We start from the raw sequence: 57671 nt of genomic DNA, 5'->3' as shown, positions 1-57671 counted from the left end.
CCCGGCGTGAGTTCGCTGGAGCTGGCCGCCGCATTGCATCCGACGCCGGCCGTGTGCGGCACGCCGACCGGCGCGGCGCGGGAACTCCTCGCCGAGATCGAGGGCTTCGACCGCCGCTTCTACGCCGGGCTGACCGGCTGGATGGACGCCGCGGGCGACGGCGAATGGATCCTCTCGCTGCGCTGCGCCGAGGTCACCGGCGCCGGTGCCCGGCTGTACGCGGGCGCGGGGATCGTCGCGGGTTCCGACCCCGGCCTGGAACTGGCCGAGACCTCGGGCAAACTGCGGACACTGCTGTCGGTGTTCGGCCTCGAGGATCTCGAAACACGCTGTACCGCTGACGTTTCCGATACCCTGGAGAGATCACGATGACCGCATCGACCTCGGCGCGCGCCGCCTCCCCCGACGGGTTCACCGCGTGGCCCGGCGACGTCGCGGCGCGGTATCGCCGGGCCGGGTGGTGGAACGGCGCCACGTTCGGCGGCATGCTCACCGAATGCGCCGCGCGCCATGCCGACCGGATCGCGCTGCGCGACGCGGTGAGCACGTGGACCTACGCCCGCCTCGACCAGCAGGCGCATCGGCTCGCGGCCGGGTTGCACGGGCTGGGTGTCCGGCGCGGCGACCGCGTGATCGTGCAGCTGCCGAACGTCGGGGAATTCGCCGTCGTATGCTTCGCGCTGTTCCGGATCGGCGCGCTGCCGGTCCTCGCCCAGCCCGCCCACCGCGAGCGCGAGATCGAGCACATCTGCCGGGTGAGCGAGGCCGCGGCGTATATCGTCGCGGACCGGCATCTGGGCTTCGACTATCGCGGGCTGGGCGAACGGATCCTGGCCGCGTGCCCGAGTCTGCGGCATCTGATCGTGCACGGCGACGCGGGTGGGCATGTGGCGCTGGCGGATCTGTATCCGGACCCGATACCGCTGGGCGACGCCGACCCCGGCGATATGGCGCTGCTGCAACTGTCGGGCGGGACGACCTCCGTGCCGAAGCTGATTCCCCGCACGCACGACGACTACGCCTACAGCGTGCGCGCGAGCCTCGAGGTGTGCCCGATGGGTCCGGGCGACGTGTACCTCGGCGTGCTGCCGGTGGCGCACAACTTCCCGCTCAGCTCGCCGGGCATTCTCGGCGCGCTGGCGGCGGGGGCGACGGTCGCGCTGGCGCCGACGCCCGATGTGGACGAGGCGTTCGCGCTGATCGAGAAGCAGCGGGTCACCGTCGCCGCGCTGGTGCCCACGTTGGCGATGCTCTGGCTCGAGGAGGCCGAGTACACGGCGTACGACCTGTCGAGCCTGCGCGTGCTGCAGGTCGGCGGCTCGCGGTTCAAACCCTCGGCCGCTGCGCGGGTCCGCCCCGTTCTCGGGTGCACGCTGCAACAGGTGTTCGGCATGGCGGAGGGGCTGGTGAACTACACCCGCCTGGACGATCCCGACGACATCGTCACCGAGACCCAGGGCCGGCCCATGTCACCCGGAGACGAGGTCCGGGTGGTCGACGACGAGGACCGGCCCGTGCCCGACGGCGCCCCCGGCCATCTCCTCACCCGCGGCCCGTACACGATTCGCGGCTATTACCGTGCCCCCGAACACAATTCACGCTCCTTCACCGCCGACGGCTTCTACCGTACCGGCGATATCGTCCGCCGCCTGCCCTCCGGAGACCTGATCGTCGTCGACCGCGCCAAGGACGTCGTGAACCGCGCCGGCGAAAAGGTCCCGACCGAGGAGGTCGAGGAACACCTGCTCCTCCACCCGGCCGTCCGCGACGCCGCCGTGGTCGCCGCCCCCGACGACCTCCTGGGCGAACGCGTCTGCGCCTTCATCGTCCCCGAATCCGACCCCCCGTCCCGCACCGACCTCCGCACCTTCCTCCACCACCGCGGCCTGGCCCCCCACAAACTCCCCGACCAGGTAGAACCCATCACCACCCTCCCCCTCACAGCCGTGGGAAAGGTCGACAAGAAGGCCCTACGCACCCGCCTCACCGCCCCACCACCCTGACTCCACTACACCGAACGCACACCCACCTCCGCACCCCGCACCGAACTCTCACTTGCCGCCACACCACACACCGAATCCCCAGTTGCCACCACACCACGCTCGGAATCTCCACGTACCGCTGGACCCCGCGCGAAAGCCCCGCCTGCCTCCGCGCCGCGCGCCGAACCCTCTCCTGCCTCCGCGCCGCGCGGCGAACCCTCTCTTGTTTCCGCGCCGCGCGGCGAACCCCCTCCTGCCTCCACGCCGCGCGGCGAACCCCCTCTTGTTTCCGGCATGCTTTCGGCCGGAAACCACAGGCGCACAACAGACCACACCGTCGCACACACCAACAGCCCGTTGCGCAACACCAGAACCGTGACACCGATCCAACTTCCGGACGCCACCCGGTCGTATACGAACGGGAATTCGATCTGGCTCAGCAGCGCCGTCGCCAGCACCAGGCGCACGACCGGGCGCTGTGTGGTGTGCGCGTCGAGTGCGCAGACCGCGGCCAGCGCCACCGCCCACACCACGTACTGCGGGCTGAGCACCCGGCTGGTCACCAGGGCGAGCAATGCCGCCGCCAGGGCGAGATCCGCGGCCGGCGGCCGCCTGCGCCACCAGGCCAGCAACAGGATCGCCCCACCCGCCACCATGGCGACCACACATCCGCGGGCGGCGGCCGACACTCCGGGCCCCAGCAGCTCCTCGGCCCCGTACCGATGCGTAATGGTCCAGCCGCCGTTCAGCAGCCGCGCGATCAGAAACGGTGTGGCCGCGGCGGATTCGATCTGCAACCCGCGCTCGGACTGGAACCGCAGGAACGACCACGCGCCCGGCCCCACCGCCGTCAGCGCGGCGGCCGCCACGAGACCGAACGCGGCCGCCGCCGCACTCACATGCCACAGCGCCCGCCGCCGCAGCCCCAGCAACACCACCACCGGCCACAGCTTCAGCAACGCGCCCACGGCCACCGCCGCACCGGCCGCGATCGGCCGCGCCGACACCCACAGCAACGCCGCGACCGCGGTGGCCGCCACGATCAGATCGATCCGGCCGTAACAGACCCGCCCCAGCAGCGCGACCCCGATCGTCCACACCCACGGCGCGGCCCAGGCGCCCGGATGCCCCTTCCGCCCCGCGGCCCGAATCAGCAACGCCAGCACCGCCGCATCCGCCGCCGCGACCATCCCGTAGAAGAACCAGTGATACCCGTACCCGCCACCGAGCAACCACGGCGCCACCACCAGCCCCGCCGTCCCCGGCGGATACTGCCACCGCTCATCCTGCAGCGGAAAGGCCCCCTGCCCCACGATCAACTCCGCCCACTCCCGATACAACCCCACATCCGCCGCCACCCCGTCCCACACACTGTGCGGCAACGCCGTAACCCCGGTAAAAACCACCATCACCACCCGAGTAACAACCCAAACCAGCCAAACCCGTTGCGGCTGAGTAGAACACGTCATCTGGCCCACCACGGCTTGTCGGTCGGGTAATCATCGAAATCGTCCGGCCAATCGCTCGGGCCGACGACATCGTCGCCCGCCCTCGGACGCGGCGCCGGTGGCGGCGGCGGCGCGGAATCCCAGCGCCAGACGAAGTGGGGAGAGCCCTTCAAACCCGCGACCTCCGGCGGCACCGGTCGGGCGAGCCGTTCGATATCGCGCCATTCACAGTCCCCCGCGCGGACACGCTCGGCGTAGGCCCGCAGTTCGGGCGACGCCGCGTCGGCCGCCGCGAGATTCGACATGAACTCGTCGTCGACCACGGTCGGTTCGTGCAGGATCTCGGAAACGTCGAGGTTCTCCAGCCGAATCCGCGCGGTACGCAGGTCGTCGACGGCACCCATGACCTCGCGAACCAGCGCCTCGACCGTCGGGTCCAGGTTCGGCTCGCGCATGCTGCCCCACTGTGGTGTCATCCGTTGTCCCAGGGTCGATTCCCGGCTCCGACGTCATAGCCGGTCCCGGGCGCGTTCAATGTCTGATTCACTTGGGCGATCTGAGCCAGGTCCGTCGTGACCGCGACCTTCTTCGATGCCTTCTCCAGCGATTCGGTGAACGGCGCGATGGTCTCGTCCAGCTTCTGCTGCGCCTTGTCCTTGAGCTGGCCCATCGGATCCTTGAAGAAATCGGTGAGCTTCTTGATCTTGTCGACCAGCGTCTGGATCTTCTTCACGAGCTGAATTGCGTTGTCGATGATGACGAACAGTTTGCGGCCCAGATCCACGACCTCCGCGATCTGACCCACGACCGGGATCTTCTTGCCGATCGTCTTGAATATGCCTTTGACGCTCGTGAAGTCGATCTGATCGTTCAGAATGTCCCACAGTTTCTGCAGGATCGTCTTGACCGCCGCCCTGATCTCGTCGGCGACCACTCCGAACACATCGCCCAGAACTCGGCCGACAGGGCCTTCCCATTTCATGGCGGCAATCTGCCGGTTGCCCCAATCGTTGAACGATATAGCGGCCCTTCCGTCCCACGCGGAATCGACGCGCTTCAGCCCGGATTCGAGGTTCTTGCCACAGGCCTCGAGCGCGTTGCCGACCACTTTGAACGCCTCGCCGATTCGCCTGAACTCGTTCCAGTTGCCCGGAATGGGTTCCAGGCATTTGCCGAGGGGATCGATTTCGTTGCCAGCCGTCCGGGTAATACTCTTGACGGTCTCGTTCAAATCCCCGAGGACAGGAGCGACCTCCGCGATCAGCGCCGCCGTATCTTCCTTGTTGACCTGTGGCTTCTCGAGCTTGAACTCTTCGGGCTTGGGGTAGGTGACGGGCGACGTGAATGCCTCGGTGGCGCCTTGCGCTTCGACGTCGGCGCCGGTGGTGTTGGGCTGTCCCGGCCCCACCGGACCGAGAAAAGTGTGATTGTTCAGGGCCGCGTAGTTCTTCTGGTCCTGGTCGGCGTACATCCACGCCGCTTTGTTCAGCTCCACACCGGTTGCGCTGGTGGTGGTTCCGAGGTCGCCGATACGCTCCTTGGTGGCCGAGGCCATCTCCCGGATGGGAGTCACCACCTGGTCGATGATGGGTCCGTGCAGCCAGTCGGCGGGCTGGCCGTCCTGCCCGATGAAGGTGGCGGCCTTGGTGGCGTCGTCCCCTATATCGGAGAGCAGTTTACTGAGCCCGGCTATCTCGCCGGGGATCGCTTTCAGATTTTCAACCATATCGGGAGCCCCCCTCGCTTTATTCGGTTCTCTTTATCGATCGAGCGGTCGCATCGATATCGGCATCGGTCAAGGACCGTACCGGACCGATTGCGTGCTCGATCATGAAGACCGCCACTTCGGCCGAGGAATACGCCGGTACGGCGACGATGTCGAATCCGGCTTCGGTGGCGTCACAAGAATGCTTACGTGGAATTCCGGAGATCTTCGCGCTGTAGCGCACCGCGGTACGGTCGGCTATCTGCCAGCGCGTGGGCTCGCCGACCGTAACGGTGGCTTTCCGGCCGGTCGCGGAATCGGAGAATATCTGCTCGGCCTTGCCGATCTCTTCGCGGGCCGCCGTATCGACATCGAGCCCGTTGCGGCCCCGGACACCCACGTTGGCCAGTGCGGAACCATCGGTCTCCGGACAATAGCCGTACCCGTAATCGCTCACGGAGCCGTACATCACGATCGTCCTGTTGGTGACCTCGTCGGTCCAGCCCGCGACCATGTCATTACTCGGCCGCCACGCGCCTTCGGCGGGCACGGTGTAGGTCAGTCCGTAGCGGGTGGGAATGACGTGTGGAACACCCTTCGGCACGTCGATCATCGGCGGAGGACGTTCCATCGACGGGAATCCGGACGGCAGCGGAGGATCCGGCGAACCCGAAATCCCGGGGGGCGCATGCCACACCGGCGGGGCCTGATCGTGGGCGGTGGATCCCCGCTGGTGCGGATTGTGGACCCACATGACGAGCGTGACGATGACGAAGACCACAACCGGCAGGATCGCGGCCTTGCCGAGTCGTACCACGGTATCGCGAGAACGAAAGTTTTCGATGAAGCGCAACAGCCGTCCCGCTACTTCTCGCCCAAGGCTGTCGTGAAAATTTCGGCCAGCACACGAATCTGGTCACAGGGTGCCGGGACCGCCACCGGTCCCGGAAAGACCGTCAGTGAGACATTGAACGTCCCGTCCGGTGACGCCACCGCTGCCGAGCACATTCCGGGCAGCGACGGGGTTCGGTACAGCACAGCCTCGCGGCCTCGGATCGGGTCGGAGTTGAAGACCTCGCGCATATCGTTCGTGCGGATCTCATCGAGGGTCGTGTTGCTCGACGAGACGGAGGTACTTCCGGAGATGACCTTCTCTCCGTTGTTGGTCGTGGTGCGGTTGAAATCGCAGCCGACCGTGATCAGGAGATCTGTGACCATGTCGCCGACGCTGCGTTCGCGGGTCGACGGGTTGAATCCCGCCTGCGTCACCAGGTCGTCGCCGACCTCGACGCAGGGATCGAACCGCACAGGTCTCTTGGCCGCCCCCTGGTCCTGCGGGGGCGGAACCGACACCGCCATCGATGCTTTCGGAGCAGCGGATGGCGTGGACGACGTTCCGGGAGCCGGCGCATCGTCGGAGCTGTCGCTCGAACAGCCTGCCAGTGCCGCGACCGCCACCAACGCGCAGGTAACCGTGAAGACTCGTCCCATGGGTGCAGTACTCCCCTCTCGTGCACGCCGGCAGACCGCGGGAGCATAACAAACCGGTCATACCTCTTCCTCGGGGCGACCGAATCGCAAGGTGACGAGTTGGAAGGGGCGGAGGTGGAGGCGGAGGCCGGGGCCCTCTCGGGTGACGCCGGTGGTGGCGGGGAGGTGGCGTTCGAGGAGGTCGCAGACGGCGAAGCCGGAGACGGGGAAGCGGGGGGTGACCAGGGCCGAGGCGCGGCCGCCGTGTGCTTCGTAGACTCGCAGGACGACGTCGCCGGTGCCGTCGTCGGCGAGTTTGACCGCGCTGGTCACCACGGCGTCGTTGTCGACGGTGAACAGCGGCTCGACGGCGGCGGCGACGCCGGTCGGTCGCGGGGGGAGGTTCACGCGGTAGCCCTCGCGGACGGCGTCACCGATCTCGGCGCCGGGGATCAGGGCGTGGCGGAAGCGGTGGGGGCCGTGGTCGGTTTCCGGATCCGGGAAGCGGGGAGCGCGCAGCAGGGAGGCCCGGACGGTCGTCGTGGTCCCGCCGTCGTCGCGGACCGTGCGGGTGACGTCATGGCCGTAGGTGGAGTCGTTGACCAGCGCCACCCCCCAGCCGGGCTCGGCGATATGGACGAAGCGGTGGTTGCAGGCCTCGAACTTCGCGTACTCCCAGCTGGTGTTGGTGTGCGTCGGGCGGAACAGGTGCCCGAACTGGGTCTCCGACGCGTAGCGGTCCGCGTGAATGTCCAGGGGGAACGCCAGTTTCAGGAATTTCTCGGTCTCGTGCCAGTCGACGCCGGTATCGATGTCGAGGCGCTTCTCCCCCGCCCGCAGCGTGAGCGTCTGCTCGATAGTGGAGGATCCGAACGAACGGCCGATGCGCACCACGCCCGCGCCCGCCGAGTCCTCTTCCGCCACAACGAACTCCGCGTCGGTGAGGTCGGTGACCCGGTTGCGGTAGAACACGTCGACATCCCACGCGTCCCAGGCGTTCGGCAGATCCTGGTGCAGCTGCGGAAGATTCGCCGTGCCGCCCGGCGGCAGGGTCTCGCGCCCACTGGCGAGATCGACCACCGACACCACCAGCCCGTGCGCGTCCACCTCCACCCGCAGCAGGCCGTTGTCCAGGACCACCGCGCCGTCCGCGCCTTCGCTCAGCGAACACGCCGCTCCCGTCTGCACGGGGCCCGCGCCGCCGGCCGGAATCGAACCCTGTTCGTGCGGCGTGGAATTGAAGACGTTGGGCCCCGTCTCCTCACCGCCGAGCGTCCACTGCGCCCGCTCGATCATCGCCGTCAGTTCCTCGGTGACCGCCGCGTACGTGCGTTCCGCCTCGCGGTGCACCCAGGCGATCGACGAACCGGGCAGGATGTCGTGGAACTGGTGCAGCAGCACCGTCTTCCAGAGCCGGTCCAGCTCCTCGTACGGGTAGTCGGCGCCGGTGCGCACCGCCGCGGTGGCGGCCCACAGCTCGGCCTCCCGCAGCAGGTGCTCGCTGCGCCGGTTGCCCTGTTTGGTCCGCGCCTGGCTGGTGAGCGTGCCGCGGTGCAATTCGAGATACAGCTCGCCCACCCACACCGGCGGATTCTCGTACTCGGCCTCCGCACGGGCGAAGAAGTCGGCGGGCTTGTCCCACAGCACCTTCGGCGAACCCTCGAGGTTGCGCATCCGCGCGGCCTTGGCGATCATCTCCCGCGTCGTCCCGCCCCCGCCGTCGCCCCACCCGGTCGGCGCCAGCGACATCGACGCGCGGCCCTTCTCCTTGAAATTCCGTGCCGCGTGCGCGATCTCGCTGCCGCGCATGGAACAGTTGTAGGTGTCGACCGGCGGGAAGTGGGTGAAGATCCGGGTGCCGTCGATCCCCTCCCACAGGAACGTGTGATGCGGAAACTGGTTGATCGCACTCCAGGAGATCTTCTGCGTCAGCAGCCATTTCGATCCGGCGGCACGGATGATCTGCGGCAGCCCGGCGGCGAACCCGAACGTATCCGGCAGCCACGCCTCCTCGTTGTCGATGCCGAACTCCGCCAGGAAGAATCGCTTGCCGTGCACGAATTGCCGCGCCATCGCCTCGGAGCCCGGCATATTCGTATCCGACTCCACCCACATGCCGCCGGCCGGGACGAATCGCCCCTCCGCCACCGCCTGTTTCACCCGGTCGTAGACCTCGGGCCGGTGCTGTTTGAGGAAATCGTATTGTGCGGCTTGGGACATCGTGTAGACGAATTCGGGTTCGTCGGCCAGTAGCGCGGTCATATTCGCGGTCGTGCGCGCGACCTTGCGCACCGTTTCCCGCAGCGGCCACAGCCAGGCCGTATCGATGTGCGCGTGGCCGACCGCCGAGATCGTATGCGCGGACGGGATCGCCGGGCGGGACAGCGCCTCGGCCAGGCATTCGCGTGCCGCGGCGGCCGTGGCGTTCACGTCCTGCAGGTCGAGAGCGTCCAGGGCGCGGTCGAGGGCGCGCACGATGTCGAAGCGGCGGGCGGGCTCCTCCGGCATCTCGTGCATCAGCTCGCCCAGCACCTCGAGATCCTGCACCAGCTGCCAGACCTCGTCGTCGAAGATCGCGAGATCCATGCGGCCCAGCCGGTACAGGGGCGCGTCACCGGCGGTGATCGTATCGCCCAGGGTGGTCGGCGAGAAGAGCGAGAACATCGGATTCGACGCCGCCTCGACGTGCAGCAGCACCCGTTCGCCGCCCACCGCCGGCGATCCCACCCGCACCCACTGGTTGCGCGGGTGCAGACCCTTCACCGGCGATCCGTCCGGCCGGTAGACCAGCCCCTCGCACTGGAAACCCGTACTGCCGGCATCGAATCCGAGGTCGATGATCGCCTCGACGGTCCGCCCCGCCCACGCCGCGGGCACCGTCCCCTCGACCGTCAGCCAGCTCGTGCCCCACGGCGCGCCCCACGCGGCGCCGGGCTCGATCGGCGTGCGCGGCGCGGTCAGCCCCTCGGCGACCGGGACCGGTTCGCCGGGCGCGGTCCAGAGGGAGGCCCGCAGCGGGACGGACTCCGGATAGATCGCCGGGACGATGCGTTCGGTGAGGACCCGGCCGAGGCGTTCTTCGACCAGCCGGCGGTCGTCGTGCATAGCTGTCGCTCCCATCAGAATCCGGGACATGACCCGGTATTCACGTGTGGCGGTTGGGCGTTGGCTGCGGAGGAAGCTTACTGGTGCGCCATTCCACGGTAGCGACGCCGACGCGAAGCCGCCGGGCGATCCGAGGGTTCGCCATGCAACCCGACGAATCGAAGCCGATGTCGCCGACGTACATTGACGGGTGCGAGCGACCGAAGGAGGCACGGTGGATACGCCCGACTACATGCCGGTCGGCCGCATTCTCCAGCAGTGGCGCCGGGACGCCGCGCTGACCGTGGACGAGCTGGCCGCCGAGGCCAATCTCTCGGAATCCCTGTTGCGGAAGGTCGAATCCGGCCATCGGCCCGCGACCCGGGCCACGGTCACCTCCCTCGCCTCGATCCTGCGGATTCCGGCCGCGGATACCAAGCAGCTGCTGCTGCTCGTCGATCCGGCGCACGCGCCCGTCGCCGCGCCGGACGCGGGACGCCCGCCCTCTCCCCGGGAACTCACCGTGCTCGACTCCGATCCCTTTCCGGCGTGCTACATGGTGACCCCCGCGGGCCGGGATCTGCTGGAGGGCGCGCTACACCGGATCGTCGCGACGAACGAGGCGTTCGAGCGGTTCTTCCCCGGCCTGGCCCCGGGCGCGGGCGTCGTCGAATACGAGCTGCTGGCGGCGCGGGCGCGGGACGTGTTCGTGCGCTGGGAGGAGGACGCCCACCACCTCGTGCGCGCGTGCCGGGCGCAGGTACTCGGATTCGTTCCCGAGCCCCGGATCGAGGAGGTCAAATCCCGTCTCCGCGGAAATCCGGACTTCGACGGCATGTGGGATACGCCTTTTCCCGCGCACTGGGAATCGCGGGATACGGTCTGGGTCCGCGATGTCGGCGACGGCACGGCATTCGAGATGTATTTCCGGATGTCGAGCGACCAGAGCCCGTTCCTGCACTGGGCGCTCACCCCGTTCGACCTCGCGAAATATCTCCGCCGGTATCCCCCGGAAATCCATATGCGACACCGCCGCTGACGACGGTGTCCGGATTCACCCGCCGGTTCTCCGCTGAATTCACCGGTGCCGTTCACGAATTATGCAGACCCGGAACGGATTTCCGGCATCGCGAATATCAGGCGTTTTCACACAGTGTGCATTGACATCGCGAGCACCCGGGAAGTTCACTGGTTCCGAGCGGCCGGTGTCGCCATCGCGGACCGGCCGCGCGGCCTTCTGGAGGGGAATGGCCGGTCGGCCGGTCCGCAGAACTCGCTACACGCTGCGCACGGCGAGGGCGTCGGCGAAACGGCGCAGGGCGGCAGCGGCGGCGGGCGGGAACGGCGCCTCGGTGAGCGCGCGCTGCGCCCGCAGCCACCGGTTCCGGATCATCTGCTCGACCTGGTCGCGGGCCAGTGTGGCGAGCAGGTCCCGGCATTCCGCCGCACCCCGCTCGTCCAGTTCGGGATCGCCGACGAGCGCGCACAGGCGTTGCTCCTGCCGCGCGTCCGCCCGGCGCAACGCCAGCGCCAGGAGCACCGTGTGTTTACCGGACCGCAGATCCTCGAGATTGGACTTGCCGGTCCGCGCCGGATCGCCGAACACCCCGAGCAGATCGTCCTGCAACTGGAACGCCTCCCCCAGCGGGCGGGCATAGCCGGACAGGGCCCGCCGCACCTCCGGCCCCGCCTGCGCTACCGCGGCGCCCACCTGCAGCGGGCGTTCCACCGTGTACGCGGCGGTCTTGTACCGGATGATCTCGAAGGCCCGATCCAGGTCGCGCGTGGGCCGTCCCGTGGTGATCAGGTCCAGGTACTGCCCGTAGTCGACCTCGCAGCGCATGGCGTCGACGATCGGCAGCACCCCGGCCAGCCGCTCGGCGGACAACCCGGCGGTGTGCAGTAATTCCCCCGACCAGGCGAGCGCGAAATCCCCGATGAGGATGGCGGCGTCGGTGCCCACCGCGCGGTGCACGGTGGGGCGATCGCGGCGGGTGTCGCTGTCGTCGATGATGTCGTCGTGGATCAGCACCGCGGCGTGGAACATCTCCAGCGCCGCGGCCACCCGCACCACCTCCGGCGGTATCCCGCGGCCCCCGGCGGCCAGCCAGCCCAGCACGCAGAACAGCGGCCGGACCCGCTTGCCCCCGGCCTCCAGGAACTCGCGCACCGCGTCGGTGACATCTGCCGGGAGCCGCAGCTCGGCTTCGCCACAGGCCTTGTCCCGCAAGAAGTCTCGCAGGGCGGCATCGATCCGCTCGCGGGCGGCGTCGACATCCACCGCGAACGGCGAGGTCGTCGTGGTGGTCATCGCGCCTCCCCGGCGTCGGTGAGTTCGGTACGGGCGGAGCGGACGGCTCGCGCGATCCCGTCGGCCGTGAGCCCGGCCGCGGCGAGTATGTCCGCGCGCGTGCCGTGTTCGAGGAACCGATGCGGTAAACCCAGTCCCCGCACCGGAATCCGGCTCCCGGCCGCGGTGAGCGCGCGGCCCAGCGTGGCCGCGACGGCGCCGGTCCCGACGTCGTCCTCGGCCACGACCACGAGCCGGTGCCGCAGCGTGGCGCCGACCAGGAGATCCGGAATCGGCAGCACCCAGCGCGGATCGACGACGGTGACCGCGATCCCGGCCGCCGCGAGCGCGCGGGCCGCCTCGACACAGGCCGCGGCCAGCGGTCCGACCGCGACCAGCAGCACGTCCCGGTGCGCGCCGCGGTACAGCACATCCACGCCGTCGATCCGCTGCTCGGCCGGAATGTCCTCGCCCACGGCGGCTTTCGGAAACCGCAGTGCGGTGGGCCCGCCGTCCCAGGCGATCGCCTCGCCGAGCAGGTCACGCAGCCGGGTGGCGTCGCGCGGCGCGGCGACCCGCATTCCCGGCACGGTGGCCAGCAGGGTGAGGTCCCACATGCCGTGATGGCTCGGGCCGTCCGGTCCGGTGACCCCGGCGCGGTCCAGCACGAACGTCACCGGCAGCCGATGCAGCGCCACATCGAGCAGCACCTGATCGAAGGCCCGGTTGAGGAATGTGGCGTACACGGCCACCACCGGATGCAGTCCCGCGGTGGCGAGCCCGGCCGCGGAGGCTACGGCGTGCTGTTCGGCGATGCCGACGTCGAAACAGCGGCCGGGGAAGCGGTCGGCGAACCGGGCCAGCCCGGTCGGGCCGGGCATGGCGGCGGTGACGGCCGCGACCTCCGGCCGCCGCTCGCCGAGGGCGGTCAGCTCGCCGGCGAACACCTCGGTCCAGGACACCGCGCGGGTGCCGGGCCGCGGCGGCGGGCCCGCGGTGTGCATCCGTTCCGGGTCCACGCACGCCGGGCCGTACCCCTGCCCTTTGACCGTGACCACATGCACCACCACCGGACGCCGCAGGTCCCGCGCGCGGCACAGCGCGGATTCGATCGCCGCGACGTCGTGCCCGTCCACCGGGCCCAGATAGGCGAGGCCGAACTGCTCGAATACGGTGGGCGAACCGGATTCTCCCGCGCGCAGTCGTTCCAGATGCGCGGCGACGGCCCCGGCGGTCGGCGAGTAGGAGTGCCCGTTGTCGTTGAGCAGCACGATGACCGGTCGCTCGGGCGCGGCGCCGATATTGTTCAACGCCTCGTGAGCCATGCCGCCGGTGAGCGCGCCGTCGCCCACGACCGCTACCACCGACCGATCGTGAACACCTTGGAGGGCATAGGCTTTGGCGATTCCGTCGGCATAACTCAGCGCCGTTGAGGCATGGCTGTTCTCGATCACGTCGTGGCCGGATTCGGCCCGGCTCGGATAGCCGGACAGCCCGCCGGACCGGCGCAGGCTCCGGGCGAACGCCTCCCGCCGGCCGGTGAGGATCTTGTGCACGTAGGCCTGGTGCCCGGTGTCGAACAACAGTGTGTCGTGCGGTGAGCGGAACACCCGGTGCAGGGCGATGGTCAGCTCGACGACGCCGAGGTTCGGGCCCAGGTGCCCGCCGCCGGCGCGCACGGTGTCGAGGATCAGGCGGCGAATCTGTGCGGCCAGCACCGGCAGTCGCGAGGCGGGCAGGCCACGCAGGTCGTCGGGCCCGTCGATATCCGCCAGCGGCGAGCAGGCGCTCGTCCCGGGCGGGACGTCGGTGGACGGTGCGGAGGATACGGACATGACGGGCCGCTAACCGCGCGGACCGGACACGATCACGTCACCGGCGGGGGTACTCGGCGACGGCGCGGCGGACGGATCGGTGGCGCCGACGGGCTGGGCGGCGGCTTCGGGCGTTGCGGTCATGGCGGCACCTCTCACTGCGAAATCGGGTGGGGATATTCAGTTGTCGTGCCTCGCGGTATTTCTCACCTGTTCCTTTCGGAGACGAGCCGGACCAGCGCGCGCAGGTCGGCGGAGCCGGCGCCGGAGGGCAGCGCCCGCAGCGCCGCCCGGATCCGCCGTTCGGCCCGGCGCCGGGTCGCGTCGCGCCCGCCCGCCTCCGTCACGAGCCGGGCCGCGCGCTCGATATCGTGCGGCGACAGCGGCCGGTCGGCGTCGCGGTAGAGATCGCCGAGTTCGGTGGCCGCGGCGGTGTCCGAGAGGAGCGCGACGACGACCGGCATCGAGCGTTTGCGGCGGGCCAGGTCGCCGGGCGGTTTGCCGGCCGCCTCGGGGTCGCCCCAGATCCCGAGGAGGTCATCGGTCAGCTGGTAGGCCAGGCCGAGTTCGCGGCCGAAGCGGTCGGCGGTGGCCACGGCCGCGACCCCGGCGCCCGCGCACAGCGCGCCGAGCGCGCACGCGCAGCCCATCAGCGCGCCGGTCTTGCCCATGGCGATCCGCTCGCAGTCCGCGATGCGGGTACGTCCGGCGGATTCGGCCCGGCAGTCCTCGTGCTGCCCCCGGCACAGCTCGACGACCGTATTCTCCAGCCGCCGCACCGCCACGCCCGCCGCGGTCCGCGGCAGCCGCGTCGCCAGCACCTCCGTGGCCAGCGCGTGCAGGGCGTCGCCGAGCAGGACCGCGTCGGCGATGCCCCACACCGACCACACGGCGGGGCGGCCGCGCCGGGTGACATCGCGGTCCATGACGTCGTCGTGCACGAGTGTGAAGTTGTGGACGAGTTCGACGGCGGCCGCGGCGGGTCCGGCCGCGCGCGGCGGCCCGCCGCAGGCCGCGCAGGCGCTGATCGCCAGCCCCGAGCGCAGCATCTTGCCCGGCCGCCCCCCGACCGGGCGGCCGCGCTCGTCCCACCAGCCGAAGTGGTATCCGGCCATGCGGCACAACGGTTCCGGCAACGAGTCCACCGCCTCGCGCAGGATCGGGTCGACGACCTCGCGGGCGCGGGCCAGGATGTCGGCGGGGTGGTGCGCGGCGTGCGCCGGGGTCACAGCGGTCATGGCGAGAACTCCTTCGCGGCACAGGTTTTCGGATGCTCTCGACGGTGCGGTCAGCGCGCGGCGGATCGCCGGGAGAGGAGTTCGGGTATTCGCGCGGCGCTGGTGCCCAGGCCGTGGGGTCCGAGCACCGGCGCCCGGGCCGGACGCCGAGCGGGCTCGGGCACGCGATCCGGCAGGAATCGTTCCAGCAGTTCGGGTTCCGTGTACCGGCGGCAGGTGAGGTGCCAGTGCGCGATGCCGGCGATCCAGTCCCGCAGCTGCGCGGCCCGCCGTTCCAGCACCCGGCGCAGATCAGGGCCGAGGTCGTATTCGTCGCAGAGCGCGGGCAGTTCGCGCTCCGCGACCCGCCGGAACCGCTCCAGGCGCGCGACGAGCAGGGCGTGCACGACGGCCGCGGCCTCGTCGCGATCGCATCGGAAGAAGTTCCCCATCACCCGCACCGCGTTGTGCGGGTCGCCCTCGAACCCGGCCTCCTTCTGATAGGAGACCAGATCGTTGAACAGCATGGCCACGTCGACAGCGGTCGTCGTCAGATCGGCGACGACCTGGGATCGTTCGACCTCGGCGGGAATCACGTCGTGGTGCGCCAACCGCGCCATCTCGATCGTCAGCTCCGAACCGAAGGTGCGCCTGCGCATCTCGATGTAATCGACCGGGTCGGGGATGCGGTTGGCGACGAAGTTCTCGATCTCCCACGTCATACTCGCGAGCATGGATTCCACGGCGGCGCGGAACCGGCGCGTGCGCCCGGCGTCCATGGGCGCGGTGGTGCGCCGCCACAGGTCGGCGAGTCCCTCCTCCATCGGATTGGCCGCCACGGGAACTCGCTCACCGTCGACGGGCATGCAGTCGGCGAGCCGTCCGGTCTGCAGTGTCGCGCCGACGACGTCGCGACGCCGCCCGAAGACCGCCGGATAGTAGTCGTCGGCGTAGGTGCCCCAGGACAGCCACGTGGACGACAGGTTCAGCTCGTCCTGTGTGGCGTCGGGGTCCATACCCGCCGAGCACAGCGCGAAATCGAAGTTGCGCAGATCCCGTTCCCGCCAGAGGGGTTCGGGCAGAACCCCGGGCACCGGGTCCAGCATGCCCCGCTCGCGACACCATCGGACGACCTCCTCTCGCGCGGCCTCGATCCGGGGATTCAGCCGCACCGCGAACGGAATGGGCACCTCCGGGAAGGGCAGCGGACCCGTCGGCTCGATCGGGGGATGCAGGTGGTTGTCGAATCGGTTGAGCCCGAGGCTGTCTCGCGAGGGCCGGGGAGCGCGGGCCTGCTCGTTCATGTAGCGGCTGGACCGCATGTGCCAGGCGTGACCGCCCGCCTGCCAGTCCTGCAGTCCCTTCACGTACGCCGCGACCGCCGCCTGCTCGTCCGGGCGGGCGCCGGACGCGGCGAACAGCAGCGGGATCTCGGTGAGCGCGGTGTACTCGAACTGCTGCAGCCGGGAGGTCAGCAGGTTGTTGACGATGCGGGCCGCGTGCGGGGTGTCGAGGTCGAAGAACCTCTCCACCACCAGGATTCCGTTCGAGTTCTCCCCCTCGTCCAGGACCTCGCGCTCGTAGGAGAAGATGTCGTTGCGCAGGTGCACCGCGTCGGCGAAGGTGTCGCACAGCACGCGCAGCGGGCGGGTGGCCGCGAACCGGTCGGGCACCTCGGCGCCCACGGCATGTTCGACCAGATCCGACGACCACGGCGCGCCGCCCACCTTCCGGCGCATCTCGATGTATTCGATCGGGTCGGCGATCCGGCCCTCGACGATATTCGCCAGCTCCCAGCGGGATTCGACCAGCAGCGCCCGGGTGTCGGCGGCGAACCGCCGCTGCCACGCCGCCGATCTCGCGGGCGCGGTGCGCTCCCACAGATCGGCGAGGCCGCGCTCCACGGGACCGGCCGGCTCCGGCGTCGGGCCGCCGCCGATCGGCATGAACTCGTCGAGCCGGTCCAGACAGTCCTTGGCGCCCTGGACATCCAGGGTGCGTTTGTAGAGTTCGAGGAAGTGGTCGTCGAAGTAGAACACCCACGTGTACCAGTCGGTGATCAGGTTCAGCGTGCCGTCGTCGCAGTCGGGGTGGGTGTAGGCGCACAGCAGGCCGTAGTCGTGGCGGTCCACGTCGTCTTCGGTCCAAATGCTCCGGCCCCGTTGGGGTTCGAAGAAGCCCTGCTCCCGGGCCCACTCACGGGTGTGTGCGCGGGCCTGCTCGACGTGCGGGTTGAGCCGCGCGGGGTACGGCGTGTAGAAGTCCGGAAGTTCGAACGGCTGCATGGGCATGCCCTTCTTGGCGCGACGTACGGACAGCGGCACCGGTGTGATCTCGCTGCAACCGATCGGGCTCGCCGGGGAGGTCTGCGGTTGCGTATCGAACTGTGCCCGCCGGAAGCTGTGTGCTTGCCGGGGCGTTTCGGAAAGATCCCGAAAGTTGTTGATCCTGTTCTCATTTTAGTCGCCAGGCGAGTCGGAGTAAATGTCTGGCATCGTCCGGATCTCGCGCGCGGTCACGGCCCGGCGTCCTCGTCGGCGAGGACGCGGCAGGTCATCCGGCGTGCCAGCACACCCAGCGCGGTCACCGCGAAGCCGGGCATTCGTGCCCGGTCCAGGGCTCGCAGCGCCGCGCCTAGGCGCTCGGACACCATCTCCTCGACCTCCGCCCGCGCCCCGGTTTCGACGAACAGTTCCCGGCAGCGGTCGGCTCCCGCGCGGTCGAGCCCGGGATCGCCGACGAGCGCCAGCAATTCGCGGCGGCGACGGGCATCGGCCCGCTCCAGAGCGAGGGAAACCAGGGCGGTGCTGCGGCCGCCGCGCAGGTCCTGCGGCGGGCACCCGCGGGTCCCGGTGCCCGCCCCGAATATCGCGCGCAGATCCGCCGCCAGCTGCACCGCCTCGCCGAGCGGCCGCGCGTAACCGGTCAGGGCCGCGCGCATCGCGGGATCGGCGCCGGCGAGCGTCGCGCCCAGCTCGAGCGGACGCTCGCACGTATGGGACGCGCTGCGGTAGTGCACGATACGCATCGCCTCGCCGAGATCCTCCCGGGCGGGCCCGCGCGCGAGGAGTTCGAGGAACTGGCCGTAGACGACGTCGTCGCGCATGGACGTGATCACCGGCGTCGCGGCGGCCCGCTGGCGCGCGGTCAGGTGCGCCGTGCCGAGCAGCTCGTCGGACCAGGAGAGCGCGAGCGTGCCGAGCAGTCCCGCGGCGCGGCGGCCGAAGACGTCGGCGCGCGTGCGGTCCGAATAGCGTTGCGCCATGGCGCGATGCAGCGGCGGCGCCCCGCGCTGGGCGGGCGCGTCGGTGAGGATCGCGTCGTGGATCAGGACGGCGGCGTGGTGCATCTCCAGCGCGGCGGCCGCCCGGAACACCGGCGCGGGCATCCGCTCGCTACCGCCCGCGGCGAGCCAGCCGAGCGCGCACAGCAGCGGACGGGCCCGTTTGCCGCCGGCGAAGACGAACGCGTGCAGCGCGTCGACGTAATCCGGTGGCAGGCGGGCAGCGTCGGCGGCGCGCGCCTTGTCTCGGAGGAAGCCCTCGAGAACGGCATCGATGCGCCGGCGGAGCACGGGCAGTGCGGTCACGTCCGGGTGGCTCACCGGGCGGCCCCGTCCGCACCAGGGGTGTCCCGGCCGCGGGGCAGCGCCGGCGCGCGGGTCGGCGCCGAATCGAAGTCGTTGCGGCGCACCAGGTCCGCGAGGGGTGTGCCGGGCACGTCCCAGGCCGCCCAGACGGCGGGAACGTCGGCCGTATCGAGCGTTTTGCCGAAGTACAGAGGCATGATCATGGGGCCGTCCTCCCCTGCGTAGCGTCCCGTGATCGCGCGCGCCGAATATCCGCCGGCGTGGCGCTTCACCTGTCGATGCTGCTGTTCGTGCCGAATCCCGCCGATGACATCTGTTCCGGCCGGAATTCACCGAATACGCGGCCGGACGAAACGTGTGAACTTGGGCGATTACACCGAATAGCTAACGCTCTGTGACCCTGACCAATAATATTTCACACTCTCGCCGGACGTAAAGTGTTAATTACCAGCAACTTTCATCGTCGACGCGGGCGGAGAGCCTCGTCGCCTCCACAACGCGCGGTGGCGACCATCGGACCACCAGACGGTCAGCGTCTACCCCCGAGGGCCGCCACCACACGTGACACGCCGCACCGACATGGCGCGACACCCCGGACGGACCGGTCGCGCCGGAATTCATGGTGTGTCGGCTAATCGGTAGCGAATATGTCAGTCCTCCGCGACCAGCACCTCGACGTCGATGTTGCCGCGGGTCGCGTTGGAGTAGGGGCAGACCTGATGGGCCTTGTCGGCCAGCGTCTGGGCCTCGTCGCGGGTCAGGTGCGGGAGGGAGACCTCGAGGGTGACGGCCAGCTGGAAGCCGCCGGCGTCGTTCGGGCCGATGCCGACCTTCGCACCGACGGCGGAGTCGTCGATATTCGCCCCGTCCTGCTTGCCGACCAGCCGCAGCGCGGAATGGAAGCAGGCGGCGTATCCGGCCGCGAACAGCTGCTCGGGATTGGTGCCCTCGCCGTTGCCGCCCATCTCGCTCGGCACCGACAGCGCGACGTCGACCTTGCCGTCGGTGGTGCGGGCGTGGCCGTTGCGGCCGTCACCGGTGGCCAGGGCCTCGGCGGTGTAGAGCGTCTTCATGTCGTCTCCTTCGACTGGGTGTGGTCGTTCAGTGCCTGGGTCAGGCGCCGCAGCGTTTCCCGCAGCGAGATCAGTTCGGCGAGCGGCAGACCGGTCGCCGCGGCCATACCGGCCGGAATCTCGCAGGCCCGCTCGCGCATATCGCGCCCGCGGCCGGTGAGCCGGATCTCGACCCGGCGCTCGTCGGCCGCGGACCGGGTCCGCTCCACCAGGCCACTCGCCTGCAGGCGTTTCAGCAGCGGGGAGAGCGTTCCGGAATCCAGCGCCAGGGCCTCGCACAGCTCCCCGACGCTACGACCGTCCCGCTCCCACAGCACCAGCATCACCAGGTACTGCGGATAGGTCAGCCCGAGCGCCTCCAGCTTCGGCCGGTACGCGGCGGTCATCGCCCGCGACGCCGCGTAGAGCGGGAAGCACACCTGCTCGTCGAGGGCCAGCGGATCGGTCATATCCGTAAATATAGTACGCAACTTAGTTGTGCACAATCTAATTGTGCGTGTCCTAGGGCACAGCGCGGCGTAGCCGACGGACTCCCGGTCGGGCGAGCGCGCCGCTCCCAGTACTCTTTCCAGTCATGGCACGGGACGAGCGCGGTGTGACCGCCCAGAGTGAGGACTTCGCGGCCTGGTACAACGAGGTGGTCTTCAAGGCCGGCCTCGTCGACCGCGGCCCGGCCAAGGGCACCATGGTCATCCGACCGTACGGCTACCGCCTGTGGGAACGGTTGCAATCCGAACTCGACCGCCGCATCAAGGACACCGGCCACGAGAACGCCTACTTCCCTCTGCTGATCCCGGAGAGCTATCTGAGCCGGGAGGCCGAGCACGTCGAGGGCTTCTCCCCCGAACTGGCCGTCGTCACCCACGCGGGCGGTAAGGAGCTCGAGGAGCCGCTGGTGGTGCGGCCGACCTCGGAGACCATCATCGGCGAGATGATGGCCAAGTGGATCGACTCGCACCGCGATCTGCCGCTGCTGCTGAACCAGTGGGCCAATGTGGTGCGCTGGGAGCTGCGCCCGCGAATGTTCCTGCGCACCACCGAATTCCTGTGGCAGGAGGGCCACACCGCGCACAGCGACGAGGACGACGCCCGCCGCGAGACCATGCTCGCGCTCGACATCTACCACGAGGTCGCGCGGGATCTGGCCGCCATGCCGGTGATCCCCGGCGAGAAGACCCCGGGCGAACGGTTCGCCGGCGCGGTCGCGACGTTCACCATCGAGGGCATGATGCGCGACGGCCGCGCGCTGCAGGCGGGCACCTCGCACTACATGGGCACCAACTTCGCCCGCGCCTTCGACATCCGCTACACCGGCGAAGCGGGCCGGGACGAGTTGTGCCACACCACGTCCTGGGGCATGAGCACGCGCATGATCGGCGGCGTCGTCATGACCCACGGCGACGACAAGGGCCTGGTGTTCCCGCCGCGGCTGGCGCCCCACCAGGTGGTCATCGTGCCGATCACGCGCGGCGGCAACGTCGCGGTCGAGGAGGCCGCCCAAGAGCTGGCGCGGCGGCTGCGCGAGGCCGGGGTGCGCACCCACGTCGACGCCCGCCCGCAGCTCAGCCCCGGATTCAAATACAACGAGTGGGAGATGCGCGGCGTCCCGATCCGCCTCGAACTCGGCCCGCGCGACCTGGAATCCGGCACCGCCATGATGGTCAAGCGCCTCGGCGACGAAGGCAAGCAGGCCGTCCCGCTCGATTCGCTGCCCGCGGCCATGCCCGGCATCCTGGACGAGTTCCAGGAGTTCCTGCTCGCCCGCGCCACCGAGTTCCGCGACAGCCACACCCGTACGGTGGACACCTGGGCTGAGTTCGCCGACGCGGTCTCCACCGGCTGGGCCCGCACCCTGCACTGCGGCACCCCCGCCTGCGAGGACGACATCAAATCCGCCACCGCCGCCACCCCGCGCTGCATCCCCCTCGCCGGCGACCCGGCGACGGGCGCCTGCGTCCGCTGCGGCGCGCCGTCGGCGTACGGCAAGCGAGTGCTCTTCGGCCGCGCCTACTGACGCGAAACCCCCTGCACCCCAAGGAGTCAGGAGTGTGGCGGCTCTCCCGTGACGACGTGGTCGGCGTGGTTGAGGCCCTCGCGGACCAGGCGGGCCAGGTGGCCGTCGCGGATGCGGTAGATGATGCGGCGGCCCTCGCGGCGGGTTTCCACCAGGCCGGTGAAGCGGAGTTTCGCGAGGTGCTGGCTGACCGCGGTGCGGGAGGCGCCCACGGCCTCGATCAGGGCGCTGACGTCGGCCTCGGCGTCGGCGAGGAGCCACAGGATGTGCAGCCGGGTCGGGTCGGAGAGCATGCGGAAAGTGCCTGTGGCGGCGTCGAGATGGGCCTGGTCGGGGGCGGCGGGGTGGACCAGGCTGGGTGTGTGCGGCGGGTCCGCGGATGCACGGCCCATTCGATTCACCGCCCTCTCGCCGTCACTGTCACGCGCTCTGCCGGGATCGCCGCGGGCCAGGCCCGGGCGGCCACCGTGGCTGCCAGTGTAGCGACGAGCGCCAGCGCCCCCGCCGCGACGGCCTGCCCGGCGATCGCGCCCAGCCCGCCCGCCAGCGGATAGGTCACCAGGAAGCACGCGTGCGACAGCGAGAACTGCGCGGTGAACACCGCCGCCCGCGAGTCCGCCGTGGACTGCGCCCGCAGCAGCCGGGCCGACGGCGTGTTGACCAGAGAAGTCCCGGCGCCCAGCACGATCCAGGCCGCGGCCAGGATCGCCCAGCTCGCACCGACCGGCGGGCGCAGCGCGGCCAGCGCGGCCGCGCCCAGCAGTCCGGCCGGTAGCAGGGCACAGCCGGCGAGCATCAGTGGCCGGTCGGCCACAGCCGTGACGACCCGCGGCAGCGCCGCCGCCACCGCCATCGAACCACCCCCGAAACATCCCAGCGCCAGGGCGACGCCGGTATCGGTACCGCCGAGCAGATCGCGAACGTACACAACGGTATTCACGACGACCAGAGCCGTCGCCGCGGCGACGGCGAGGTTCATCGCCAGCAGGCCGCGCAGCACGGGGCTCGCCGCCATGATCCGCACGCCCCGGATCGTCCGCAGGCGTAGCGGGACCGATCGATCGGCGGGGGCCGGACGCGGCAGCCGGGTGGTGACCACCAGGGCCGCCGACGCGACAAATCCCAGCGCCGTCCCCGCGAACAGCACGTGGTACCCGACAACGGTGAGCAGCGCCGCGGCCAGCGCCGGGCTCACCAGCGACTCCAGGTCGTAGGCCAGCCGCGACAACGACAGCCCGCGGGTGTAGTCCCGCTCCTCCACCAGGATCGACGGGATCACCGCCTGGAACGCCGGGGTGAACGTCGCCGACGCCGACTGGAGTACGAAGACGAGCAGGTAGATCTGCCACACCTCGCTCACGAACGGCAGCAGCACCGCGATCCCCGCGCGCACCACATCCGCCGACACCAGCAGGACCCGCCGCGGCACCCGTTCCGTCAGCGCCGAAACCACCGGCGCAACACCGACGTACGCCACCATCTTGATCGCCAGCGCCGTCCCGAGCACGACCCCCGCGGAACTCCCGGCCAGCTGGTAAGCCAGCAGCCCCAGCGCCACGGTCAACAGCCCGGTCCCCACCAGCGCCACCACCTGCGCCACGAACAGATGCCGAAACTCCCGCTGCCGCAACACATCGATCACGCCCGGTAACTATACAACAATACGTGCGCAGCTGTGCACTTAAATTGGTCGAGGGGTGCGGCATGGTTTCCGGCCAAAAGCACGCCGGAAAATAGAAACGTGGCGGCCTGGAATGAAGGCGTGCTGCCTGGAGTGAACGCGTGGTGGTCCGAAGGGGAGGCGTGGAGGTGCTACAACTCCCCTGCCCCGCGACGCCGCTCTTCCTCCTGCCGCGCCAGTTCCTGGCGCTTGGCCTCGCGGCGCTGGGCTTCGGCTCGTTCGCGGAGGCCGCGGAGGAATTCCTCGTCGGCGGCGGCGTCCTGGGGGACGTAGCGGCCGGGGCGGTCGTATTCGGGGTAGGCGGGCGAGGACGAGCGGCGGGTGGGGGTGGTCGCGGGGCGGCCCAGCAGGAGCCACAGGATCGCGCCGACGGTCGGGACCACGAGCACGATCAGCAGCCACAGGCCCTTGGGAGCGTGGCGGATGTCGCCCTCGGGGGCCATGATCACGTCCACCAGGCAATACACCCACAGCACCAGGGTTATCAGGCCCACCACGGCATACGGCATCGAATCGTTCTCCTCGCGGACTCCCCACCCGGCATGTCAGAGCGCTATTCTCGGCCGCCCGTCCCCGGACCGCAAGCCGTACGGGTCCGCCTGCCGCACATCGCAACTCGTGCTGTGCGACCTCCAATCCCCGGTGACGCGGATTTGTGAACCGTCGTAACCATCCTCGATACCGGTCGCCCCGCCGGGCCGCGGGCGGATTCAATACGGCTCGACAAGGGCGGCGAATCCGGCCGGACCGGCCGACAGGAGGTCTTGTGCGCACCGCGTTCCGCGATCCGGGAATCCCCGACGGCGAGAAGTCCGTGTACTCCGTCGGCGTCACCGATCGGCCCGAGCGATTCGAGATGACGAGCGTGGTGGGCCACGCGGCCGACGGCTATCACTCGCTCGTGGAGGCGCGGCTGGGCCCGGGAGACCTGACGATGACGATCGAGCAGACCTTCCGCCGCGCGGGCGGCTGGCTCCAGGCCGCGGACTACCGCGCCGAGACCTGCTCGGGCGAGGAGGTGGTGTCGCGCGAGGAGGCGCACTTCATCGACACCACTCACCTGCGCCTCGACGGCGTCACCCCGTTCCCGGCGAACGTGATGCCGCTGGCCGCCGGCCTGACCCTGCTGCGCGGCCTGGACTTCGCCGAGGGCGCGGCGGAGTCGGTGGACGTATGGCTGGCGTTCTCGATGTGCTGGCCGGTGACGATCCGGGTGGGCAAGCCGACCACGGTGGAGGTCCCGGCGGGCCGCGTGGACACCTGGCAGGTGCGCATCCGCCCCGGATTCGCGCACCTGAACACCTTGCTGGACAAGGTGCTCGGCGGCCTCGTCTCGCCATCGGTGGCACATTTCGAGGTCGCGCCGCCGCACCGGCTGGTCCGGTTCGGTTTCCCGACCGAGCCGATGTCCTCGTCCCTACGCGGACTTGTCGAGCTGATCGCGTAGCGCCGAGTCGAACACCGACTTCATCGCCGTCACATAGCGTTCCACCGAATCGTGCGCCACCGGTGTATCCGGATAGATGACGCTGAGCGACGTGCCCTCCGGCAGCCGGTTGATCCAGATGAGGACCTCCTCCGACGCCGCGCGATTGGCGTACACGCCGGCGGTCACCTCGCCGAACAGCTCGTTGCCGACGAAGTCGCGGGCGTCCACGTAGGAGATCATCGGCGTCGACCACCCCGCCCGGGCCTTGATCTCCGAATCGGCGGGCAGCAGCTCCACCACGCGATGGAACGACGTGGGCGCCAGCCGGATTCCGTTCTCGTAGGCCCGCTGCGCGATCGTCAGGACGCGGGTCAGCGGCGTGGTCGGGCCGAGCGGGAACGCCACCGGAACCAGTGTCACGTACCAGCCGACCGACGCGCGTTCCGCCGCGGAGGTGCGGGTGCTGACCGGCGTCATGCCGAAGTAGTAGTCGCTGCCGACGAGTTCGCGCTCGGCCAGGGCGGCCGCCGCGAACGCCCCGCCGACGAATTCGGCGTCGTTCTCGCGGCAGATCGCCTCGAACCGATCGCACTCGTCCGGATCGAGCAGCATCACGCTGCGGTGCGCGCTGCGGTTGTACCCGTCGGTGCGCTTACCGAGATCCAAAGGGAACGAGGGGAGTTCGCCGTCGTTGCCGCGCAGCAGCTCCATCCACTTGCGCACCCCGGACGACGCCAGGGTCATCGCGCCGGTGAATGCCCGCTCCATTACGCAGTAGTCGAGATAGCTTGCTGCGGGCGGTAATTCGTCGGACTCCTCCCACACTTCGCGCGCGTACAGCTGGGCGAGGTCGTAACAGGACAGGTACTGGCCCAGCCCGTCGGTGTGCAGGTGGTCGACGGCGAGGTACACCGTGGTCGACTCGCCGTGCTCGATCACGCCGAAGGTGAAGCAATCCCATTGGAACGGGCCGGGAGTCGTCTTCTGGACGTGCTCGCGGATGGATTCGGCGTCGTCGATGCGGCCGTATTCGACGGGGACGAAGTCGACATCCTCCGCCGGCACCAGGTGGCGGCGCACCGCACCCTGGCCGTCGATGTCGAACCACGTGCGGAAGGTGTCGTGCCGCAACAGGAATGCGTTGATGACGCGCGTCATCGCCTCCCGGTCGAGATCCCCGGTGGGGATCTCGGCGGTCACCAGGCACAGCCCCGAGAAACGGAACTCGGCCGCGGAGTGCCGGTCGGCCAGCCGGAGATACTGTTCCTGCTGGTGCGACGGTGGCGCCGGGTGGACCGGCGCCTGCGCGGCCCGCCGCACCGATTCCGGTGCGGCGACCCAGGTGGTCAGCCGGCCACCGGCCGGCTCCCATTCGTCGATCAGCCCGAAACTGACCACGGCGATACCTCGATTCGTTGATACCCCTGAAACGAATTACTGTGCCGTCCGGTCGATCCCGGGCGCCCCCTATCGCAGTGCCGGCTCCGCCTCCGTCGCGGTCGAGGCCGACCCGTTGGCGCCCGCGGCGTGCGCCGCGGATCCGTTGGCCGCACCGGATCCGTTCGCCGGGGCGGCCGCCTCGCCGCCCCCGGAATCCATCGCGGCCGCCACCGCAGCCGGATCCGGCTGCGACTGACCCGGCTCGTGGGCCAGGATCAGCTCGGCCACCTTCGGCCCGGCCTGTTCGAGGCTGAACGACCGGCCCATCTGCAGCGACATGAGATCGATGCCGAGGGCCTTGGTGACGCGGGCGCCGAGTTCGACCGCCATCAGCGAGTCCAGGCCCAGTTCGGGGACCGGAACCGTCATGTCGATCGACTCGACCGGGACGCCCATGACGACGGCCAGCTCCTCGGCCATCTTGCGGGCGATGAACGGCCCGCGCTTGCTCTCCTCCAGCGCCGCCACCTCCGCGCGCAGCTGGGCCAGTTCGGAGGTGTCCTTGGCGGAGGCCTGGGCCAGCGCGACGGTGCGGCCGGTCCGGGTCAGCTGCGGGAAGGTGCCGGTCAGCTTGCCCCAGTCGGTCGGGATGATGGCCGCCGTGCTCACGCCCAGCCGCAGCGTCTGCTCCATGTACGCGGTGGCATCGGACATATCGATCGGCCCGAAGCCCACGAGATCGAGATACTTCAGCGCGGTCTCGTCCGCGGCCATACCGCCGGTGGCGCCGGACAAGTGGCCCCAGCCGATGCACAGCGCCCGCTCGCCCGCGCGGGACCACTGCTCGGCCAGCTGCTCCACCGCCATATTGGCGGAGCAGTAGCTGTACTGCCCGTAGATGCCGTACATGGTGCCGCCGGAGGAGCACAGCACGAACATGTCCAGTTCGATACCGGCCGCCGCGACGGCGTCGTGGACGATCCGGGCTCCGTGCACCTTCGGCCGGTACACCCGGTCCAGCTGGTCGAATTCCATCTTGCTGATGCGGTTGTCGGCGACGGCGCCGGCCGCGTGGAACACGCCGCGCAGCGGGTGCTCGTCGCTGTGGATGCGCGCCACCATGTCCGCGATCGCGGCGGCATCGGTGACGTCCACGCGCTCCTCGACGATCTCGACGCCGACGGTGCGCCACGCCTCGATCTGCCGCCGGGCCTCGTCGGTGGTGGGCCCGCTGCGGCCCAGCAGGACCAGCCGCCGCGCGCCGCGCAGCGCCAGCCAGCGGCCGGTCGCCAGCCCGAACCCGCCGAAGCCGCCGGTGATGAGATACGTTGCGTCGCCGTGGATCTCGACCTCCGGCAGGTACGGCCGGACGGGCGGTTCCGGGGAGTCGATGCGCAGCGCGATGCGGGTGAGTCCGGTGGACCGGATGGTCTCCTCGAACGCCCGGCCGACCTCCTCGGTCTCGAACATCCGGTACGGCAGCGGCTTGTAGGTCCCCTCGGTGACCTTCTGGTGCACGCGCTGCAGCAGTCTCGCCAGCCGCTGCGGGTGCACCGCGACCAAGCGGTCGAGATCCATCGAGAAGTAGGCCAGGTTCTTGTCGAAGTTGGACAGTTCCAGCACGCCGCCGGTGTAGATGTCGGCCTTGCCCACCTCGACGATGCGCCCGAATTCGGCCGCGGCGTTGAAGTTCTGGCGCAGGATCTCGCCGGGCGCGCTGCTGATGATCACCTCGACGCCCTTGCCGCCGGTCAGTTCCATCACGTCGTCGACGAAGTTGAGCGAGCGCGAGTTCACCGCGTGGTCGGCGCCCAGCGCGAGGACGTGGGCGCGCCGCTCGTCGGTGCTGGCGGTGCCGATGATGCGGGCCCCGATCGACTTCGCGACCTGGATCGCGGCCGTCCCGACGCCGCCGGCGGCGCCGTGGATGAGCACCGTCTCGCCGGGTTCCAGGCGGGCCAGGTCGAGCAGGGCGTATTCGGCGGTGCCGAAGGCGATCGTGCTGGTGCAGTGACCGGGATCGGTATCCGGCGGCACCGGGATCACCAGTTCGCGATCGACGACGGCGTAGCGCCGCATCATGCCCTTCTCGGCCACGGCCACCAGGTCGCCGACCGCCACGTCCGTGACGCCGTCACCGACCCGCACGACCGTGCCCATGCCCTCCATACCGGGGACGGTGCCGAAGTAGGTCGGCGCCAGTTCGCGTTCGCCGAGCAGGCCGATGACCTTCAGCGGGTCCTTGTAGTTCAGGCCGATGACCTGCATCCGGACCTCGATCTGACCCGCGCCGGGCGCCACCCGCGGGCATTCGCGCCAGGCCAGCGCCGACAGCAGCCGGGTGCGCGGCATCTCGAGCGTGAAGTTCTTCTCGGGGTCGGTCAGCGGTGCGGGAGTGTCGAGTTCTTCGAGCCGGTCGCCCAGCGGCTTGGTCACCATCGGCGCCCAGCGCACGCCGTCCCGCAGCAGCACCTCGTCGGTGTTGTCGAGGGTGAACGCGCCCGGGACGGCCAGTTCCGCGATCAGGTCGGCCGTCGAGGTGGCGGGTTCGACATCGATCAGCCGCCAGCGCAGCGGGGTCTGCTCGTTCAACAGCACGCGGCGCGCGCCCGCCAGGGCAGAGTGATACGTATTCGGCGGAATCGTGCTGTCCGGCAACGTGAATGCCCGCTCGGTGACGAGTGTGGCGTGCACGGACCCGTCGCCGAAGACGCTCTGCGGCGACTCGCCCTCCACCGGCGGGTTGGCGAATTCGTCCACGGCGACCGCGATCCGCTTGAGCGTCCACAGATCGCCCAGATCGTCGGCCGTCTGGCTCTCGGGCGTCCCGGCGACGACACAGACGTGCACCCGCTGGGTGCCGTCCTCCTTGGCCGCGCGCAGCGTCTCGACCAGCCCGCCCTCGAGGTCGCCGGAGGGGTCGACGGCGTACAGCCGCGAACCGGGGATCGCGGACGCGAGTTGTCCTGCGCGCCCGCCACTTCCGAGCGCCACGACGATGGTCGACACCGAACCGGCGTCGCGCAGTGCGTCCCGGTCGATCGGGTCGCGCTGCTCCATCGTCTCGCTGTAGTAGAAGTCGGCCATCCGGTGCAGCGGATCGTTGCCCGGATTCAGGGCGCCGATCTGCAGCCCGCTCAGCCGCATCACCAGGTTCTGCTCCTCGTCGAGGAGGTCCACGTCGGCGCGCAGCCGGGCGTGCGTGCTGCGCCGGGCCACCACGGTGATCTTCTCGGGCAGGTCGGCGAGCAGCCGCACCGCGCCCACGCCGACGGGCACCATGACGCCCTCGTTGATCCGCTCGTCGGCGAACAGCAGTGCCGCGCTCTGCATGGCCGCGTCGACCACCGCGGGATGCGCGAGATGGCCGGAGCCGGCGGCGATGGTGCCGTCGACCGTGGCCAACACGGTGTCCCGCCCGACGCGCACCTGGGTCACCCGCTGGAACGACGGGCCGTACTGCAGGCCCGCCGCGGCCAGGCCGGAGTAGAACATCTCGGGGTCGATATCGATGCCGACATCGATCGTCGGGACCGTCGCCTTGACCGGCTCGTGGCTGCCGGTCAGCGTCCGGCCGTACGCGTGCACCGTCCACGCCGTGCCGGTGGCGCTGCGGGAGCGGAGCAGGAAGCGCCCGCTGGCCTCCTCGACCGTCAGCGCGACGAGCGGCACGTCCGGCGCGCCCATGATGAGCGGCGCGACGAACCGGACCTGTTCCACCGCAACGCGTTTGACACCCAGCCGGGTGGCGGTCGCGCTGAGCGCGGCATCCAGGTAGGCGGCGCCCGGCATGATCTTGATGCCGTTCACGACGTGATCGGCCAGCCAGGGCAGCAGTTCGGTGCCGACTTGGAGCAGCCAGTCCGGCCGCCCCTCCACGTCCGGATCGCCCAGCATGGTGTAGGCGTCCGGCGAGCCCAGCCGCGCCTGCTCGAACAGCGGCAGCGGCGCGTGCAGCCGGGTCCGCTGCCACGGGTAGCGCGGCACCGGCACGTGCGGGGTGGCCGGGCGGTCGGGCGGGAACAGGAAGTCGCGATCGAGGACGCCGGCGGCGTTCAGCCCGATCAGCGTGCGCCGGATGCTGTCGGTATCGGGCTGCTCGCGCTCGAGCGTCGCCACCGTGGTGCCGGTGACGTCGGCGTTCAGCAGCGCCTCGCGAATATTGCCCGACAGCACCGGATGCGGGCCGATCTCCAGGAATACGCGGCTGCCCGCGCCGATCAGTTCGGTGATCGCGGAGGCGAATCGCACCGGCTGCCGCACGTTCGCGCACCAGTAGTCGGCGTCCCAGTCGCCCTCGCTGACCTGACCGCCGACGACCGTCGAGTACAGCGGCACGGTGGGCATCCGCGTCTCCAGCGGCGCCAGCACCTCGCGCAGCTCGTCCAGGATCGGATCCATCAGACGGCTGTGGTAGGGCACCTCGACCCGCAGGCGGCGCGCGAAAACGCCTTCCTCGGTGAGCTTTTCGGCGATCTCGTCCAAGCGCGCCTCGTCGCCGGAGAGGGTGACGCCGCTCGCGCTGTTGATCGCCGCGATATCCACGCCGGGATCGTCGGCGACGAGTTCCTGCGCCTTCTCCTGCGTGAGGCCGACCGCGAGCATGCCGCCGGATCCGGCGGTGGTGGCCTGGAGCCGGGCCCGGTGATAGGCGACCAGCACGGCATCCGACAGCGACAGCATGCCGCTCACGTACGCCGCGGACACCTCACCCACGCTGTGGCCGACGATCGCGGCGGGCTTGACGCCGTACTCGGCCAGTTCGCGCACCAGGCCCACCTGGACCAGGAAGTTGGCGGGCTGCGCCACCTCGGTGCTGGTGACCCGCGACTCCTCCTCGGGCTTCAACAGCTCGTCGACGATCGACCAGCCGGCGAGCTTGCGGAACTCCCGATCGATCTCCTGGGCGGTCTCCGCGAAAACCCCACCGGCTTCGAGCAATTCGCGGCCCATGCGCCAGTGCTGCGGTCCCATGCCGGAGAACACGAAGACCGGCTCGTCGGCGCGGGAGACGATGGTGCGCACCGCGTCACGGCCCTCGCCGCCGGCGTACGCCCGCAGATCGTGGATGAGGTCGTCCCGCTCGCCGACCAGGACGCCGGTGCGGAAGTGGTGGTGGGCCATGCGGGTCCACGCGGCCTCGGCCAGATGCTCGGGGTCGGCGCCGGCGGTGATGAGGTCGGCGAAGCGCCCGGCCAGCGCGCGGGCGGCGGCGGTGCTGCGGCCCGAGATGGGCAGCACGCCGAAGTGGCGCGGCGGCTCGGCCGTGATCGGCGCGGGTTCGGGGCGATACTCCTGGAGGATGGCGTGCGCGTTGGTGCCGCCGTAGCCGAAACCGTTGACGGCGATGGTCATCGGATCCCCGCCGGGCGGCAGCGGTTCGGCGTCGGTTTGGACGTGCAACCCCAGCTCGTCGAACGGGATGTCCGGGTTGGGCTTGTCCAGCCAGCCCTGCGGCGGGATGGTGCGGTGGTGGATGGCCAGCGCCGCCTTGATCACGCTGGCCACGCCGGCCGCGGCCTCGGTGTGGCCGATGGTCGCCTTCACCGAGCCGACGCCGATGGTGCCGGCGCGCCCGGTGGACGCGCCGAAGACGCGGCCCAGCGCGCGCAGCTCGACCGGGTCGCCGACCAGGGTCCCGGTGCCGTGCGCCTCCAGATAGGTGATCGACTCCGGCGCGAGACCCGCACGCGTGCACACGGTTTGGGCCAGCGCGGCCTGCGAGTCGACGTTCGGCACGGTGATCGCGGTGGTGCGCCCGTCCTGATTGGAACCGGTCGCCTTGACCACGGAATAGATGCGGTCGCCGTCGCGCACCGCGTCCTCGAGCCGCTTCAGCACCACCATGCCCGCACCCTCGCCGCGGCCGTAACCGTCGGCGGCGGCGTCGAAGGATTTGCACCGGCCGTCGGCGGCCAGGAAGCTGCCCTTGCACATCAGCACGAACGTCTCCGGCTGCAGCATGACGTTCACGCCGCCCGCGAGCGCCACGGAGCAGTCCTCGTTCTCCAGCGCCTGGCAGGCCAGATGGAACGCCACGAGCGACGACGAGCACGCCGTATCCACGGTGATAGCGGGTCCGACCAGGTTGAGCGCGTAGGCGATCCGGTTCGACAGCATCGTGTAGGACGCGCTGGCGGGGGTGTGCATATCGGTGTGGAACAGCGCCGGTCCGACCACGCCGATGACCGACTGGTCCACCACGAAACCGCCGACGTAGACGCCGACCTCGCTACCGGCCGCGCGACCCGCGATCCCGGCGTCGTCGAGCGCCTCCCACGTGACCTCGAGCATCAGTCGCTGCTGCGGATCCAGCACGGTCGCCTCGCGCGGCGAGATACCGAAGAAGTCGGGGTCGAACTCCCACGGATCGACGGTCATGAACGCGCCGTGCTTGGTGTAGGCGCGGCCAGGGGTGCGTGGCTCCGGGTCGTAGTAGCGGCGGTAGTCCCAGCGGTCCGCGGGAATCTCCACCACACCGTCGCGTTTGTCGACGACGAAATCCCAGAACGTGTCGGGCGAATCGATTCCACCCGCAAAGCGACAGCCGATACCCACAATTGCGATATCCGACACGCATATCCTCCCGAGCTCGGGTATTAGTGATCGCTGATTAGGCGATACGCTCGTATCAGTGGTCCCGCAATGGACCTATCTTACCCAAGCATGGTGGATCTATTACGGGACAGTCACGCCCGGCGGGCAGATTTGTAGACTCTGCTTAATACCGATGGCCCGAACTGTGAACCTACCCAGTCTCTGAACATGTTCCGGCACAAGCGAGTTGGATCCGACACCGGTGCATCATCAGGTACGGGTCACAATATTCGACCGGCCCGATTGTGGCGTTTCGGTATCCTCGGCCGTCCCGGACCACCGCCGTCGCGACGCCGGTAGGATTCGAGCGGCCCTCGCCCGCACTACGGACTCCTACCGTCGTCCCGAAATGTGACATTGCCGCATGAATTCACGAGGGTGACAATCCGATCCGCGCACGGCAGTTAGGGAGGCGACGATTGTTCGCCGAGTTCAGGCATTGGGCAGACACCGTGGTCCGCCGGCGATTCACGGTGATCGGCGTGACGGTGGTGGGCCTGCTCGCCCTCGGCGCGTACGGCCTCGGCCTGGCGGACCGGCTCAGCTCCAGCGGATGGGACGATCCGACGTCCGAATCGGCCCAGGCGTCCCGGGTGAAGGATCAGGTGTTCGGCCACGACCACAGCGCCGACGTGGTCGTGCTGTATAACGCGCCCGAGGGCGGGACCATCGACGATCCGGAGTTCTCCCGGGCGATCGTCGACAACCTGAACTCGCTGCCGCAGCGCTATCCCGCGGAGATCGCCGGGATCAACGGCACGTATTGGCCGACCGACACCGGGATGACGCTGCCCGAACTGTTCGGCTCCGCGGACCACAAACACGCCTTCGCGTCCATCGCCGTCACGGGTAACGACGATACCGAGCGGATGCGGAACTTCCGGAAGGTCGAGTCGGCCTTCGAGATACCCGGTATCGATCTGGAGGTCGCGGGCGCGCAGTCGGTCGGCGGCGCGCTCAACGACACCATGACCCACGATCAGCAGCGGATGGAGCTGTTCGCGATTCCGGCGGTCGCGGTGCTGCTGTTCTTCGTCTTCGGGGGCGTGATCGCCGCGGCGCTGCCCCTGATCATCGGCGGGCTCACCGTGATCGGCGCGTGGGGGATCATCCGGGCGCTCACCACCGTCACCGAGGTGAACTCGTTCGTCTCCCCCGTGGTGTCGATGATCGGGCTCGGCCTGGCCATCGATTACGGGCTGTTCATCGTCAGCCGTTTCCGCGAGGAACTCGCCGACGGCCGCGACGTGCCCGCGGCCGTCCGGCGATCGGTGCAGACTGCGGGCCGTACCGTGGTCTTCTCCGCGACGATCGTCATCACCGCCGCGGCCGGAATCCTGTTGTTCCCCCAGGGATTCCTGCGCTCGTTCGCCTACGGGTCAATGGTGACGGTCGCGCTCGCCGCACTGACCGCCGTCACCGTCCTGCCCGCGATGCTGGCCGTTCTCGGTCACCGCGTGGACTGGCTGGGCTTCCGCCGCGCCCGCCCGGCCGCGAACGCGGTGCGGGACAACAACATCTGGGGCCGCATCGCGGACGCGGTGATGCGGCGGCCGCTCGCGGTGCTGATCCCGGTCTGCGCCGCCCTGGTGTTGCTCATCGCGCCGGTGCAGCACATCGTCTTCGGCACCATCACCGAGAAGTTCCTGCCGCCGGAGCATCCGGCCCGGCTGGCGCAGCAGCATTTCGACGAGATTTTCCCGCTGCGCCAGATCGATCCGGTGGATCTGGTCATGATCACCTACAGCGCGGCCGATACCGAGACGGTGCTGGAGCGGGCCAATCAGGCGCCCGGGCTCGTCGCGCCGTTCCCCGAACCGTTCAAACGCCCCGCGCAGCCGTATGTCTCGACCACGAGCACCGTGCTCGCCGGATCCGCCGACAAGGACGCGACGATCGACTATCTGCGGTCCATGCCGCTGCCGACGGGGGCCGTGCTGATGGTGGGCGGGCAGCCGGCCGTGGAGAAGGACAGCGTCGACGCGCTGCTGGCGCGCATGCCGGCGATGATCGCGTTCGTCTTCCTCGCCACCACCGTGCTGATGCTGCTGAGCTTCGGGTCGCTGATCCTGCCGCTCAAGGCGGCGCTGCTGAATCTGCTCGGCCTGGGATCCACGCTCGGGGTGCTGACGTGGATCTTCGTGGAGGGGCACGGGGCCGGGGTGCTGGGTTTCACGCCGCAGCCCATCATGTCGCTGGTGCTGGTGCTGATCGTCTCGGTGATCTACGGCCTGTCGACCGACTACGAGGTGTTCCTGCTCGCCCGCGTGGTCGAGGCGCGCAATGCCGGCGCCTCGACCACCGACGCCGTCCGCTCCGGAATCTCCCGCACCGGCTGGATCATCACCGCGGCCGCCCTGATCCTGATCGTGGTCACCGGCGCGTTCGCGCTCTCCGATCTGGTGATGATGCAGTACATCGCCTTCGGCATGGTCACGGCCCTGTTCATCGACGCCACCATCCTGCGCATGCTGCTGGTCCCCGCGGCCATGCGCCTGCTCGGCGAGTTCGGCTGGTGGGCCCCGTCCTGGTTGCGACGCCGCCCCGCCGAGCCCCGCACCGAACCGGCCCGCACCGGGCCCGCCGGCATCCCCGCGAGGGAGACGCAGCCGACGCCGGTGGAGACCGGTTCCCGGGGCTGACGCGCGCCTCAGATACCCAGGGCCTCGGCGGCCAGGGCGGTGCCCGCGATGCGCGCGCGGATCTTGGCGAAGGCGGTGTCGCGGGAGGTGGAGGTGTCGTCGGCGAAGGGGGCGAAACCGCAGTCGTCGCAGGTGCCGAGGCGGTCGGCGGGGAGGTAGCGGGCGGCGGTGAGGATGCGGTCGCGGACCTCCTCCGGGGTTTCCACGCGCGGATCGATGGGGTCGATGACGCCGACGAAGACGCGGGCGTCGGCGGGGAGGTGCTCGGCGATGATCGCCAGGACCTTGTCCGGGTCCGCCTCGCTGGCGAGTTGCACGTAGAACGCACCGGCCCGCAGCTGCAACAGCTTCGGCAGCAGCGCGGCGTAGTCGACATCGAGGCTGTGGGTGGAATCCTGGTCGCCGCCCGGGCAGGTGTGCACGCCGATCCGCGCCCGCTCCGCATCGGAGAACCGTTGCAGGACAGCGTTGTTCAGTTCGATGAAGCTGTCCAGCACGCCGCCGCTCGGATCCAGCTTCAGCGACAGCCGGCCCTCGGTGAAGTCCAGCTGTACCAGGTGCGCCCCCGCCTCGAGGCACCGGCGGATGTCCTTCTCGGCCTCGTCGGCCAGGTCGGCCAGGAAGTCCGCGCGCGAGTAGCCGTCGATCCCGTCGGCCGGATACAGCAGGCTCAGCGCGGAGGGCGCGATCACCGCCTGCTTGACCGGCGCGGTGGAATGTTGTTGCGCCACAGTGAGATAACTGTCCGCGTACACCTGGTACCGGAAGGGCCCGGCGGTGAGCCGCGGCAGCTGCCGCTGATGCCCGTCGGCGAACGGGATCACCGCGCCGTCCGGCGCGAGCCCCGCCGGCCCGGCGATCGGATAGGTGGCGAAACTCGGCTTCGCCTGCTCACCGTCGGTGACCACGGGCGATCCGAGGGAAATCAGCGTAGCTATGGTGTCGGCGACCGCGGTCCGCTGCCGCTCGGCCAGGGCGGCGGCGTCCAGGTCGCCGGCGGCGTGGGCCGCCAGGGCGTCGAGCAGATCGGAGGGCCGGGGAATACTGCCGATGGGTTCCGTGGGAATGCTCACGCCGCGAGTGTAGAAGGTCCCGACCGGTCACCAGGCCGGATTCGGCTGTGCTCGTATGGGATTCATCGGCCCTTCATCATCGGCCAGCGGTCCCCGCACGCTCGAGAATGTCGTTCGCCCACGCCACCGCGTCCGCGGCGGCCGACGACAGGATGTCCATGTGCTGTCCGGGATACGAGCGGTAGCTGGTCTCGGATCCCCGCGCGGCGAGTTCCGCGCGGTAGCGGCGGACGCTCGGAGCCGGGGTCAGCGGATCCCCGTCGACCGTGCACAGCAGGACCGGCGTCGAATCGGCCGGGGACGGCGCGGGATGCGCCAGCTGCCCGGCGACCCGTGTCCGGTCGGTCACGTCGCGCACGCCCAGATCGCGCACCGTAACGGAGGCGACCAACCGCCGCATCTCCCGCATCGACAGCGGAACTATGGTGTCCAGCAGTGTATTTCCCGCGTCCGTCAGGAACTCGTCGGGACGGAAATCGGGATCCTCGGCACGCAGTGCGGCGAGCAGCACCAGGATCAGCGCGTCGGCCGGGACGTCCGGATCGCGGGTCACCCCGTCGAAGTAGGACAGATAGTCGGGCGGTGCCAGCGCCACGACGGGAACACCGACGCGCAGCACGGCCGAGGCTCCTTGGCAGAACCCCGCCGCGATCACGTCCGTACCGATCGAGCCATCGAGTTCCCTTGCTGCCGAGCATATCCCGGCGATATCGCGCGCGATGGAATCGGTTCCGGGGAACGGAGCCAGCCCGTGCCCGTCGAGCCCCGCATAGTCCGCCACGGCCACCGCGAAACCGTCGCGCAGCCAGGCGGACAGATGTTTCAGCTCGGCTCCGGGCAGGCCGCGCAGCGACGGCGCGTTGGTGCGGTCCAGCCCGACGAAGCAGTGCGCCCACGTCATCAGCGGACAGCTCTCCCCGCGCACGGGCGGCGGCAGGAAGACCGAGCCCGAGGTCGTCCGATCGCCGCTGCGGAAACGAATCCGGTAACCGTCGACCGCGCCCCGCGGCCACAGTCCCGGCGCGCTCGGGGCCGCCTCCACCAAGGCGGTCACTGCCGCCGAGATCGTCACCGCATCCGGCCGAACAGCCAGTAGCCGGGCGCCCGCGGGTCGCTGCCGGTCAGGAATTCGACTACGCCGGACGCGAATTCGTCCTCGTCGAGCTGCCCGCTCCCGTCGGTGTCCGTCAGATCGAAAATGGCGTCGGATTCGTCGGCCGCGATTCCCAGGCCCCGGGTCACCTCCCGGAACCGCGTACGGGAGATTCCGTCCTCGCCACCGGTATCGATCAGCGCAAGGACCGCCCGCACCAGGTCGCGCGCACCGGTCGCGATCGACTCGGGCACGCCCCCGGCGCGGCTGCCGAGGAACTCCTCCACATCGATCGTCCCGTCGCCGTCCGCGTCGTAGTGCGCGATGAGCTGCCGGGCGAGCCGTTCGTAACCGGACCGCACCCGGGTGGCGACCGGATCTCCCAGCGGGCGCCCGAAGCTCTGGATCAGCCGCAGCGCGTGGGCGCGGAAGTCGTCCAGCCCGATCCGGCCGTCGCCGGTGGCGTCGAGGATGCGGAACCGGATGTCGCCATCGGACGACGAGTGCTCGGCGGGCCGGGAGCCGGCAGGCGTTTCGGAGGCGACCAGGCCGGCGGCCCAGGCCGTGGCCCGCCGCGCCGCCGGTTCCAGCAGTCCCACGTGATCCAGGGTGCCGAAGTCGTGGAACGTGACAGCCGTTCCGGCAGTGGCGATCTCGTCTGAGAAGGCGCGCCCCTGCGCCGGCGTGAAAACCGGATCGGCTCCCCCGGCGCAGAGGAAGATCGGCCGGTCGTACCGCGTCTCCGGCGGGCTGGTCGATTCCAGCGCCTCGGCGAAGGGCCGCCAGGACGCGATGCCCGTGATTCCGGCCGCGTCGTTGGTGCGGCCGGAACACATCGCGTCGAGTTCCTGCATCGAGACGCGCGTCGCCGCGTCGACCAGGTCGGCTCCGGCGGGGGTGAGCCGGTCCGCGGGCACGAATTCCGGCCTCCGTGTGTGCAATCCGGCGAGGATCGTGGGAATCAGCGCGTGCACGGATTGGGCGCCGTCCTCGGTGAACTGGCGGACGAAATCCAGGAACCGGATCGGCGGCGCCAGCGATACCGTCCCCAGCAGGTCCAGTTCCGGCGCGTAGGCGGTGCACAGCGCCGCCGCGAACAGCGAGCCGTGGCCGCCCTGCGAGAATCCCGCGATCACCGTCCGGTTGTCGACGGCGACGTCCATCTCGTGGACCGCGCGCACGATATCGATGATGTCGTCCGCGATCGCTTCGCCGTCGAGGTACGGATGCGGCTCGGTGGTGCCCAGGCCCTCGTAATCCGTTGCGGCGACCACGAAACCGGCTGCCAGCCAGTGTGCGAGGTGAGCCCGCTCCTCCGGGATCAAACCCACCCTCGACGGCGCGTTCCGCTCGTTCAGCCCCACTGTGCAGTGGGCCCAGGTGAGCACGGGCGCGGTCCCGCCCGTGGGTTCGGGCACGAAGACCGACCCGCCGACCGCGCGTTTGCCGCCGCTGAAGTTCGGGGCCACGTATTCGATCCGGTAGCCCTGCGCGGCTCCGTCCGGCCACAGCGATCGCGGGAGCGGATCCACCCTCAGCAAAGAGCCGGTTTCGGTCTCCGAACAGTCGACCACAGAAGTCACGTCTACCTCCGGTATGCGGCGGAAGGCTGAGCACTCGAGGCGTGCGACGAACTGCTTCCGACGATATGGAGGCTGTTCGTGGGGTGTCAACAGGCGTCATCGGGATCCGCCGGTGATCACGGCGAGTTGCGGCACGCCGGATGCGCCGTCCACGGCCACGCCCGCCGCACGGGTACTGTCCTCCGACGACAGCAGGCGCAGCAACACACGGGTTATCCCGGCTCGAGGAGGCCATCGATGTCATGGGCGTGGGTCGCGATGTTCGTACCGGTCCTGACGGTGGTCGCGGGGGTCGTGGTCCTGCGGAGATCGCTGCGGCGCGGCGCTCCCACGGACCACAACGAGGTCGCCGGCACGGTGTTCCAGGCGATCGGCGCGCTGTATGCCGTGCTGCTGGCCTTCATCGTCGTCAACGAATGGAATTCGCTGCAGGAGGCGAGCACCAACACCTTCACCGAGGCCAACCATCTAGGGTCGCTGTACTGGGATGCGCGGGCGCTGCCGCCGGAGGTGGGCCGCGATCTGGAGGCGACCACCCAGGAGTACGCGCGGGTCGTGATCGGCACGGAGTGGCCGCTGCTGGGCGACGGCGGGTACAGCCCCGAGGCCACCCGACTCGTCTACCGCATGCGCGACGAGATCAACGCCCTGCCCACCGACACCCCGCGCAGCCAGGCGGTCTTCGAGAATTCGCTGTCGACCGTCAACGACCTCGCGGCCGCCCGGCGCGAGCGGCTCAGCCAGAGCGGTCACAATGTGCCGACAGTGCTGTGGATCGCGCTGGCGGTCGGCGCGGCCGTGACCGTCGGCTTCACCTTCGTCTTCAGTCTCCCCAAATTCTGGACCCACCTGCTGCTCGGGGGCTCGCTGGCGGTCCTGGTCGTCTTGTCCCTGGGATTGATCATGACGCTGGACCAGCCGTTCGTCGGCGCCATCGCGGTCGAACCCGACGCCTTCGAGATCTTCCTGCGCGGACTCCCGCCGCAACGCTGACCTCGCTTACCGCGAAACAGAGTGTCGCGCAGGGAATTCCGTCCACACCTCGCCATGCACCGAGCCCGCGTTTTCCCGGGAGGCGCATCAACACGCCTGGATCGGCGACGCGCCGCGCTCGAGCGACCAGTAGGGCGATCTCACGGATCCCGGCGCCGACCGGCCGATACGCTGCCCGCGTCAGGGACGAGGCATCTCGATCGGGCAGGGGGTCTGCTGTGGTGTGGGCGTGGACGGCCGTGTTCATTCCGGCGATAGTGCTGATCGTCGGGGCTACCGTATTGCGGCGCTGGATGAAACGCGGCGCGGAGCACAACGACGTGGCCGGGTCGGTGTTCCAGGGGATCGGCGGGCTGTACGCGGTGCTGCTGGCGTTCATCGTTGTCAACGAATGGAATTCGCTGCAGGAGGCGAGTACCAACACCTTCGCCGAGGCCAACGATCTCGGAGCCCTGTACTGGGACGCCCGGGCGCTGCCGCCGGACCTCGGGCGCGATCTGGAGGCGACAACCAAGCAGTACGCCCGCGTGGTCATCGATCAGGAGTGGCCACTGCTGGGCGACGGCGGGTACAGCCCCCGCGCCACGGAACTCGTCTATCGCATGCGGGACGAGATCAACGCGCTGCCCGCGGATTCGCCTCGCGCGCAGTCCGTCTTCGAACACGCGCTGACCAAGGTCAACGACCTGGAGTCCGCGCGCCGGGAGCGCCTGAGCGAGAACGGGCACAACGTCTCCGCGACGCTGTGGGTGGCGCTCGCGGTCGGCGCGGTGGTGACCGTCGGCTTCACCTTCCTGTTCGGCCTGCCGAGATTCTGGTCCCACCTGATGATCGCGGGCTCTCTCGCCACCCTCGTAGCCTTGGCCCTGATACTCATCCTGATGCTCGACCAACCGTTTGCGGGTGTGATGGCGGTGGAACCCGAGGCCTTCGACATATTCCTCCGCGGCCTCCCGCCGCAACGCTGAACGGCGAGACCGTCGACACCTGGGATCAGATCCAGCGCGTCGACGGTTCCGGACGCGACAGCTCGGCCCACACAACAGTCCGCCCGCCGATCGTGTGCTGACCGCACCGGACACTATTCCGCTCAATGTCCGCACTGATCAGCCGACCGGCTTCGGCGATGACACCCGCATTCTCCGGCGAATCCTGCACCTCGACCACCAGCCGCGCCGCCGACACCGCCCGCAGCCGGACGGTCATCCGCGTCGGATACCGCACCGGAGAGTCCTCCATCGCCGCCACGAACGCCGTGGTGAGATCGTGGACAGCACGACCGGCGTCGGTCAGCACATCCATCCAGCCCCAGCGAAACAGGGTGTTGCGCAGGAACATTCCCGCGACGAGTATCGCCGTGCACTGAACCGACAGATCGATACGATCGGTCCCCGCACCCGGCAGCGTCCCGGGCGGCGGCAGCCCCCGCCCGACCCCCGCCCGCGTCGCGATATGCACCGCAACCTGCGTCAGCCGATCAGCCAGATACGCCCGCTCCCCCTCAGACAACAGCCCCGTCGCCGCATCCAGCGCCGCATGCTCACACGAACTGAGCCGCCGGATCTCCTCCAGCAGCTCACCCCAGCCCGCCGGGCTACCCACCGCCACCCGCGCGATCATCCGAATAATGCTGTCCCACTTTATATGTGACGATCGGCAACTCCCGCCGACCGGCACCGATCTCGGCGGACAGATCGGTGTAAGCAACCGCAAGCTGCGCAAGTCGCTGCCAGAGAAAACGCCGATGCAGTTCGCTGGCCCCGGCATCATCCAACGCCGTATGCGCCTCGAGAAAGTACCGTGCGAACCGATCCACCACCATGCCCACCGACTCGGTGTGCAGGTAGGCAGCGCTTGACGGTGGTGTCGTGTGCCGGGAGACCCAGCGATCGATCTCACTGACTAAACACAGACGGGCATAGCGGTTTTCACCACACTCTCCTTCATCGATCGCGCGATGCGCCGTGTGCAGCGCGGCTAGTTCACGGGCTGCGCCCAGCACCGGATGGGAGGTGAGGGAAATCGCGCCCGCGCAGGCGCCGAGGAGTTCATCTTTCGAAGGGAGCTTCACCTGTACATTCATGGCTATCCCGCCGCTTGTCGGTGCGATCCAGTCCTGTCATGCGAAAAGCGGCCCGGTGCACGCTGTCTCCGGTCGCTCGGCACACTCCGAGTACATCACCGATGGAAGCCAAAATGGAGTAATAACACTACAATCGACCGCACGCAGAATCCTTCCAAAACAAATGGAAGGTTCAGCTGAGACCACTGACGATCGGGGCGGAATCATGACAGCGCAGACAACGACACTCCCCCGCAGGTTGCTCGCTCGACGACTGCTCGCGTTGCGCGAGGCCGCCAAACTCACCCGAGACAAGGCAGCGAAGCTCGCCGAGATCAGTTCACAGACCCTGTGGCGGCTGGAGAACGGACAGGTAGCAAACGTCAAGAAGATGGTGGTCAGGGCACTGTGCGATGTCTACAGTGCGAGCGACAACGACCGGGAGGCACTGCTCTGGCTGACGGAGGAGGCCCGCAAGACCGGGTGGTGGCAGTCCTACAGCGACGCGATGTTCGACAACAAGGACCTGTTCGTCGTGCTCGAACAGTCCGCCCGCCGGGTCACATCGTTTCAGTTGACGCTGTTGCCGGGCCTGGTGCAGACAGCCGACTACCGACGCGCGATGGCTCAGACCTACGAACCACCACTGAACGATGAGGAGATCGATCGGCGCATCGAACTGCTCACCAAACGTCAAGCGCGCCACGAAGAGGCATCCGACAGCTTCGTCCTCGAGGTCTTGCTCAGCGAGGCGGCGCTACACCATCGAATCGGCGGCGCTGCGGTCATGGCCGATCAGGTACGCAACCTCGTGAAGTTGAGCAAGCGTGGAAATGTCTCGATCAGGATCGTTCCGCTCGCGGTTGGCGGCCACCTCGGACTACAGGTTGGTTCCTTCGTTCTTCTGGAGTTCCCGAAGCACCCCAACCCCGCACTCACCGAACCGCCCGTGGTGTATGTCGAGGGCTACACTGGGGCGCTGTACCTGGACAAACCCGATGAGATCGAGCAGTACCGAACAGCGTTGTCGGCCATCGATCGTGCAGCGCTCAATCAATCGGAGTCCAGGGCATTGCTAGTGAAGATCGCAGAGGAGTACGAAGCGTGACGTTCGACCTATCCGCCGCCGAGTGGTTCAAGAGCAGCCGTAGCAGCACCGGCGGAGATTGCGTCGAGGTCGCACACCTTGCCGAAGGCATGGTCGGAGTCCGCGACTCCAAGAACCCGAACGGCCCGGCACTGGTCTTCTCCCCAAGCGAGTGGGACGCCTTCAATGCTGACGTCAAGAGGCACAGATTCAACGGCCCCTCGACATAAGACCGGCCCGAGTCCCGGCGGCACGACACTGCCGCCAACTACCGGACCTCAGCGTATCCCTCGATATTCGGGGGTTCTGCGTGCGACGGTCGGAGGACGTTACGAAGCGGTGGCGTGTGTACGTATTGACCGCGTCCCTGTCGGACTGGACGATTAGGCGTGTCAAATCCCAAGTCCCTTCGTATTTCTGGAGTTCCCGAAGAACCTCAACCTGTGCTCAGCGAACCGCCCGTGGTCTATGTCGAGGGATACACTGGGGCCCTGTACCTGGACAGGCCCGATGAGATCGAGCAGTACCGCACCGCGTTGTCCGCAATCGAGAACGTCGCCCTCAGTCAGTCCAAGTCCAGGGCATTGCTGACGAAGATCGCCGAGGAGCACGAAGCATGAGTGTGGACCTATCCGCTGCGAGATGGTTCAAGAGCAGCCGGAGCGCCACCGGCCGGGATTGCGTCGAGGTCGCGCACCTGCCCGAAGGCAAGGTCGGAGTCCGCGACTCCAAGAACCCGGACGGCCCAGCACTCATCTTCACCCCGAGCGAGTGGGACGCCTTCACCACCGATATCCGAAGCGGCGGATTCAACCCGGCATAGCGGCCGTCAGAGCTTCACGACGATCTTGCCGGTGTGGGTGCTGGATTCCATGAGGCGGTGGGCTTCTCGGATGCTGTCGAGGCCCTCGAAGACCGCGCCTACGTGGGGGCGGAGGACGCCGTCGCGGATGCCGGAGGCTATCCAGTGGTCGAGGCGGCGGCGTCCGGCGGCGGTGGCCGACAGTTCCATGTTGGCGTAGCCGAGGATGCGGAGGGGCCAGTTCATGGGCATGGCCATCGGGCGCTGGTCGAGCCAGCCGTAGACGACGATCGTGCCGTTGTGCGTTGCCGCGGTGCTCAATTCGGCCAGGCCGGGACCGCCGACGGCGTCGAAGATCAGCTGCGCGCCGGCACCGCCGGTGATGCGGCGGGTCTCGGCCACCACATCGGTCTCCGACGAGGCGAGGACGTGGGCGGCCCCGTTGTCGAGAAGGTGCTGTCGCTTCTCGCCGGTCCGGGTCACCGCGATCGGGATGGCGCCGATGCGGGCCGCGGTCTGGAGCGCGGCGATGCCCACTCCGCTGGAGGCGGCGGTGATCAGCACATGGTCTCCGGGGTGCAGGCCGCCGGTTTCGACCATTCCCCCGTAGGCGGTGGAGTAGGTCAGCCAGGTCGCCGCGCCGGTGACGGCGTCGAGACCTTCCGGGCGCGGGACGACGGATTCGACCGGCAGCACGACGCGCTCGGCGTACACACCCGCCGCGCTCATCTCGATATTGGGTCCGGTCGAAACATTCTGTCCCACAGTGAATTCGGTGACATCCTTGCCGATCTCCTCGATTACGCCGGATGATTCGTAGCCGAGCCGGGAGTCCGGCAGCGTGGGCAGGTAGTAGTAGGTGCCCGCCCGGAACAGGGCCTCCGCGCGGTTGAGGCCGAGCGCCTCGACGCGGATGCGGACCTCCCTCGGTCCGGGTGCGCGCAGTTCGCGGTTCTCGATGGTCAGGACGTCGGGGTCGCCGAGTTCGTGGAAGACGACGGTGCGGGCGGTGATCGTGCCGGTTGTCATGCCATCGACGGTAGGCACAGGTCGAGAGATGATCTATGCGCTGACGTCTCCCAAAAATATCCATTCGTCTCGCCAAGGTGACGACAGGTATCGTGCGGAGATGGGTTTGGATGTTCTCAGCGGCGCGGTCGCGTCCATGCGCACCGGCCGTCCCCACTCCTCGCGCCAGCACCGGGTCGCCCCGTGGGGGATGCGCTTCGCCGGCTCGGACGGCGCGGGTTTCCATGTGGTGCTCCAGGGTTCGGCGTGGCTGATCCCGTCGGGTGAGGACGGCGAGCCGATCGCGCTGGGTCCGGGCGATATCGTCTTCCTGGCGCACGGCCGTGGTCACGCGCTGGCCAGCGATCTCTCCGCACCGCTGCGCGAGGTGCGGCGGCTACCGGACGGATCCTGGCCGCCGCCCGTCTCCGAACCGCACTCACCCGACGCGCCGTCTACCGTATTGCTGTGCGGCGCATATCAACTCGATCACCGCCGCGCCCATCCCCTGCTCGCCGACCTGCCGGATGTGGTCCACCTGACCCCTCGGGTCGGTACGCACCGCTCCCTGCGCGCGGCGGTGGAACTGCTCGGCACCGAACTCGAAGAGGCCCAACCGGGTTCGGACGCCATCGTGACCTCACTGCTGGACACCCTGCTGCTCTACATCCTGCGCGCCTGGTGGCTGGGCGCCCAGGACGACGGGACCCCGCACAACGGCTGGGCCGCCGCCCTGGTCGACCGCCCCGTCGCCACCGCCCTGCGCGCGATACACACCAACCCCGAACACCCTTGGACGGTAGAAGAACTCGGTTCCGCGGGCGGCCTCTCCCGCGCCGCCTTCGCCCGCCGCTTCACCACGCTGGTCGGCCGCTCCCCCCTCGCCTACCTCACCTGGTGGCGCATGACCCTCGCCGGACGCCTGCTGCGCGCCGACGACATTCCGCTGCGCGCCGTCGCCCAACGCGTCGGATACACCTCGGAATTCGCCTTCGCCAAGGCCTTCAAACGCGAATACGACATGGCCCCGGGCCGCTACCGCGCCGCGGCCCTCGAGGACGAGGGCCGAGTTCGGCCGTGATCAGGCCCGCGCGGCTGTCCCGCCTGGCTTGCCACGGCGCGGTCGGGTCAGCGGGTGAGCACAGCCTTGCCGCGCACTTTTCGGTCGGTCAACGCGCGTAGTGCCTCGGGGGTGCGGGTCCAGTCCAGGCGCAGCCCTATGCGCGGGCGAAGGCGGTCCTCGGCGATCAGACCACACAGCAAGGCCAGGTCCTCGGCGAAGTTGTCGCGCTCGGTGTCGCTGATGAACCCGATCAGCTCGGCGTTCCATGCCTGGGAGTAGAAATCGGCCAGGGTGAGCTGGGCCGGGCCGCCGACATTGCCGTAGAGAGCGAGTTTTCCGCCCGCGGCCATCCTGTGCACCGCATGGGCGAGTTGGTTTCCGCCGACCGCGTCCAGCACCAGATGAAAGGGGCCGAGGGCATCGTCGTCCAGGCGTGTGACCACGCGGTGTGCACCGAGTTCCCGCGCTTCGGCGGCCCGTTCGGGGCCACTGACCTGCGCGGTCACGGTCGCGCCCGCGGCGGCGGCGAGTTGGACGGCGAACTGACCCACGCCGCCGGTGGCTCCGGTGACCAAGACCTGCCGCCCGAGCACCGACCCGCCGACACGCAACGCACGTAGTGCGGTGAGACCGGAAACCGGCAGGGTGGCCGCTTGTTCGAAGCCGACGCCCTCGGGTATTTCGGCGAGTCGGCCGGTCGGCGCGGGCACCCGTTCGGCCCAGCCCTCCCAGTCCAGCCGGGCGACCACCCGAGTGCCGACCGGGGGGCCACTGCCGTCGCCGGCGGCGGTGACGATCACCCCGGCGACGTCCTGGCCCGGCCGGAATCCGTTGGGGCGTTGCTCGATCAGGCGGGTCTCTCCGTAGTTGACGGCGTAGGCCCGCACGTCGAGCACGGCCTCGTCAGGTTTCGGAGGGCGTTCGGGTAGATCGTCGGCAAGTCGCAGGCCATCGGAAACTGTTGAGTCGGTGATGAATCCGCGCACGGTGGCTGTTGTGGTCATGCGGTGAATCCTCCATCGATAGTGATGTTGGCGCCGGTGATGAAGCGCGCGTCAGGGCCGGTGAGGTAGCTGACCATGGCGCCGATTTCGCCGGGGGTTCCCAAGCGCCGCACGGCCATATGTTCGGTGAGACGGGCGGCTGCGGGGCTGTCGGCGGGCATGCGATCGTTGGCGGTGGGTCCGGGCTGAATGTTGTTCACCGTGATACCGCGTGAGCCGAGGTCGCGAGCCAGCCCGCGGACGAGTCCCTGCAGCGCGGCCTTGGTCATGGAATACACCGCGCCGCCGGGAAACGGCGCGCGATCGGCGTTGACACTGCCGATGGTGATGATGCACCCATCGTCGGGCAGATGGCGCAGCGCCGCACGGAGTGTGTGCAGCACCCCGTGGATATTCACCCGCAGCATCCGGTCGATCTGGTCGGATACGAGCTGATCGAATCGCCCGACGGTCGCCACACCCGCATTCGCGACCACGACGTCCAGACGCCCGAACGACGCCACTGTGTGCTCGACCGCGGTGTCTACGGCTTCGGGGTCGCTGCTGTCGGCGCGGATCGCGACAACGCTGTCCGGCCCGAACTCGGTGACAATCGCTTCGGCCCGTTCAGGCGTGCTGGTGTAGGTGACCGCCACGCGCATTCCGTCCTCGGCGAGCCGACGGGCGATACCTGCTCCGATGCCTCGTGAACCCCCTGTGACCAGGGCAACGCGACGTTCGTTCATGACCGGTGCTACTTTCATGCCTGTCGATTATGTCGATATTTATCGAACAGTACTACGTTTGTCGACAAGATGTCGCTAGGCTGCGGGCATGGGCATGGTCATCGACGAAACACATCCGGCCGCGGAACAACTACGGCTGTCGGCAGTGCTCGCGGCACTGTCGGACCCAGCGCGACTGGCGGCGGTGCGGGCGCTGGCGACCGCCGGTGAGGTGGCGTGCACCGAGTTACAGCAACGCGCCGGCTTGACCATCAGCCGTTCGACGTTCTCCTATCACCAGCGGGTACTGCGAGAGGCAGGGGTAATTCAGGCGCGTGTGCGTGGGGCTCGCCGCATGCTCAGCCTCCGCCGAGACGATCTCGACACCCATTTCCCAGGACTGCTCAACGCGATTCTCGACACCGCTGCCGAGCTGATGTGATCGGCTCGGGCCACGCCTCAACGACGAGAGCTGGGACCTCCACGAACTCCGGGCTCACCCATCGGCCACGGCCGCGATGGGGACCGAGAGGAACGCGCCGATCAGGCTCACCAGCGCCTGGGTGCGGATGAACCCGCCCAACGTCACCCGGATCCGGCTCAGCACCTCCTCGAAACATCTGGCGTTCAACCGCGGGGATCGAGTTCGGCCGTGATCAAGTCGGCGAGTCGTTGTGCGGTATCGAAATTGGGAGTGAGGCGGGTCTTGGTCAGGGCGAAGGAGATTCCGGCGACGAGGTCGGCATAGACGTAGCTGCCACCACCCCCGACCCAGCCGAACGCGGTCGACGACTGGTCCGGCGAAGCGCCCAGACGGCCGAGCGGATACCCCAAGGCCAGGCGCGCGGGATTGCCGAAGACCTGGTCGGTCCCCTCGAAAGCCACCGCCGTGACCTCTTCGAGCTGTCCAGGATCGATAAGCCTGCCATCGAGGAACGCGGCGTTCACGGAAGCCATTCCCCGCGCGGTGAAGGTGCCCACCGACGGAATGTCCGCCCGCAAGATCTCGGCACTGTTGCCCATAGCCGCGGTCGGCTGCATTTCCCAAGGCGCGAGAACGGAATCGAGGTCGGATAGCGCCACCGGAGGTGCGGCGTCTTCGAGATGCGCCAACCGGGCCAGGTCGGGTTCGGGCACACCGAAATACAGCTCACCCTCGAGCCCCAGAGGTACAGCAACCCACTCGTGCAGCAACTGCCGCATCGGTTTACCCGTCGCCCGCCGCGCGATCTCGCCGACGAGAAACCCGAAAGTGAATGAGTGGTAACCGGTCTCGGTCCCGGGACACCACAACGGTTCGGCATCGGCGATCGCGGCACAGACCCGCGACCAGTCGGGCAAGTCGGCAGGACCGATGTCGCGTGGCATCGCAGGCACCCCGGCCGAATGCGTGAGCACATGCCGAAGGGTCACGCCCTTCTTACCCCGAGCACCGAACTCCGGCCACAGATCGACCACCGGAGTGCCATACGAGACGGCACCGGTCCCGACAAGCACGTGTGCGATGACCGACGCCAAGGCCTTGCCGGAGGAGAAGCTGAAAACGGGCGTCTCCGAGGATATCTCACGCCCGGTCCGGCGGTCGGCCATCCCGGCCACGGCATCGACAACGAGAGCACCACGATGAAAGACAGCAACCTGCAATCCGGTTTCGACCCCGGTATCGATGAGTTCGTCGAGAACGCTTCGGACCTTCTGCTGCACTCGCGCCCTCCTGTAGCTCTATGCGCCTTCTGAATACCGACTCGAACCCGCCGGAAAATTTCATCGGTCTCACCATCGGTCAGTTCGGCTCATCGAGATCCGCCAACCGGGTGGTCAGGTCGCCCACGAACCGGGTGAGCAAGGTTCCGAAGACCTGCCGGTCCTCCTCCGACCAGTCGGCCAGGGCGTCGGTGAACCACCCCAGCACCGTCGACAGGTAGCGGCCGGCCACCTCGCCACCCTCCGGCGTGAGTTCGATGAGCCGGGCGCGCTGGTCATGCGGGTCGGCGACCCGGCGCACCAGCCCGCGCCGCTCGAGTTCGTTCAGGTGCCGCGTGACGTGCGGCCCGACGACATTCATTCGCGTGGCGATCTCACCGACCCGCAGCGGGTGGCCGGCCGTGCGCAGCGTGACGAGCACTGTCAGCGCCGGCCGGTCCATCGGGATGCCGAGGGAGTTCATGGCCCGGTCCGCCAGCTGGCTGCGGTTGAGCACGGAACTCAGCTGCATCACGTGCGGCAGCACCGTCGACGGGTCGAGCCGGCCGTCGTCCGTGTCGCTCATCACACCTCTTATCTACCTAACTTAGGTATATAGTTGGCCTTGGTCCCGGAATGTCCCTCAGGCCCTACCGGTCCAGAAAAGCATACCTAAGTTAGCTATCCGACAGGATGGCCACCCGTCCCGAGGAGTGGATATGAGCACGGTTCTGATCTCCGGCGCCAGCATCGCGGGTCCCGCGCTGGCCTATTGGCTGCATCGCTACGGCTTCGAGGTCACGGTGGTGGAGAAGGCCGACGCCCTGCGCGGCGGCGGATACCCCATCGACATCCGCGGCACGGCCCTGGATGTCGTCGAGCGGATGGGCCTCCTGCCGCAGTTGCGGGACGCGCACATCAATACCCGCCTGCTGACGTTCCTGCACCCCGACGGCAGCCCGATCACCTCGCTCCGCCCGGACGCGATCGTCGGCGGGGTCGAAGGCCGCGATCTGGAGGTGCGCCGCGGCGACCTCGCCCGGGTTCTCTACGACGCCATCCGCGACGATGTCGAATTCCTCTTCACCGACATCGTGACGGCCCTCGACGACCACGCGGGTGGCGTCGACGTGACCTTCCGCAGCGGCGCACGGCGCACGTTCGACCTCGTCATCGGCGCGGACGGCCTGCACTCCGGCGTGCGGGGTCTCGTATTCGGACCCGAGGAACGGTTCCACCGCTACCTCGGCTACTGCTTCGCCGGCTTCACCATGCGCAACGACTTCGGCCTGTCCCACGAGGGCGTCATCTGGAACACCCCGGGCCGCGGGGCCGCCCTCTACGCCGTGGGCGACAGCGAGTACATCCACGGCTTCCTCAACTTCACCCGGCCCGAGCCCCCGTTCGACGCCTTCCGCGACCCGGCGACCCAGCGCGATCTGGTCGCCTCCGTCTTCGCCGACGCCGGCTGGGAGATCCCCCGCATGGTCGCCGCGATGCGGGCCGACGACGACCTGTTCTTCGATGTCGTCAGCCAGATCCACCTGCCCCGCTGGTCGGCCGGACGCGTCGCCCTCGTCGGCGATGCCGGCTACGCCCCGTCGTTCCTGACCGGCCAGGGCTCGAGCATCGCCCTCGTCGGCGCGTACATGCTCGCCGGCGAACTGGCCACCGCCCCCGATCACACGAGCGCGTTCACCGCCTACGAGCAGGCCACCCGGCCGTTCGTCGAGCAGAACCAGGCCCTGGTCACCGAGGGCGACGCCGTGCTGTTCCCCGCCACGGACGAGGCGCTGGCACAACGCAATACGGCCCTGCGCACCCTCACCGCCCTGCCCGCCGACGCGGGCCGTCCCGCCCACACCGCACTGCGAATTCCCGACTTCGCCAGCGCCTGAGGGCAAATCAATCGGTGCCGCGCCCGGCGTCGCCAACCCCTGACAGACGAATCAGTCGGTGCCGCGCCCGGCGTCACCCACGCCTGACAGGCAGATCAGTCGGTGCCCGGCACCGGCTGATCCGATTCCAGGGGCGGCGGCGGGGCTGTGGCGTTGTCGATCTGCTCGCCGATGTAGCGGAGCACGACGGCGGCCACGGCGGCGATGGGGACCGAGAGGAACGCGCCGATGATGCCGAACAGCGATCCGCCCGCGGTGACGGCGAGCAGGACGATGACGGCGTGCAGTTTCATGCTGCGGCTCTGCAGAACCGGTTGCAGCACATTGCCTTCGATCTGCTGCACCGCGATGATGATGCCGAGCACGATCAGCGCGGTGGTGAATCCGTTGGCCACCAGGGCGACCAGGACCGCCAGCGCCCCGGCGACGAACGCGCCGACCATCGGGACGAATCCGCCGATGAAGGTGATCACGGCCAGCACCATCGCGAGCGGCACGTGCAGGATGACCAGACCGGCGCCGATGAATACCGCGTCGATCAGGCTCACCAGCGCCTGGGTGCGGATGAATCCGCCCAGCGTCACCCAGATCCGGCTCAGCACCTCCTCGAAGTGCCGCCCGCCGCGGGTGCCGAGCACGCCGTGCAGCCACGGCAGGAAACGCGGCCCGTCCTTGATGAAGAAGAACGTCAGGATCAGCACCAGGAACAGAGTCACGATCACCGAGGTCGCGGTGGTCACGCCGCTGAAGACCCCGGAGGCGATCCGGTCGGAACTCGACTGCAACCGGCTGACGATCGCGTCCACCGCCGAATCCAGTTGCTCCTGCCGAATATTCAGCGGCGGGCCCTGCAACCAGTCCTGAACCTGGTGGACGCCCTCGCTGGACCGGTCGGCCAGCTCCGGCGCCTGGCCCACCACCGACGGCACGATCAGCGCGATGACGCCCGCGAACAGCGCCAGGAATCCGATCACGGTGGTCGCGGCGGCCGCCGCGGGCGGGAAGCGGTGACTGGTGAGCCAGCGGGTGGGCGGCCACAGCACGGTGGCGACGACCAGCGCCAACAGCACCGGCAGCAACACCACCCACATCTTCGCGATGAGAAACGCCAGCACCCAGGCGCCCGCCGCCACGGCCACGAGGCACAGCGACCACTTGGCCATCCAGAACAGGCCTTCACCGATCACGGTGCCGCGGTCGGTAGCCGACGGCGCCGGATCGCCGTTCTCGGCAGAACGATTCACGATCTCACTCACGGCCCCAGTCTGTCATGGGACCGGCCGCCCGCCGCGGCGCGAAACCAGCTCAGCGCACATGTACCGGAAATGAGGCCAGGTCGTTCTGGGTGAGGACCGGGAGGTTGCCGATCTCCTCGACGGGGACCGCCAGGCGCAGGCCGGGGAAGCGGTCGAAGAGGGCGGGCAGGGCGATGGCCGCTTCGAGGCGGGCCAGGGCGGCTCCCGGGCAGACGTGCGGGCCGTAGCCGAAGGAGATATTGCGGCTGGCGGTCGGGCGGGTGATGTCGAATTCGTCGGCGTCGGCGCCGTGCACGGTGGTGTCGCGGCCGATGGTGCGATAGGACATCACCACGCCCTCACCCTTCTCGATCACGGTGTCGCCGAGGGTGATGTCCTCGGTCGCGAAGCGCATCAGCAGGTGGATGACGGGCCCGTCCCAGCGCAGCGTCTCCTCGATCGCCTGCTTCCAGCCGATCTCGCCGGAGCGGACCTTGTCGAACTGGTCGGGGTGGGTGAGCAGCGCCCGGATGGTGGTGAGGATGAGGCTGACGGTCGTCTCGTGCCCGGCGGCGACCAGCGCCTTCAGATTGCCGACCACCTCCTCCTCGGTCAGCGGCTCCCCGCCTTCGTCGGCCTGGATGAGCGCGGAGGTGAGGTCGTCGCCGGGGCGGGCGGTCTTCTCGCGCACCATATCCGCGTAGTACACGTCCAGGTCGGCGATCACCCGCAGCCGCTCGTCCTGCGGGGTCAGCATGGAGAAGAACTTCTTGTAGGACTCCAGCAGCATCGCGTGGTCCGAGCGCGGCACCCCCATCAGCTCGCTGACCACCCGCATCGGCAGCGGATAGGCGAAGACGGCCTTCAGATCCACCGGCTCGCCGCTCTCCCCCGCCGCGGCGAGATCGTCCAGCAGCTCCGCGGTGAACCGTTCGATCATGGGCCGCAGCGCTTCCAACCGCCGCGGCGTCAGCGCCTGCGTGGTCTTGATCCGTAATCGGCGGTGCTCGGCGCCGTCGACGGTGAACATCGAGCGCCCCGCGTCGATCATGCCGATCAGCGGCCACTGCCGCGTCACCACGCCGGTGTTCCACAGCGACCAGGCCCCGATGTCCTTGACCAGCCGGGGATCCACGAGCAGCTGCCGGGCGAGCGCGTGATCGGTGATCGTCCAGGCCGGCACGCCCAGCAGCTCGAGCCGCGTGACCGGGCCCTCGTCGCGGAGCCGGGCGGTCTCCCCGGCCAGATCACCGATCATCGGGTCGACGACAAGGGGACATTGAGCAGTCACGGCATACCTCCGACCGCGCGAACGGGAGTGAAACGAACTGGGAGAGAAGTCATTCCGCGCAGGAACGGCGAGGGCCGCCGCACCAGGTTGCGGGCCGGCACCGCGAGATCGATATCGGGCAGCCGGTCCAGCAGCACCTCGATGCCGGTGCGGGCGATGATCTCGGCGATCTGCTGCGCCGGGAACGGGCAGCGGTATTCGCCGTGACTGAACGCGAAGTGCGCGCTGTTGCCGGAATGTGCCGGTTCGGAATCGGTGATGTGCTGGCGCACGTGCGGGTCGCCGTTGGCCGCCGCGAGGCCCAGCAGCAGCATATCGCCGCCGCGAACCACCTTGTCCGCCAACCGCGTATCGCGCGACGCCCACCGCCCGGCGAGGATCTGGGTGGGGGTGTCCTCCCACAGCGCCTCGTTCATGGCCTGCCCGACGCTGCGCCGCCCGCCGCCGAAGGCCGCCGCGAACCGGTCGTCGGTGAGCATCAGCCGCAGCGAGTTCACCAGCCAGTCGGCGGTCGGGAGATATCCGGCGGCGACGACGGCTTGCAGGTCGAGCCCGTACTCCTCGTCGGTGAACGGCTCCGGCGAGCGCAGCATCTCCGAGGTCAGATCCGCGCCAGGCCGCTCCCGCTTGATCGCCACCAGCCGCGCCATCAGCTCGTTGAAGCGCTGGTAGGCCGCCTGCGCGTCGGCGCCGCCGTCGCACAGCACCTTCATCGTCCACGCGAGTTCCGGGGTTTCCTCGTCGGGAATGCCCAGCACGCGGCCCAGGGCCAGCGCCGGGAGCACCTCGGCGAATTCGGCCATCAGGTCGGCCTCGCCGCGGCCGCAGAACGCGTCGATCAATCCGTCCGCCAAATCCTCACAGCTGCGGCGCAATTCGAACGGATCCACCGTCTCGAGGGCAGGCTCGACCATGGCCACGTGGCGGCGGTGCTCGGCGCCGGCGGTGAAATAGATCGACGGCATGGGCTGCCCCACCATCGGCAGCAGCGGCCAGTCCTCGGGGATGTTCGGCCACTGGTTCCACAGCCCCACGTCCCGGGGGAACAGCACCGGATCACTGGTCACCTGGTGCAGTTCCCGGTAGCCGATGACCAGCCACGCCGGGATGCCGCCGGTCAGCTCGACCGCGACGACCGGGCCGTGGTCGCGGCGCATCTCGTTGTAGAGGTGGTGCGGATCGGTGTGGAAACGCGGGCCGGTCAGCGGCACCAGCGCTTCGGTGCGCACGGGGCAGCCGGAACCGTTGGTCTCGATCTCGGGCAGGGTCATGACGCGGTCTCCGGGGTACGGGCGGCGGCGTAGAGATATTCGACCAGGCCGATCAGCACGCGTTTACACGACTCGCGCGAGCGGGCGTCGCAATCCAGCAGGGGCACATGGGGATCGAGGTCAAGCGCGTCGCGGATCTCCTGCGGATGGAAGGACTCGCCGCCGAAGTCGTTGCACGCCACCGCGAATCGGGTGCCCTGATGTTCGAGGCGGTCGACGGCGTACCAGCAGTCCTCGATGCGCCGCGGGTCGACCAGCACGATGGCGCCCAGCGCACCGCCGAACAGGCGGTCCCACAGGAACCAGAACCGCTCCTGGCCGGGCGCGCCGAACAGGTACAGGACGTTCTCGGCGTCGAGGGTGATGCGCCCGAAGTCGAACGCGACCGTGGTCGTCGACTTCCCCGGCGCACCGGCCGGATCATCCACGCCTACACCGATATTCGTCATGGTCGCCTCGGTGTCGAGCGGCCGGATCTCGCTGACCGAGCGGACCATGGTCGTCTTGCCGACGCCGAAGCCGCCGACGATGACGATCTTCAGGCCCTGCTGCACGGTGTGCCGCAGCGGCGCGTCGGCCCGGGCGGGCGGGGAATCAGAGCTTACGAAGTCCAACGAGCACCTTCTCCAGGGTGGCAGCATCCGTGACCGAGGCCCACTCGCCGGGTAGGTCGGCGGCGGGTTGCGGGTGACGCACGGTGACCCTGCCCGTATGCAGCAGATCCGCGAGCAGGATCGTGGTGATACCGACGGGCAGCCGCAGTTCGGCCGCGATCTCCACGACGGCGGTCGGGGCCCGGCACATGTCCAGGATCGCGGCCAGCTCCGACTGCATCCCGGGGGCCGGATCACATTCGCTCACCACGAGAGTCACCAGATCGAACGCGTCGGAGTCCGGTGCGCTGCGGCCGCCGGTGAGCGTGTAGAGCCGGTCCGGATCCTCGTCGCGGACCGCCCTGGTCACGGCGCGCCTCCGCCACGCGGCACACCCCCGCCGCGCGGCGCGGCCGCCAGGTATTCGCCCACCTGCTCCACCAGTTCGCTCATGTTGTGGCCGACCAGGCCGGCGTCGGCGTCCTCGGAGGCGACGACCGCGATATGCGCGCCCATGCCCGCCTCGACGATGAACAGGATGCCGCCGTAGTACTCGATCATGGACTGGCGCACACCCGCACGGCCCGAACCGAATTCGGCGCTCGCGCCGTGCGAGAGGCTCTGGATTCCGGCGGCGATGGCGGCCAGTTGATCGGCCTTGTCGATCGACAGTTCGGGGGTATGGCAGATCTTCAAACCGTCGCTGGACAGCAGGAGGGCGTGCCGGGTCTGCGGGGTGCGGGCGAGCAGCTGCTCGAGCAACCAGCCGAGCTGCGCCGGTGCGGAGGTTGTCATAGATCGTTCTCCATCGTCGCGGAAGGGATCTCGGACACGGCTTCTCGTCCGGACATGGCGCGCTGGAAGGCGCCCAACGCGGACGATTTCGCCGGTGGCGGCGCCGCGTGCTGCCCCGGACCGCCTGAGCCGGACAGGCCGCCGGAGGGCGACAGTCCGTCCGGATGGACCGCCGCCAGCGTGTCGCCCCGGCGCCGCTTGGGCAGGCGGGATCCGGGACGGGGCCCGCCGGTCATGGCTTTCACGAACCGGTCCTCGTCGGCGGGAGTCTCCTCCGGCGGCGCGGCGGGCAGCCCGCGAGTCTCCTCGCGCGGCGCTTCGACGGGCGCGGCGGCGCGTTCGACCCGGGTGATCAGGTCGCGCGGCACGATCACGACGACGGCCGTGCCGCCGATCGCGGAGGGCCGGTAAGACACCGTGAGCCCGTGCTTGCGCGCCAGATGCCCGACCACCGCGAGCCCCAGCCGGGTACCGCTCAGTGACGAAAGATCCACTCCCCCACGGCCTTCGGCATCAGCACCGGAGATGGCGCGCTCGGCCCGCCGCAGCGCGGAGTCGCTCATCACCAGGCCGCTGTCCTCGATGGTGATCACCACGCCGGCCGGTACCTCGGCGGCGTAGACGTGGACCTCGGTGGTGGGCGGGGAGAAATTGCACGCGTTGTCGAGCAGTTCCGCGAGCGCGTGCATGACGCCCTCCGCGGCGTGCCCGGCGATCCCGACACCGGCGACGGCCCGCAGCCGCACGCGCTGATATCCGGCGACCCGGCCCATGGCGCCGCGCAGGATCGATTCCATGGCAATGGGTTTCGCCCAGCGGCGGCCGGTGCGCGCGCCGCTGAGGACGGCGATGCTGTCGGCCAGCCGTCCCGCCTGAGCGGTGCGGTGGTCCAGGTGCAGCAGATCGGCCAGCACCTTGGGATCCCCGTGGCGGTGTTCCATCTCGCGCAGTTCCGCCAGCATGCTCGTGCTGATCGCCTGCATGCGACCGGCGGCGCCCGCGAAGGCGGACAGGGCCG

The 57671-nt window shown here is 69.2% G+C and carries 51 protein-coding genes (1 of these 51 running past the window's edge); 15 read left to right on the top strand and 36 right to left on the bottom strand.

Going from position 1 to position 57671, the window contains the following annotated elements; genetic code table 11:
• Both ON41_RS23430 and ON41_RS23425 read left to right on the top strand, forming a co-directional pair.
• Positions 1-372: the final stretch of an isochorismate synthase gene (locus ON41_RS23430; RefSeq protein ID WP_051162285.1), read on the top strand. Its footprint begins 861 nt before the window's first position; the window shows 372 of its 1233 coding nt (coding positions 862-1233); the start codon falls outside the window, past its left edge; the stop codon is at positions 370-372.
• A complete protein-coding gene (locus ON41_RS23425; protein WP_040749887.1) occupies positions 369-2003 on the top strand; it encodes a (2,3-dihydroxybenzoyl)adenylate synthase in 1635 nt (544 codons plus the stop codon). The genes ON41_RS23430 and ON41_RS23425 overlap by 4 nt, the downstream gene beginning before the upstream one ends.
• 5 nt (positions 2004-2008) lie before the next feature.
• Here the strand turns inward: ON41_RS23425 and ON41_RS23420 are convergent, their stop codons facing one another.
• The 6 genes from ON41_RS23420 to ON41_RS23395 all read right to left on the bottom strand — a co-directional run bounded on the left by ON41_RS23420 (position 2009) and on the right by ON41_RS23395 (position 9710).
• Complete coding sequence (locus ON41_RS23420) at positions 2009-3364, bottom strand: glycosyltransferase 87 family protein (RefSeq protein WP_157185599.1); 1356 nt, start codon at positions 3362-3364, stop codon at positions 2009-2011.
• Positions 3365-3447: 83 nt separating this feature from the next.
• Positions 3448-3885 (bottom strand): hypothetical protein, encoded by a 438-nt coding sequence (locus ON41_RS23415; RefSeq protein WP_040749886.1) that lies wholly within the window; start codon positions 3883-3885, stop codon positions 3448-3450.
• A 17-nt stretch (positions 3886-3902) separates the two neighbouring features.
• Positions 3903-5156: a hypothetical protein gene (locus tag ON41_RS23410; RefSeq protein ID WP_040749885.1), complete on the bottom strand. Its 1254-nt coding sequence runs from the start codon at positions 5154-5156 to the stop codon at positions 3903-3905.
• 19 nt (positions 5157-5175) lie between these two features.
• Positions 5176-5988, bottom strand: coding sequence for a DUF8017 domain-containing protein (locus ON41_RS40565; RefSeq protein ID WP_157185598.1), 813 nt, complete (start codon positions 5986-5988; stop codon positions 5176-5178).
• Between the two features lie 11 nt (positions 5989-5999).
• The gene (locus ON41_RS23400) at positions 6000-6593 is read right to left on the bottom strand and encodes a DUF3558 domain-containing protein (protein ID WP_246829595.1); all 594 of its coding nucleotides are present in this window, start codon (positions 6591-6593) and stop codon (positions 6000-6002) included.
• Between the two features lie 90 nt (positions 6594-6683).
• Positions 6684-9710: an alpha-mannosidase gene (locus tag ON41_RS23395; RefSeq protein WP_040749883.1), complete on the bottom strand. Its 3027-nt coding sequence runs from the start codon at positions 9708-9710 to the stop codon at positions 6684-6686.
• Between the two features lie 214 nt (positions 9711-9924).
• Between ON41_RS23395 and ON41_RS23390 the strand changes: the two genes are divergently transcribed.
• Positions 9925-10728: a helix-turn-helix domain-containing protein gene (locus tag ON41_RS23390; RefSeq protein WP_157185596.1), complete on the top strand. Its 804-nt coding sequence runs from the start codon at positions 9925-9927 to the stop codon at positions 10726-10728.
• A 237-nt stretch (positions 10729-10965) separates the two neighbouring features.
• On the opposite strand, the gene ON41_RS23385 is transcribed toward ON41_RS23390, so the two are convergent.
• From ON41_RS23385 to ON41_RS23350, 8 genes are all read right to left on the bottom strand, one after another.
• Positions 10966-12000, bottom strand: a complete 1035-nt coding sequence (locus ON41_RS23385) for a polyprenyl synthetase family protein (RefSeq protein WP_040749881.1) — start codon at positions 11998-12000, stop codon at positions 10966-10968.
• Complete coding sequence (locus ON41_RS23380) at positions 11997-13814, bottom strand: 1-deoxy-D-xylulose-5-phosphate synthase (RefSeq protein WP_051162279.1); 1818 nt, start codon at positions 13812-13814, stop codon at positions 11997-11999. Before ON41_RS23380 ends, ON41_RS23385 begins: the two co-directional genes overlap by 4 nt.
• Positions 13815-13999: 185 nt before the next feature.
• A complete protein-coding gene (locus ON41_RS23375) occupies positions 14000-15031 on the bottom strand; it encodes a polyprenyl synthetase family protein (protein WP_040749880.1) in 1032 nt (343 codons plus the stop codon).
• A gap of 50 nt (positions 15032-15081) precedes the next feature.
• A complete protein-coding gene (locus tag ON41_RS23370) occupies positions 15082-17334 on the bottom strand; it encodes a terpene synthase family protein (protein ID WP_218003546.1) in 2253 nt (750 codons plus the stop codon).
• A 191-nt stretch (positions 17335-17525) separates the two neighbouring features.
• Positions 17526-18599 carry a polyprenyl synthetase family protein gene (locus tag ON41_RS23365; protein ID WP_040749955.1) on the bottom strand — a complete coding sequence of 358 codons (1074 nt, stop codon included), beginning with the start codon at positions 18597-18599 and terminating at the stop codon, positions 17526-17528.
• Positions 18600-18610: 11 nt separating this feature from the next.
• Complete coding sequence (locus ON41_RS23360; protein WP_157185595.1) at positions 18611-18802, bottom strand: hypothetical protein; 192 nt, start codon at positions 18800-18802, stop codon at positions 18611-18613.
• A 447-nt stretch (positions 18803-19249) separates the two neighbouring features.
• Entirely contained in the window at positions 19250-19672 is a 423-nt protein-coding gene (locus tag ON41_RS23355) for an organic hydroperoxide resistance protein (protein ID WP_040749878.1), read from the bottom strand.
• Positions 19669-20121 carry a MarR family winged helix-turn-helix transcriptional regulator gene (locus ON41_RS23350; RefSeq protein WP_040749877.1) on the bottom strand — a complete coding sequence of 151 codons (453 nt, stop codon included), beginning with the start codon at positions 20119-20121 and terminating at the stop codon, positions 19669-19671. The genes ON41_RS23355 and ON41_RS23350 overlap by 4 nt, the downstream gene beginning before the upstream one ends.
• A 125-nt stretch (positions 20122-20246) precedes the next feature.
• Here ON41_RS23350 and proS point away from each other — a divergent pair, with 125 nt between their 5' ends.
• Positions 20247-21686, top strand: a complete 1440-nt coding sequence (gene proS, locus ON41_RS23345; protein WP_040749876.1) for a proline--tRNA ligase — start codon at positions 20247-20249, stop codon at positions 21684-21686.
• A gap of 26 nt (positions 21687-21712) precedes the next feature.
• Here the strand turns inward: proS and ON41_RS23340 are convergent, their stop codons facing one another.
• The 3 genes from ON41_RS23340 to ON41_RS23330 form a co-directional block, all read right to left on the bottom strand.
• On the bottom strand, positions 21713-22078 hold the full coding sequence (locus tag ON41_RS23340) for an ArsR/SmtB family transcription factor (protein ID WP_040749875.1): 366 nt from the start codon (positions 22076-22078) through the stop codon (positions 21713-21715).
• Positions 22079-22083: 5 nt separating this feature from the next.
• A complete protein-coding gene (locus tag ON41_RS23335; RefSeq protein ID WP_040749874.1) occupies positions 22084-23328 on the bottom strand; it encodes an MFS transporter in 1245 nt (414 codons plus the stop codon).
• A gap of 170 nt (positions 23329-23498) precedes the next feature.
• Positions 23499-23876: a PLD nuclease N-terminal domain-containing protein gene (locus ON41_RS23330; protein WP_040749873.1), complete on the bottom strand. Its 378-nt coding sequence runs from the start codon at positions 23874-23876 to the stop codon at positions 23499-23501.
• A gap of 257 nt (positions 23877-24133) precedes the next feature.
• Between ON41_RS23330 and ON41_RS23325 the strand changes: the two genes are divergently transcribed.
• The gene (locus ON41_RS23325) at positions 24134-24814 is read left to right on the top strand and encodes a DUF3108 domain-containing protein (protein ID WP_040749872.1); all 681 of its coding nucleotides are present in this window, start codon (positions 24134-24136) and stop codon (positions 24812-24814) included.
• Here ON41_RS23325 and ON41_RS23320 read toward each other — a convergent pair.
• Positions 24785-26194, bottom strand: coding sequence for a condensation domain-containing protein (locus tag ON41_RS23320; protein ID WP_040749871.1), 1410 nt, complete (start codon positions 26192-26194; stop codon positions 24785-24787). The two genes, ON41_RS23325 and ON41_RS23320, sit on opposite strands and share 30 nt — an antisense overlap.
• Before the next feature lie 69 nt (positions 26195-26263).
• On the bottom strand, positions 26264-32752 hold the full coding sequence (locus ON41_RS23315; RefSeq protein ID WP_083905569.1) for a type I polyketide synthase: 6489 nt from the start codon (positions 32750-32752) through the stop codon (positions 26264-26266).
• Between the two features lie 440 nt (positions 32753-33192).
• Here ON41_RS23315 and ON41_RS23310 point away from each other — a divergent pair, with 440 nt between their 5' ends.
• Positions 33193-35415, top strand: coding sequence for an MMPL family transporter (locus ON41_RS23310; RefSeq protein WP_083905568.1), 2223 nt, complete (start codon positions 33193-33195; stop codon positions 35413-35415).
• Between the two features lie 8 nt (positions 35416-35423).
• Here the strand turns inward: ON41_RS23310 and ON41_RS23305 are convergent, their stop codons facing one another.
• From ON41_RS23305 to ON41_RS39280, 3 genes are all read right to left on the bottom strand, one after another.
• Positions 35424-36488, bottom strand: coding sequence for a cobalamin-independent methionine synthase II family protein (locus ON41_RS23305; RefSeq protein WP_040749870.1), 1065 nt, complete (start codon positions 36486-36488; stop codon positions 35424-35426).
• 76 nt (positions 36489-36564) lie between these two features.
• Positions 36565-37542 (bottom strand): alpha/beta hydrolase, encoded by a 978-nt coding sequence (locus ON41_RS23300; protein WP_157185594.1) that lies wholly within the window; start codon positions 37540-37542, stop codon positions 36565-36567.
• Between the two features lie 14 nt (positions 37543-37556).
• A complete protein-coding gene (locus ON41_RS39280) occupies positions 37557-39164 on the bottom strand; it encodes a lipase family protein (RefSeq protein WP_157185593.1) in 1608 nt (535 codons plus the stop codon).
• A gap of 237 nt (positions 39165-39401) precedes the next feature.
• Here ON41_RS39280 and ON41_RS23290 point away from each other — a divergent pair, with 237 nt between their 5' ends.
• The gene (locus ON41_RS23290) at positions 39402-40157 is read left to right on the top strand and encodes a bestrophin-like domain (protein ID WP_040749868.1); all 756 of its coding nucleotides are present in this window, start codon (positions 39402-39404) and stop codon (positions 40155-40157) included.
• Between the two features lie 218 nt (positions 40158-40375).
• Positions 40376-41125: a bestrophin-like domain gene (locus ON41_RS23285; protein ID WP_051162273.1), complete on the top strand. Its 750-nt coding sequence runs from the start codon at positions 40376-40378 to the stop codon at positions 41123-41125.
• 25 nt (positions 41126-41150) lie between these two features.
• Here ON41_RS23285 and ON41_RS23280 read toward each other — a convergent pair whose 3' ends face one another.
• Complete coding sequence (locus ON41_RS23280; protein WP_040749867.1) at positions 41151-41777, bottom strand: hypothetical protein; 627 nt, start codon at positions 41775-41777, stop codon at positions 41151-41153.
• Positions 41752-42240 carry a DUF4254 domain-containing protein gene (locus ON41_RS40560; RefSeq protein ID WP_083905566.1) on the bottom strand — a complete coding sequence of 163 codons (489 nt, stop codon included), beginning with the start codon at positions 42238-42240 and terminating at the stop codon, positions 41752-41754. The genes ON41_RS23280 and ON41_RS40560 overlap by 26 nt, the downstream gene beginning before the upstream one ends.
• A gap of 205 nt (positions 42241-42445) precedes the next feature.
• Here ON41_RS40560 and ON41_RS23275 point away from each other — a divergent pair, with 205 nt between their 5' ends.
• From ON41_RS23275 to ON41_RS23265, 4 genes are all read left to right on the top strand, one after another.
• Positions 42446-43327 carry a helix-turn-helix domain-containing protein gene (locus tag ON41_RS23275; protein ID WP_040749866.1) on the top strand — a complete coding sequence of 294 codons (882 nt, stop codon included), beginning with the start codon at positions 42446-42448 and terminating at the stop codon, positions 43325-43327.
• Positions 43324-43536, top strand: coding sequence for a DUF397 domain-containing protein (locus ON41_RS23270; RefSeq protein WP_040749865.1), 213 nt, complete (start codon positions 43324-43326; stop codon positions 43534-43536). The genes ON41_RS23275 and ON41_RS23270 overlap by 4 nt, the downstream gene beginning before the upstream one ends.
• Before the next feature lie 213 nt (positions 43537-43749).
• Positions 43750-43926 (top strand): Scr1 family TA system antitoxin-like transcriptional regulator, encoded by a 177-nt coding sequence (locus tag ON41_RS41790; protein WP_157185592.1) that lies wholly within the window; start codon positions 43750-43752, stop codon positions 43924-43926.
• Positions 43923-44129 (top strand): DUF397 domain-containing protein, encoded by a 207-nt coding sequence (locus ON41_RS23265; protein WP_040749864.1) that lies wholly within the window; start codon positions 43923-43925, stop codon positions 44127-44129. The genes ON41_RS41790 and ON41_RS23265 overlap by 4 nt, the downstream gene beginning before the upstream one ends.
• Before the next feature lie 6 nt (positions 44130-44135).
• Here the strand turns inward: ON41_RS23265 and ON41_RS23260 are convergent, their stop codons facing one another.
• Complete coding sequence (locus tag ON41_RS23260; protein WP_040749863.1) at positions 44136-45137, bottom strand: zinc-dependent alcohol dehydrogenase family protein; 1002 nt, start codon at positions 45135-45137, stop codon at positions 44136-44138.
• Positions 45138-45237: 100 nt separating this feature from the next.
• Between ON41_RS23260 and ON41_RS23255 the strand changes: the two genes are divergently transcribed.
• The gene (locus ON41_RS23255) at positions 45238-46197 is read left to right on the top strand and encodes an AraC family transcriptional regulator (RefSeq protein ID WP_246461676.1); all 960 of its coding nucleotides are present in this window, start codon (positions 45238-45240) and stop codon (positions 46195-46197) included.
• A gap of 47 nt (positions 46198-46244) precedes the next feature.
• On the opposite strand, the gene ON41_RS23250 is transcribed toward ON41_RS23255, so the two are convergent.
• Positions 46245-47183, bottom strand: coding sequence for a zinc-binding dehydrogenase (locus ON41_RS23250; RefSeq protein ID WP_063709940.1), 939 nt, complete (start codon positions 47181-47183; stop codon positions 46245-46247).
• Positions 47180-47908: an SDR family oxidoreductase gene (locus tag ON41_RS23245; protein ID WP_040749862.1), complete on the bottom strand. Its 729-nt coding sequence runs from the start codon at positions 47906-47908 to the stop codon at positions 47180-47182. The genes ON41_RS23250 and ON41_RS23245 overlap by 4 nt, the downstream gene beginning before the upstream one ends.
• 88 nt (positions 47909-47996) lie before the next feature.
• On the opposite strand from ON41_RS23245, the gene ON41_RS23240 reads away from it, so the two are divergent.
• Positions 47997-48329 carry an ArsR/SmtB family transcription factor gene (locus ON41_RS23240; protein WP_040749861.1) on the top strand — a complete coding sequence of 111 codons (333 nt, stop codon included), beginning with the start codon at positions 47997-47999 and terminating at the stop codon, positions 48327-48329.
• Between the two features lie 185 nt (positions 48330-48514).
• Here ON41_RS23240 and ON41_RS23235 read toward each other — a convergent pair whose 3' ends face one another.
• Positions 48515-49591, bottom strand: coding sequence for an EstA family serine hydrolase (locus ON41_RS23235; protein WP_040749860.1), 1077 nt, complete (start codon positions 49589-49591; stop codon positions 48515-48517).
• Between the two features lie 79 nt (positions 49592-49670).
• Entirely contained in the window at positions 49671-50156 is a 486-nt protein-coding gene (locus ON41_RS23230; protein ID WP_040749859.1) for a MarR family winged helix-turn-helix transcriptional regulator, read from the bottom strand.
• Positions 50157-50289: 133 nt separating this feature from the next.
• On the opposite strand from ON41_RS23230, the gene ON41_RS23225 reads away from it, so the two are divergent.
• Positions 50290-51468: an FAD-dependent monooxygenase gene (locus ON41_RS23225; protein ID WP_040749948.1), complete on the top strand. Its 1179-nt coding sequence runs from the start codon at positions 50290-50292 to the stop codon at positions 51466-51468.
• Between the two features lie 95 nt (positions 51469-51563).
• Here ON41_RS23225 and ON41_RS23220 read toward each other — a convergent pair whose 3' ends face one another.
• The 7 genes from ON41_RS23220 to ON41_RS23190 all read right to left on the bottom strand — a co-directional run.
• Positions 51564-52715 (bottom strand): AI-2E family transporter, encoded by a 1152-nt coding sequence (locus ON41_RS23220; protein WP_444543680.1) that lies wholly within the window; start codon positions 52713-52715, stop codon positions 51564-51566.
• Positions 52716-52773: 58 nt separating this feature from the next.
• The gene (locus ON41_RS23215) at positions 52774-53994 is read right to left on the bottom strand and encodes a cytochrome P450 family protein (RefSeq protein ID WP_040749858.1); all 1221 of its coding nucleotides are present in this window, start codon (positions 53992-53994) and stop codon (positions 52774-52776) included.
• Complete coding sequence (locus tag ON41_RS23210) at positions 53991-55265, bottom strand: cytochrome P450 (protein ID WP_040749857.1); 1275 nt, start codon at positions 55263-55265, stop codon at positions 53991-53993. The genes ON41_RS23215 and ON41_RS23210 overlap by 4 nt, the downstream gene beginning before the upstream one ends.
• A complete protein-coding gene (locus tag ON41_RS23205) occupies positions 55262-55807 on the bottom strand; it encodes a GTP-binding protein (protein WP_276325753.1) in 546 nt (181 codons plus the stop codon). The genes ON41_RS23210 and ON41_RS23205 overlap by 4 nt, the downstream gene beginning before the upstream one ends.
• A 52-nt stretch (positions 55808-55859) precedes the next feature.
• A complete protein-coding gene (locus ON41_RS23200; protein WP_040749946.1) occupies positions 55860-56228 on the bottom strand; it encodes a DUF742 domain-containing protein in 369 nt (122 codons plus the stop codon).
• On the bottom strand, positions 56225-56653 hold the full coding sequence (locus ON41_RS23195) for a roadblock/LC7 domain-containing protein (RefSeq protein WP_040749855.1): 429 nt from the start codon (positions 56651-56653) through the stop codon (positions 56225-56227). The genes ON41_RS23200 and ON41_RS23195 overlap by 4 nt, the downstream gene beginning before the upstream one ends.
• A partial coding sequence (locus ON41_RS23190) for a sensor histidine kinase (RefSeq protein WP_040749854.1) occupies positions 56650-57671 on the bottom strand: 1022 nt, incomplete at its 5' end. The genes ON41_RS23195 and ON41_RS23190, both read right to left, overlap by 4 nt.

Source organism: Nocardia transvalensis NBRC 15921 (assembly GCF_000308875.1).
GTDB classification, from domain to species: domain Bacteria; phylum Actinomycetota; class Actinomycetes; order Mycobacteriales; family Mycobacteriaceae; genus Nocardia; species Nocardia transvalensis.
This window is presented reverse-complemented; position numbering and strand designations above follow the sequence as displayed.

Bases quoted from the DNA above. Each gene is read 5' to 3' on its own strand.
- ON41_RS23280 (WP_040749867.1), bottom strand. From the start codon at position 41,777: ATGATCGCGCGGGTGGCGGTGGGTAGCCCGGCGGGCTGGGGTGAGCTG.
- ON41_RS23385 (WP_040749881.1), bottom strand. From the start codon at position 12,000: ATGACCACCACGACGACCTCGCCGTTCGCGGTGGATGTCGACGCCGCC.
- ON41_RS23275 (WP_040749866.1), top strand. From the start codon at position 42,446: ATGACAGCGCAGACAACGACACTCCCCCGCAGGTTGCTCGCTCGACGA.
- ON41_RS23265 (WP_040749864.1), top strand. From the start codon at position 43,923: ATGAGTGTGGACCTATCCGCTGCGAGATGGTTCAAGAGCAGCCGGAGC.
- ON41_RS23240 (WP_040749861.1), top strand. From the start codon at position 47,997: ATGGGCATGGTCATCGACGAAACACATCCGGCCGCGGAACAACTACGG.
- ON41_RS40560 (WP_083905566.1), bottom strand. From the start codon at position 42,240: ATGAATGTACAGGTGAAGCTCCCTTCGAAAGATGAACTCCTCGGCGCC.
- ON41_RS23245 (WP_040749862.1), bottom strand. From the start codon at position 47,908: ATGAACGAACGTCGCGTTGCCCTGGTCACAGGGGGTTCACGAGGCATC.
- ON41_RS23425 (WP_040749887.1), top strand. From the start codon at position 369: ATGACCGCATCGACCTCGGCGCGCGCCGCCTCCCCCGACGGGTTCACC.
- ON41_RS23375 (WP_040749880.1), bottom strand. From the start codon at position 15,031: ATGACCGCTGTGACCCCGGCGCACGCCGCGCACCACCCCGCCGACATC.
- ON41_RS23255 (WP_246461676.1), top strand. From the start codon at position 45,238: ATGGGTTTGGATGTTCTCAGCGGCGCGGTCGCGTCCATGCGCACCGGC.
- ON41_RS23360 (WP_157185595.1), bottom strand. From the start codon at position 18,802: ATGATCATGCCTCTGTACTTCGGCAAAACGCTCGATACGGCCGACGTT.
- proS (WP_040749876.1), top strand. From the start codon at position 20,247: ATGGCACGGGACGAGCGCGGTGTGACCGCCCAGAGTGAGGACTTCGCG.
- ON41_RS23210 (WP_040749857.1), bottom strand. From the start codon at position 55,265: ATGACCCTGCCCGAGATCGAGACCAACGGTTCCGGCTGCCCCGTGCGC.
- ON41_RS23260 (WP_040749863.1), bottom strand. From the start codon at position 45,137: ATGACAACCGGCACGATCACCGCCCGCACCGTCGTCTTCCACGAACTC.
- ON41_RS23250 (WP_063709940.1), bottom strand. From the start codon at position 47,183: ATGACCACAACAGCCACCGTGCGCGGATTCATCACCGACTCAACAGTT.
- ON41_RS23395 (WP_040749883.1), bottom strand. From the start codon at position 9,710: ATGCACGACGACCGCCGGCTGGTCGAAGAACGCCTCGGCCGGGTCCTC.
- ON41_RS23340 (WP_040749875.1), bottom strand. From the start codon at position 22,078: ATGGGCCGTGCATCCGCGGACCCGCCGCACACACCCAGCCTGGTCCAC.
- ON41_RS23330 (WP_040749873.1), bottom strand. From the start codon at position 23,876: ATGCCGTATGCCGTGGTGGGCCTGATAACCCTGGTGCTGTGGGTGTAT.
- ON41_RS23225 (WP_040749948.1), top strand. From the start codon at position 50,290: ATGAGCACGGTTCTGATCTCCGGCGCCAGCATCGCGGGTCCCGCGCTG.
- ON41_RS23415 (WP_040749886.1), bottom strand. From the start codon at position 3,885: ATGCGCGAGCCGAACCTGGACCCGACGGTCGAGGCGCTGGTTCGCGAG.
- ON41_RS23355 (WP_040749878.1), bottom strand. From the start codon at position 19,672: ATGAAGACGCTCTACACCGCCGAGGCCCTGGCCACCGGTGACGGCCGC.
- ON41_RS23230 (WP_040749859.1), bottom strand. From the start codon at position 50,156: ATGAGCGACACGGACGACGGCCGGCTCGACCCGTCGACGGTGCTGCCG.
- ON41_RS23410 (WP_040749885.1), bottom strand. From the start codon at position 5,156: ATGGTTGAAAATCTGAAAGCGATCCCCGGCGAGATAGCCGGGCTCAGT.
- ON41_RS23380 (WP_051162279.1), bottom strand. From the start codon at position 13,814: ATGTCCGTATCCTCCGCACCGTCCACCGACGTCCCGCCCGGGACGAGC.
- ON41_RS23195 (WP_040749855.1), bottom strand. From the start codon at position 56,653: ATGACAACCTCCGCACCGGCGCAGCTCGGCTGGTTGCTCGAGCAGCTG.
- ON41_RS23350 (WP_040749877.1), bottom strand. From the start codon at position 20,121: ATGACCGATCCGCTGGCCCTCGACGAGCAGGTGTGCTTCCCGCTCTAC.
- ON41_RS23290 (WP_040749868.1), top strand. From the start codon at position 39,402: ATGTCATGGGCGTGGGTCGCGATGTTCGTACCGGTCCTGACGGTGGTC.